45 protein-coding genes, 4 tRNA genes and 2 pseudogenes are annotated in these 57,335 nt (G+C 61.3%); 35 read left to right on the top strand and 16 right to left on the bottom strand.

All coding sequences use genetic code 11. The annotated features are described in order from the left end of the window. The first annotated feature begins 298 nt into the window (after window positions 1-298). From ASB58_RS05880 to ASB58_RS05890, 3 genes are all read left to right on the top strand, one after another. Window positions 299-1,252, top strand: a complete 954-nt coding sequence (locus ASB58_RS05880) for an endonuclease (protein ID WP_118129654.1) — start codon at window positions 299-301, stop codon at window positions 1,250-1,252. A gap of 225 nt (window positions 1,253-1,477) precedes the next feature. Next, window positions 1,478-1,882, top strand: a complete 405-nt coding sequence (locus ASB58_RS05885; RefSeq protein WP_328587540.1) for a DUF7079 family protein — start codon at window positions 1,478-1,480, stop codon at window positions 1,880-1,882. 46 nt (window positions 1,883-1,928) lie between these two features. Next, entirely contained in the window at window positions 1,929-2,288 is a 360-nt protein-coding gene (locus ASB58_RS05890) for a glyoxalase superfamily protein (RefSeq protein ID WP_096006419.1), read from the top strand. Window positions 2,289-2,316: 28 nt separating this feature from the next. On the opposite strand, the gene ASB58_RS05895 is transcribed toward ASB58_RS05890, so the two are convergent. Next, window positions 2,317-3,384: an NAD(P)H-dependent flavin oxidoreductase gene (locus tag ASB58_RS05895; protein ID WP_118129655.1), complete on the bottom strand. Its 1,068-nt coding sequence runs from the start codon at window positions 3,382-3,384 to the stop codon at window positions 2,317-2,319. A gap of 73 nt (window positions 3,385-3,457) precedes the next feature. Between ASB58_RS05895 and ASB58_RS05900 the strand changes: the two genes are divergently transcribed. Both ASB58_RS05900 and ASB58_RS05905 read left to right on the top strand, forming a co-directional pair. Next, window positions 3,458-4,345 carry a LysR substrate-binding domain-containing protein gene (locus tag ASB58_RS05900; protein WP_118129656.1) on the top strand — a complete coding sequence of 296 codons (888 nt, stop codon included), beginning with the start codon at window positions 3,458-3,460 and terminating at the stop codon, window positions 4,343-4,345. Then, window positions 4,329-5,459: a YbfB/YjiJ family MFS transporter gene (locus ASB58_RS05905; protein WP_118129657.1), complete on the top strand. Its 1,131-nt coding sequence runs from the start codon at window positions 4,329-4,331 to the stop codon at window positions 5,457-5,459. The genes ASB58_RS05900 and ASB58_RS05905 overlap by 17 nt, the downstream gene beginning before the upstream one ends. A gap of 64 nt (window positions 5,460-5,523) precedes the next feature. Here the strand turns inward: ASB58_RS05905 and ASB58_RS05910 are convergent, their stop codons facing one another. Beyond that, window positions 5,524-6,330: a transporter gene (locus ASB58_RS05910; protein ID WP_235827227.1), complete on the bottom strand. Its 807-nt coding sequence runs from the start codon at window positions 6,328-6,330 to the stop codon at window positions 5,524-5,526. Window positions 6,331-6,572: 242 nt separating this feature from the next. Between ASB58_RS05910 and ASB58_RS05915 the strand changes: the two genes are divergently transcribed. Beyond that, window positions 6,573-7,931, top strand: coding sequence for a spinster family MFS transporter (locus tag ASB58_RS05915; RefSeq protein WP_118129658.1), 1,359 nt, complete (start codon window positions 6,573-6,575; stop codon window positions 7,929-7,931). Between the two features lie 135 nt (window positions 7,932-8,066). On the opposite strand, the gene pabB is transcribed toward ASB58_RS05915, so the two are convergent. From pabB to rloB, 3 genes are read right to left on the bottom strand one after another with little or no spacing between them, the layout of a single operon-like run. Beyond that, window positions 8,067-9,407, bottom strand: a complete 1,341-nt coding sequence (gene pabB, locus ASB58_RS05920) for an aminodeoxychorismate synthase component I (protein WP_118129659.1) — start codon at window positions 9,405-9,407, stop codon at window positions 8,067-8,069. A 15-nt stretch (window positions 9,408-9,422) separates the two neighbouring features. Further along, window positions 9,423-10,433, bottom strand: a complete 1,011-nt coding sequence (locus ASB58_RS05925; protein WP_118129660.1) for an alpha-L-glutamate ligase-like protein — start codon at window positions 10,431-10,433, stop codon at window positions 9,423-9,425. Window positions 10,434-10,442: 9 nt separating this feature from the next. Next, a complete protein-coding gene (gene rloB, locus ASB58_RS05930; protein ID WP_096006426.1) occupies window positions 10,443-11,969 on the bottom strand; it encodes an osmotic stress tolerance membrane protein RloB in 1,527 nt (508 codons plus the stop codon). Between the two features lie 568 nt (window positions 11,970-12,537). Here rloB and ASB58_RS05935 point away from each other — a divergent pair. From ASB58_RS05935 to ASB58_RS05960, 6 genes are all read left to right on the top strand, one after another. Then, a complete protein-coding gene (locus tag ASB58_RS05935) occupies window positions 12,538-13,242 on the top strand; it encodes a GntR family transcriptional regulator (RefSeq protein WP_090475132.1) in 705 nt (234 codons plus the stop codon). After that, entirely contained in the window at window positions 13,242-14,126 is an 885-nt protein-coding gene (prpB, locus tag ASB58_RS05940) for a methylisocitrate lyase (protein ID WP_118129661.1), read from the top strand. Before ASB58_RS05935 ends, prpB begins: the two co-directional genes overlap by 1 nt. Window positions 14,127-14,197: 71 nt before the next feature. Further along, window positions 14,198-15,355: a bifunctional 2-methylcitrate synthase/citrate synthase gene (gene prpC / locus ASB58_RS05945; RefSeq protein ID WP_118129662.1), complete on the top strand. Its 1,158-nt coding sequence runs from the start codon at window positions 14,198-14,200 to the stop codon at window positions 15,353-15,355. A gap of 2 nt (window positions 15,356-15,357) precedes the next feature. Beyond that, window positions 15,358-17,982, top strand: coding sequence for a Fe/S-dependent 2-methylisocitrate dehydratase AcnD (gene acnD / locus ASB58_RS05950; protein WP_118129663.1), 2,625 nt, complete (start codon window positions 15,358-15,360; stop codon window positions 17,980-17,982). A 50-nt stretch (window positions 17,983-18,032) separates the two neighbouring features. Further along, window positions 18,033-19,220, top strand: coding sequence for a 2-methylaconitate cis-trans isomerase PrpF (prpF, locus tag ASB58_RS05955; protein WP_118129664.1), 1,188 nt, complete (start codon window positions 18,033-18,035; stop codon window positions 19,218-19,220). A 60-nt stretch (window positions 19,221-19,280) separates the two neighbouring features. Next, a complete protein-coding gene (locus ASB58_RS05960; RefSeq protein ID WP_118129665.1) occupies window positions 19,281-20,069 on the top strand; it encodes an SDR family oxidoreductase in 789 nt (262 codons plus the stop codon). Window positions 20,070-20,142: 73 nt separating this feature from the next. On the opposite strand, the gene folD is transcribed toward ASB58_RS05960, so the two are convergent. Then, window positions 20,143-20,997 (bottom strand): bifunctional methylenetetrahydrofolate dehydrogenase/methenyltetrahydrofolate cyclohydrolase FolD, encoded by an 855-nt coding sequence (folD, locus tag ASB58_RS05965; RefSeq protein WP_096006432.1) that lies wholly within the window; start codon window positions 20,995-20,997, stop codon window positions 20,143-20,145. A gap of 312 nt (window positions 20,998-21,309) precedes the next feature. Between folD and ASB58_RS05970 the strand changes: the two genes are divergently transcribed. The 9 genes from ASB58_RS05970 to ASB58_RS06010 all read left to right on the top strand — a co-directional run bounded on the left by ASB58_RS05970 (window position 21,310) and on the right by ASB58_RS06010 (window position 30,521). Beyond that, window positions 21,310-21,386: transfer RNA gene (locus ASB58_RS05970), tRNA-Arg, on the top strand. 34 nt (window positions 21,387-21,420) lie between these two features. Then, window positions 21,421-21,496 (top strand) — tRNA-His (locus ASB58_RS05975). Window positions 21,497-21,550: 54 nt separating this feature from the next. After that, window positions 21,551-21,635, top strand: a tRNA-Leu gene (locus ASB58_RS05980). A 198-nt stretch (window positions 21,636-21,833) separates the two neighbouring features. Beyond that, window positions 21,834-23,180 (top strand): trigger factor, encoded by a 1,347-nt coding sequence (gene tig, locus ASB58_RS05985; RefSeq protein ID WP_118129666.1) that lies wholly within the window; start codon window positions 21,834-21,836, stop codon window positions 23,178-23,180. 87 nt (window positions 23,181-23,267) lie between these two features. Next, on the top strand, window positions 23,268-23,909 hold the full coding sequence (gene clpP / locus ASB58_RS05990) for an ATP-dependent Clp endopeptidase proteolytic subunit ClpP (protein WP_083724167.1): 642 nt from the start codon (window positions 23,268-23,270) through the stop codon (window positions 23,907-23,909). A gap of 155 nt (window positions 23,910-24,064) precedes the next feature. Next, window positions 24,065-25,348: an ATP-dependent Clp protease ATP-binding subunit ClpX gene (gene clpX / locus ASB58_RS05995; RefSeq protein ID WP_083724169.1), complete on the top strand. Its 1,284-nt coding sequence runs from the start codon at window positions 24,065-24,067 to the stop codon at window positions 25,346-25,348. A gap of 176 nt (window positions 25,349-25,524) precedes the next feature. Next, window positions 25,525-27,924 (top strand): endopeptidase La, encoded by a 2,400-nt coding sequence (gene lon, locus ASB58_RS06000; RefSeq protein WP_118129667.1) that lies wholly within the window; start codon window positions 25,525-25,527, stop codon window positions 27,922-27,924. 212 nt (window positions 27,925-28,136) lie between these two features. Next, window positions 28,137-28,409 (top strand): nucleoid-associated protein HU-beta, encoded by a 273-nt coding sequence (hupB, locus tag ASB58_RS06005; protein ID WP_065336085.1) that lies wholly within the window; start codon window positions 28,137-28,139, stop codon window positions 28,407-28,409. 222 nt (window positions 28,410-28,631) lie between these two features. Continuing rightward, entirely contained in the window at window positions 28,632-30,521 is a 1,890-nt protein-coding gene (locus ASB58_RS06010) for a SurA N-terminal domain-containing protein (protein ID WP_235827228.1), read from the top strand. Between the two features lie 408 nt (window positions 30,522-30,929). Here ASB58_RS06010 and ASB58_RS06015 read toward each other — a convergent pair whose 3' ends face one another. The 3 genes and pseudogenes from ASB58_RS06015 to ASB58_RS20175 form a co-directional block, all read right to left on the bottom strand. Continuing rightward, window positions 30,930-32,147, bottom strand: a complete 1,218-nt coding sequence (locus ASB58_RS06015) for an OprD family porin (protein WP_096005064.1) — start codon at window positions 32,145-32,147, stop codon at window positions 30,930-30,932. A 508-nt stretch (window positions 32,148-32,655) separates the two neighbouring features. Next, a complete protein-coding gene (locus ASB58_RS20170; RefSeq protein ID WP_235827263.1) occupies window positions 32,656-33,015 on the bottom strand; it encodes a hypothetical protein in 360 nt (119 codons plus the stop codon). A gap of 26 nt (window positions 33,016-33,041) precedes the next feature. After that, window positions 33,042-33,251: pseudogene (locus tag ASB58_RS20175) on the bottom strand (NADPH-dependent FMN reductase); the annotation flags it as partial. 152 nt (window positions 33,252-33,403) lie between these two features. On the opposite strand from ASB58_RS20175, the gene ASB58_RS06025 reads away from it, so the two are divergent. Continuing rightward, window positions 33,404-34,723, top strand: coding sequence for a Na+/H+ antiporter family protein (locus ASB58_RS06025; protein ID WP_096005066.1), 1,320 nt, complete (start codon window positions 33,404-33,406; stop codon window positions 34,721-34,723). Window positions 34,724-34,808: 85 nt separating this feature from the next. On the opposite strand, the gene ASB58_RS06030 is transcribed toward ASB58_RS06025, so the two are convergent. Next, on the bottom strand, window positions 34,809-36,443 hold the full coding sequence (locus ASB58_RS06030; protein WP_118129668.1) for a methyl-accepting chemotaxis protein: 1,635 nt from the start codon (window positions 36,441-36,443) through the stop codon (window positions 34,809-34,811). A 299-nt stretch (window positions 36,444-36,742) separates the two neighbouring features. Here ASB58_RS06030 and rloA3 point away from each other — a divergent pair, with 299 nt between their 5' ends. Next, window positions 36,743-37,354 (top strand): retropepsin-like aspartic peptidase RloA3, encoded by a 612-nt coding sequence (gene rloA3 / locus ASB58_RS06035; protein WP_202974591.1) that lies wholly within the window; start codon window positions 36,743-36,745, stop codon window positions 37,352-37,354. 56 nt (window positions 37,355-37,410) lie between these two features. On the opposite strand, the gene ASB58_RS06040 is transcribed toward rloA3, so the two are convergent. The 3 genes and pseudogenes from ASB58_RS06040 to ASB58_RS06050 all read right to left on the bottom strand — a co-directional run bounded on the left by ASB58_RS06040 (window position 37,411) and on the right by ASB58_RS06050 (window position 38,945). Then, window positions 37,411-37,938, bottom strand: a complete 528-nt coding sequence (locus tag ASB58_RS06040) for a DUF2058 domain-containing protein (RefSeq protein WP_096005068.1) — start codon at window positions 37,936-37,938, stop codon at window positions 37,411-37,413. Window positions 37,939-38,143: 205 nt separating this feature from the next. Further along, window positions 38,144-38,225, bottom strand: a pseudogene (locus ASB58_RS20430) (DUF2897 family protein); the annotation flags it as partial. Between the two features lie 87 nt (window positions 38,226-38,312). Continuing rightward, window positions 38,313-38,945 carry a TetR/AcrR family transcriptional regulator gene (locus tag ASB58_RS06050; protein WP_096005070.1) on the bottom strand — a complete coding sequence of 211 codons (633 nt, stop codon included), beginning with the start codon at window positions 38,943-38,945 and terminating at the stop codon, window positions 38,313-38,315. Window positions 38,946-39,046: 101 nt separating this feature from the next. On the opposite strand from ASB58_RS06050, the gene ASB58_RS06055 reads away from it, so the two are divergent. The 3 genes from ASB58_RS06055 to ASB58_RS06065 all read left to right on the top strand — a co-directional run bounded on the left by ASB58_RS06055 (window position 39,047) and on the right by ASB58_RS06065 (window position 43,364). Beyond that, window positions 39,047-40,135 carry an efflux RND transporter periplasmic adaptor subunit gene (locus ASB58_RS06055; protein WP_235827229.1) on the top strand — a complete coding sequence of 363 codons (1,089 nt, stop codon included), beginning with the start codon at window positions 39,047-39,049 and terminating at the stop codon, window positions 40,133-40,135. Further along, on the top strand, window positions 40,132-43,179 hold the full coding sequence (locus tag ASB58_RS06060) for an efflux RND transporter permease subunit (protein ID WP_118129669.1): 3,048 nt from the start codon (window positions 40,132-40,134) through the stop codon (window positions 43,177-43,179). The genes ASB58_RS06055 and ASB58_RS06060 overlap by 4 nt, the downstream gene beginning before the upstream one ends. A 108-nt stretch (window positions 43,180-43,287) precedes the next feature. Next, window positions 43,288-43,364, top strand: a tRNA-Asp gene (locus ASB58_RS06065). A gap of 58 nt (window positions 43,365-43,422) precedes the next feature. Here the strand turns inward: ASB58_RS06065 and ASB58_RS06070 are convergent. After that, on the bottom strand, window positions 43,423-43,770 hold the full coding sequence (locus tag ASB58_RS06070) for a DUF5064 family protein (RefSeq protein WP_165771282.1): 348 nt from the start codon (window positions 43,768-43,770) through the stop codon (window positions 43,423-43,425). Between the two features lie 108 nt (window positions 43,771-43,878). Here ASB58_RS06070 and ASB58_RS06075 point away from each other — a divergent pair, with 108 nt between their 5' ends. Continuing rightward, window positions 43,879-45,147, top strand: coding sequence for a nitrate regulatory protein (locus ASB58_RS06075; protein ID WP_096005073.1), 1,269 nt, complete (start codon window positions 43,879-43,881; stop codon window positions 45,145-45,147). Window positions 45,148-45,453: 306 nt separating this feature from the next. On the opposite strand, the gene ASB58_RS06080 is transcribed toward ASB58_RS06075, so the two are convergent. After that, a complete protein-coding gene (locus ASB58_RS06080) occupies window positions 45,454-46,491 on the bottom strand; it encodes an AraC family transcriptional regulator (protein ID WP_118129670.1) in 1,038 nt (345 codons plus the stop codon). Between the two features lie 161 nt (window positions 46,492-46,652). Here ASB58_RS06080 and ASB58_RS06085 point away from each other — a divergent pair, with 161 nt between their 5' ends. Continuing rightward, window positions 46,653-48,689, top strand: a complete 2,037-nt coding sequence (locus ASB58_RS06085) for an NADPH-dependent 2,4-dienoyl-CoA reductase (protein ID WP_118129671.1) — start codon at window positions 46,653-46,655, stop codon at window positions 48,687-48,689. A gap of 215 nt (window positions 48,690-48,904) precedes the next feature. Next, entirely contained in the window at window positions 48,905-49,741 is an 837-nt protein-coding gene (locus ASB58_RS06090; RefSeq protein ID WP_118129672.1) for a hypothetical protein, read from the top strand. Window positions 49,742-49,750: 9 nt separating this feature from the next. Here ASB58_RS06090 and ASB58_RS06095 read toward each other — a convergent pair whose 3' ends face one another. Next, window positions 49,751-50,653 (bottom strand): DUF1853 family protein, encoded by a 903-nt coding sequence (locus ASB58_RS06095; protein ID WP_118129673.1) that lies wholly within the window; start codon window positions 50,651-50,653, stop codon window positions 49,751-49,753. A 95-nt stretch (window positions 50,654-50,748) separates the two neighbouring features. On the opposite strand from ASB58_RS06095, the gene ASB58_RS06100 reads away from it, so the two are divergent. The 6 genes from ASB58_RS06100 to pepN all read left to right on the top strand — a co-directional run bounded on the left by ASB58_RS06100 (window position 50,749) and on the right by pepN (window position 57,333). After that, entirely contained in the window at window positions 50,749-51,633 is an 885-nt protein-coding gene (locus tag ASB58_RS06100) for an NAD(+) kinase (RefSeq protein ID WP_083724201.1), read from the top strand. Window position 51,634: 1 nt separating this feature from the next. Then, a complete protein-coding gene (locus ASB58_RS06105; RefSeq protein ID WP_096005077.1) occupies window positions 51,635-52,603 on the top strand; it encodes a metallophosphoesterase in 969 nt (322 codons plus the stop codon). Between the two features lie 13 nt (window positions 52,604-52,616). Next, window positions 52,617-53,465 (top strand): rhomboid family intramembrane serine protease, encoded by an 849-nt coding sequence (locus tag ASB58_RS06110; RefSeq protein ID WP_118129674.1) that lies wholly within the window; start codon window positions 52,617-52,619, stop codon window positions 53,463-53,465. Window positions 53,466-53,494: 29 nt separating this feature from the next. Next, window positions 53,495-53,761: a YeaC family protein gene (locus ASB58_RS06115; protein ID WP_096005079.1), complete on the top strand. Its 267-nt coding sequence runs from the start codon at window positions 53,495-53,497 to the stop codon at window positions 53,759-53,761. Between the two features lie 32 nt (window positions 53,762-53,793). Then, window positions 53,794-54,600: a DUF2797 domain-containing protein gene (locus tag ASB58_RS06120; RefSeq protein WP_118130012.1), complete on the top strand. Its 807-nt coding sequence runs from the start codon at window positions 53,794-53,796 to the stop codon at window positions 54,598-54,600. Between the two features lie 81 nt (window positions 54,601-54,681). Next, window positions 54,682-57,333: an aminopeptidase N gene (pepN, locus tag ASB58_RS06125; RefSeq protein ID WP_118129675.1), complete on the top strand. Its 2,652-nt coding sequence runs from the start codon at window positions 54,682-54,684 to the stop codon at window positions 57,331-57,333. Window positions 57,334-57,335: the final 2 nt, after the last annotated feature.

Genomic DNA, 57,335 nt, shown 5'->3' on the forward strand with positions numbered 1-57,335 from the left:
TTTATGGCTGTTGGCGCTCAGCAGGGCGCGGATCGCCCGAGCGGAGCCGCATTTTATCAGGAAAGTGGCGCTCCCGAGTGGGGGCGCGACAAAGCGCTTGAGGTGCTCGGCTGTCGGGCGTGTCGGCGGCGGCTGATGTTGCTTGGCGAGTTGCCTATTGTTCGTATAAAAGCTCCTCAGGCCGCCGCCACGAGCGGCTCCGTGTGTCTCTGTAACCACTGTTCTTGAGCCTCTGACGCTATCGGTTGCGGGCGAACTTCCCTACAATGCGCGGCTTTTGCCGAGAAAGCTCCGCGTTATGAAGTCGCTGGCTGATCTGTTTGTTGTCGTACTGCTGTGCCTGTTTGTTTCTACCTCGTTTGCTGATGCGCCGACCAGTTTCTCTGCGGCCAAGGCGACCGCCAAGCGTGAGGTCTTTGTGGATGAGCGGGCGGTCAGGCAGGGCGATCTGTATTGCGGGTGTCGCTGGGATTGGGTCGGACGGTCCGGTGGCCGGGTTGATGCCAGCTCCTGTGGTTATGAGACGCGCGCCCAGCAGGCGCGGGCAGAGCGGATCGAGTGGGAGCATATCGTCCCTGCCTGGGTGTTTGGCCATCAGCGACAGTGCTGGCAAAACGGCGGGCGGCGCAATTGCGTGGTGAACGATCCGCTGTTCCGGGTGATGGAGGCAGATCTGTTCAACCTTTACCCGGCTGTGGGGGAGGTCAACGGTGATCGCAGCAACTTTCAGTATGCGATGATTGGTCGGGCGCCTGCGCAGTACGGCGCCTGCACCTCAAAAGTCGATTTTCAGCAACGGGTGGCCGAGCCTCGGGACGAAGTGAAGGGGCTGGTCGCGCGGGTTCACTTCTACATGTATGACCGCTACGGCTTGTCGATGTCTCGTCAGCAGCAACAGTTGCTGATGGCCTGGAGTCGTCAGTACCCGGTGACCGAGTGGGAACGGGAGTGGAGCAACCGCACGGCGCGGGTCATGGGTCACAATAACCCCTTTGTCACGGGCGAGCGGTCCTGGACGCCGGGGCACAGGACCGCCCGCGATGGTGTGGTGTCTCCAGTGCCTGTTGTCAGGCACGAGGCAGCCGCCGGCAGCCGCGGCGGTATCATCGGCAACCGCAACAGCAAGGTGTATCACTTGCCGTCAGGGTGCCCGAGCTATGACCAGGTCGCGGCGCGCAACCAGGTGCAGTTCGAAACCGAGGCGGCCGCAGTGGCTGCCGGGTTCAGGAAGGCCGGTAACTGCAGCGGTTGACGGCTTGATACCGGCCGCTGGGCGCAGCGCGGCTGGCTGGGTACACTTGCCTATCAAGACAGCCGTGGTGGGTGGCCGGCTGAATGCGCTCCAGGCTGACCTGTCGTGCTTTGCTCTCGCACCGGCATGGGATGTCGAGTCGCGCGATCTGGCGCATACCGCTTTGCATGCGCCATCGGCGCAAGCGCCTGAGTAGGGGCTGTGACTCATCAGGGAGAGCGTTCGATGTTCAGTTTTTTGCGACAACGGCTGATAGCTAATCGCCGCGAACCGGTGCCCATGCCGCCGGTGGATGAGCGTCGTCTGGCGCTTTGGCGAGCGCTGTCCGAGCTGTTTCTGGATACCGAGCCAGACGATGTCACCTTCGACTACATCGCCCGAGTAGTTCGGGAAAGCGGCTATCTGCCCATGCAGGTTAAACAGGTGCTTTGGGCCGAGCTGTTTCCAGTGCTTGCAGGCAATCTGCGCTCGGTTGCCGGGGAGTGGGCAGGCTGGTCGGATGACTGGTTGCTGGCCCACATCAAGCCGGTGACCGAGCTGGCGCCGCTTGGCGGCCGTGGTGGCGTGGCGCGGGAAATACGGCGCTGCTGGCAGGCCGTGGCAATGCGATTGCCGTCTGACTTCGAGTAGTATCACGGGCCATCGAGTGGTCATTGCAGGCCCAGAGGAGATTGGCGTGGACTTTCAGACTATCCCGATTGTGCGGATTTTCGATGAACAGAAAGCGAGGGATTTCTACCTCGGTTTTCTCGGCATGACGCTGGATTGGGAGCACCGTTTTGAACCGGGGTACCCGCTCTACATGCAGGTATCGAAAGGCTCGCTGGTACTGCACTTGAGCGAGCATTCGGGCGACTGCTCGCCGGGCAGCAAATTGTTCGTCAATGTCAGTGATGCGCGGGCGTTACTGGCGGAGCTGCAGACAAGACCTTACGCCTACTGCCGCCCCTCGCTGGAGTTGGCAGCCTGGGGCGACTATGGCTTTCAGGTGGTAGACCCTTTCTCCAACCGTATCTGGTTCAATCAGCCCGAATGATCGGCGCGCCAGGGCGCTGATCAACGGATCAGACGCTCTCGCGCCATTCGCGTGCCAGCACGGCAACCAGCTCCGCCGCCGGTAGCTGACGGGCCAGCGCGGCGCCCTGGCCGGCCCAATGCGCGGCAAAGGCGTGATTACCCTGTTGGCTGGCGGCGGCGTGCAGCTGTTTGGCGGCGTCGTAGGCGATGGGGTAGTCCGGCGGCACGGGCGTGTCGGCGCCATCACAGAACCGTATCAGCTCGTTGACGATACCGCGTGCCGGGCGGCCGGAGAACGCGCTGGTCAAGCGGGTGTTCCGGGCATGTTCGCTCGACAAGTTGGCGCGGTAGGCCGCTGGCGCGCAGGACTCCGGGCACAACACAAAGGCGGTGCCGAGCTGGGCTGCGACAGCGCCTTGGGCTAGGGCGCTAGCGACCTGCTGGCCATTCATGATGCCGCCGGCGGCGATAATGGGCAGCGTGATGTGTTGGCTTAGCAGCGCAAGCAGTGCCGAGGTGCCCAACTGCTCATCGTCTGCGCAGGAATCAAACATGCCTCGATGACCGCCGGCCTCGATCCCCTGAGCGACGATGGCGTCGATGCCTGCTTGCTCGATCAACTGCGCTTCGTGCAGGTTGGTTGCGGTCGCCAGCAGGCAGATACCGGCGTCTTGCAGTGCCTTGATGCGTTCTGCTGCAGGCAGGCCGAAGTGGAAGCTGACGACCGCCGGCCGCTGTTCGAGCAGCAACTCCAGCGTCTCGTCGTCCTCTACAAAACTGCGGTAGATCTCGCTTAGTGCTTCAGGGGGCTGCGCCCCGGCGCGGTGAAACAGGGGGGCAAGATGCTCCACCCAGGCAGCCTCCCGCGCGGCGTCGTGCACGGCAGGTGCGTGACAGAACAGGTTTACGTTGAATGGCCGAGAGGTCAGGGCGCGGGTTTGCGCCAGTGCGCTGCGGGCCTGCTGAGCGTTGCCGGCACCGATGGCGATGGAGCCCAGACCGCCGGCATTGGATACCGCTGCTGCCAGCTCCGGGGTGGATACGCCCGCCATCGGGGCTTGAATCAGAGGCAGCTCGATACCGAGGCGCTCCAGCAGGGGGGAGGTCGGGCGCATATTGTCTCCTGGCTGTTGATGTGTTCTGTTTTGGAGAATATTATTTAATAAATATTCTTTCAATGAGAATTAAATGGACAGCGAAACCCTGCGTATTTTTTCTGCCGTTGCCGCCGAACTGAGCATTACACGCGCAGCGGCGCGTTTGGGGCGTGCGCCCTCCAACGTCAGCACGCGGATTCAGCAGCTGGAGGGTGAGTTGGGCATCGAGCTGTTCAGCCGTGTTGGTAAGCGCATGTCGCTATCGGCCGCTGGCGAGCGCTTGGTCGAATATAGCGCCCGATTGCTGGCGCTGGAGGAGGAGGCGCGACATGTCGTCAGTGCTGGCGGGCACGCCGGCGGCTTGCGCATCGGCAGCATGGAAAGCACCGCGGCTGCGCGCTTGCCCGCGGTGTTGGCGAGCTATCATCGGCACTATCCGCAGACGCGCCTGCAGCTGCAGACGGGGCCGTCGCGGCCATTATTGGAAAAGGTGCGCAACGGTCAGCTGGACTGCGCCTTCGTTGCTCTGCCGGCGGACTTCGGTGGCCTGGACGGCCTGTCTGAGCTGGGGCTGCAAGGGTGTGCAGTATGGCGTGAACAGCTGTTGCTGGCGCTGCCGGCCGATGCGCTACCAGCGGAGGGCGTGGGTGCCATCGCGCTGCGTTCGCTGGCGGCGTTTCCTCAGGGGTGTACGTATCGCGGCATCGCCGAGCAATGGCTGGGCGTGCCGGGCTCGCTCGAGTGGCGGGTGCAGGAGATGAATTCCTATCACGCGATGATTGCCTGTGTGGCGGCAGGCACCTGTGTCTCGTTGTTGCCTGAGAGTGTGTTAATGCTCAGCCCGGCCCATCGCCAGCTGCAGACGCTGCCGGTGGTGCAGGCCGATACCCTGCTGGTCTGGCGACAGCACTACGCCACGCCCGCATTCGAGCGACTGCAGACGCTGTTGCCGGAGGCCCCTGATGCACCGGCAGTCTGACCTGCGCAGCGCGGCTGAGGCGGCGCTGATTCTGGTGATCGGTATGGGCTTTGGTCGCTTTGCCTTTACCGCGCTATACCCGCTGATGGTCGAGGAGGGCGTGCTGACGTTGCAGGGCGGCAGTCTGGCAGCCTCGGCCAATTACGCCGGCTATCTGCTCGGTGCGCTGCTGCTGATGTGGACGCGCAGTCATCGGGCGCACCTGCTGTGCGTCGTGGCCATGCTGGGGACATCGGCTTGCCTGGCGGCGCTGGCCGTGGTCACCGCGACCTGGGGCATCGTGGTTGTGCGGCTGCTGGCGGGTGTACTGAGCGCGGTGGCGATGGTGGCTGGCTCACTTTGGTTGTTTGAGCATCGCCGGCAGTTTGCCGGTGCGCCGTTACTGTATGCCGGGGTCGGTCTGGGGATTGCCGTGTCTGCCGAGCTGCTGGTGGTGGGTGGCGCGTTTGGCTTGCACAGTGCAGGCTTATGGCTGCTGCTGGGCGCTGTTTGCTTCGCTTTGAGTCTGCTGGCGTTGCCTGGTCTGCTGCTCGATCGGGCTGTGGTCGCTGCCGCCCCAGGTATGGCGTCAGGGCACAGCGCCGCGCCGGTCGCAGCCTGGCCCCTGGTGGTGCTCTACGGCTTGGCGGGGTTGGGCTACATCGTGACGGCAACCTATCTGCCGGTGCTGGTGCGCGACAGCTTTCCGGACCTGAACGCAGCCCATGTCTGGGCGGTTTTCGGGTTGGGTGCGGCACCATCCTGCTTTGTCTGGCACCGGGTCCATCAGCGGCTGGGGTCGCGCGCCGCACTGCGGGTAAATCTGCTGATTCAGGCCGTTGGCGTCGCGCTGCCAGCCATGTTGCCGACGACGACTGGCTTTTTGCTGAGCGCCTTGCTGGTCGGCGGCACCTTCATGGGCACGGTCACCATCGCCATGCCGGCCGCGCAGCAGGCGGCCCGTCACGCGAAGATCAACCTGATGGCCGTCATGACCCTGGCCTACGGGGTGGGCCAGATTGCTGGCCCCTTGATGGCCGACCGGCTGCACACTCTTTTTCTCAGCTTTAACGGCGCCTTGCTGGCTGCGGCTGCGGCGCTGATCCTGGCCGCACTGCTGACGTTACGCCTGTGACGGCGTGACGAGCCCGCCCGCGCGCTCCTGCACGGGATCGCGCGGCGATGCCGCGATAGACAGGCTACTTGGGGAACAGCGCGGTAACGATCAGTCGCGCGCCAAGGCCTTGCGGTCCGTTATCTGTGCTGTCCACCCAGTAGCGCAGGCCGCCACCGATACTGAACAGTTGCCCGCCGATGGGCACCACCTTGGATATCATGGCGTTGAGCGGCACCGCGCTGTCGTGATTTTCCCAGTCGTGGGTGGTTTCGCTGTTCAGGGTGTAGGTGACCGCCGAGGGTGTGGTGTAGCTGGCGAAGGGCTGGATAAAGGTGCTGCTGATGTCGGCGCGATGACCGGCGTCGGCCACATCGACCAGATGATTGAACAGCAGTCCTACCGTCCACGGGCCGCTTTGGCGCAGGGCAACGCCGGTTGGACCTGCAGCCCAGGTGTCGGCAGTCAGCTCGTCCTCCGAGCCGGTAGGCAGCAGCATGGCCGGTCCGGCGCCCCAGATCCAGCCGCCGGCTGTAGGTTCCTTGGGTGAAAAGAACAGGCTCTGCACGGTGTCGCCGGTGCCGGTCTGGCTGCCTGCCCCGGGGAATACATCGCTTTGATGTGTTACCGGCAGGATGGTGCGCGAAATCAGATTCCAGTCTTCGCTGATCGAAATAGGAATGACCGGCTGAATATTCAGTGTGTGCCGTTCACCGTCGTTGTCTGGCCCGATGTGGTGATCGTAGTTGTACTGAAACGGCACACTGATCAGCGCCGCGACCGGGTTGCTGAGCGACTTCGCCAGATCCGCCGCAGCGGCGTCTGCCTGCGCGTTGGACGCCATGGCGGCGGCTATCAAGGCGGTGGTGCTGCGCGTAATGGTGTTGAACACGCCGGCGTCTCCCTGGAAGCGTTGAGGTTTGTCACTTCAGCGTAGACGGTTTGTCGGCGATGTCCGCATCGGTATAGGCAATGGCGTGAGAGAATTGGCCATTCAGCACATTGATAGCGCTGCGATCATGTCACGCCTAGTGGTTTCGGACTGGGTCGTGATCGGTGAGACTGCCTGAAATGCCTGATCCAGAGGCGTTTCCCTTGCCCCAGGCAAGACCGAATAACAAGAGAGGTCAGCTCATGCAACAGCCACAACAGGCGAAGAACGCCTGGCGGGTACTCTTCCTGCTGTTCCTGGCGAACATGTTCAACTTTTTCGATCGGACGATCCCTGCCATCATTATCGAGCCGCTGCGCATGGAATGGGATCTCAGCGACTTTCAGCTGGGCCTGGGTGGCACGGCCTTCACGGTCGTGTACGCGCTGGCCGGTATTCAGCTGGGGCGTATGGCAGACGTTGGCTCGCGCCGCAAGATCATGGGCTGGGGGCTGGCGGTCTGGAGTGGCTTTACCGCGCTGACCGGTGCTGCCTGGAACTTCTGGAGCTTCCTGATCATTCGCATGGGCGTGGGGGTCGGTGAAGCCAGCTACGCTCCCGCTGCCAACTCCCTGATCGGCGATCTGTTCCCGGCGCACAAGCGCGCCCGGGCAATGGGTATTTTCATGCTCGGCTTGCCCCTCGGTCTGCTCTTGGCCTTCTTTACGGTTGGTGCCATGGTCGAGGCCTTTGACAGCTGGCGCGCGCCCTTCTATATCGCGGCGATACCAGGGCTGCTGCTCGCGGTGTTCGTCTTCATGATCAAGGAGCCCGCACGCGGCGCCGCTGAGGTGGTCAGGACCAGCGCTGCGCCGGTCGACAAGCCCATGCGCAAGATCTTTGCAGTGCGTACCTTCTGGTGGCTGACGCTGGCGGGGCTGGCGTACAATTTCGCGTCCTATGCCTGTAATTCATTCATGGTGCCGATGCTGCAGCGTTACTTCCATCTGTCTCTGCAGGAGGCTGCTGTCTCTACCGGCGTCATCGTTGGTGTTACCGGCCTGGTTGGTCTGACAACGGGCGGCTGGATTGCGGACAAGGTGCACCAGCGCTGGGCGACCGGGCGACTTATGTTTGGCGCAATCAGCATGCTGATCGCTGCGCTGGCGACGGGTTATGCACTGCTGCAGGAGGAGATCGAGATCAGTCTGTTCATCGCGGTGTTCTCGATTGGCTGGCTGTTCTCCTACAACTACTTCACCAGTGTGTATACCGCAATTCAGGATGTCATTGAGCCGCGTCTGCGTGGCACGGCTGTCGCACTGTTCTTCGCGTGCCTGTATCTGCTGGGCGGCGGCATGGGGCCGGTGGTGGTGGGCTTGCTGTCGGATCAGTTTGCCGAGGCGGCGCGGGTGGCTGCAGGTGCTGCTGAGATGAACGAAGTGTTCAAGGCGCAAGGTCTGCATGATGCAATGATCTCCATCCCGGTTGCGCTGCTGGCGGCTATGGCAGCTCTACTGATGGGCGCGCGCTACTTTGTTGCCGACTCCAAGAACATGGAAGCGGCGATGGCTGCCGATGAGCCTGAAGAGGCGTCGGGCCAAGCGCCTGCGACGGCGTGAGCTGATCACTGAGTGACAAAAAAACCGGCACCGGCCGGTTTCTTTGTACATGTTGCCGGCAGACCGCTGCCGGAGATTCTCAGGGCGCTGGGCGTCGGGGCAACGAAGGTGGACTGAGCAGGGGCTAGGTCGTGCTCAGGTAGGGCAGGCAGGTTGCAGGGTATTCAGCAGATTGCCGACCTTGGTCAAGGTTTCCTGATACTCCAGCTCCATGATCGAGTCAGCGACGATGCCGCCGCCGCCCCAGCAGTGAATCCGGTCGGCATGGCAGACCAGGCTGCGAATGGCAATATTGAAGTCCATCTGACCTTCACAGCCCAGATAGCCGACGCTACCGCAATACAGACTGCGGCGTACCGGCTCCAGCTCCTCGATGATCTGCATGGCGCGGATCTTTGGCGCGCCGGTGATGGAGCCGCCCGGGAAGGCGCGCATCAGCAGATCAATGGCATCGCAGTCGTCGCGCAGCTGGCCGGTGATGCTGCTGACCAGGTGGTGCACGTTGGGATAGCTTTCCAGGCTGAACAGCTCCGGCACGCGGATGCTGCCGGGTTTGCAGCTACGGCCAAGATCGTTGCGTAGCAGGTCAACGATCATCAGGTTTTCGGCCCGATCCTTGGCGCATCCCTGCAGCTCGTTGGCCAGCGCCCGGTCGCTTGCCTGGTCTGCGCCGCGCGGACGGGTGCCCTTGATCGGGCGGGTTTCTACCCGGCCATCCTGCACCTGAATAAAGCGCTCGGGCGACAGGCTGAGCAGGGCGCCCTGTGCGGTTTCTAGGTAGGCCGCGAAGGGGGTCGGGCTGCGTTGTCGCAAGGTGGCATAGGCGGCCAGCGGGTCGCCGCTGTAACGGCTGCTGAAGCGCTGCGCCAGGTTTATCTGGTAGCAGTCACCAGCGTGGATGTACTGCTGGATACGATCAAAGGCTGCCGCATAAGCGGCTTTGTCCTGATCCGCCTGGAAGGGCGCCAGCAGCTGGAACCTACCCAGCGTCGCTGCTGGTTGCTGCAGTCGGTTCAGCAGGGCTTGCCGGCGTGAGCTCGGCACACTCGGATGACATACCAGCCAGCTGCGCTGCTGCTGGTGGTCGCTGACCACCGCCCAGTCGTACAGCCCGAAAGCGAGAGCGGGCAGCGCGATGTCGTCGCAGGCCAGGCTGGGCAGGGCCTCAAGCTGGCGACCGTAGTCATAGGCCAGGTAGCCCAGCAGACCGGCGCCAAAGGGCAGGGCGGTGTCGCTGGGCCAGGCTGCCGGGCCAAGCCGTTGCAGCGCCTCGCGCAACAGACGGGCGGTCTGCTTGGCAGGTTGCTGGTCGCTGATCTGTAGCAGCGGGCCGGCGCTCAGCAGACTGTAGCGGCCAAGCTGGTAGCGCGGGTCAGCGGAATCGAGCAGGACGGTGGCGCCGAGGCTGCGCACGGCGTTCAGCCGTGGCAGTGGGTCTGCCTGGTAAACCAGCTCGTGGAGCTGGTATTCAGGCATGGTAGGACTCGTCGATCATGCGTTGCTGGCGTTGGCTTCGTCACTCGACAGCGGTGCATCCGGCAGCTTGGCGAAGTGTTTTTGGGAAAAGGCCACGCGCTCTTCGGCGCTTTCCTCGCGACCGTCCTTCTTCAGCTGGGCCAGGTGTCGCTCGACCATATGGCAGCGGGTGGTCAAGCCGGCATCGTTGGCGATCTGGATGTTCAGGCCCGGACGGGCGTTGAGCTCCAGAATCAGTGGGCCCTGATCCTGGTCAAGCACCAGATCCACACCGATATAGCCTAGGCCCGATAGCTCGTAGCAAGAGGCGGCCAGATGCATGAACCCGTTCCAGTCCGGCAGCTGCACGCCATCGACCGGGTTGGTGGTGTCCGGGTGCTTGCTGATGATCTTGTTCAGCCATGTGCCCTTGAGGGTGATGCCGGTGGCCAGGTCGACGCCGACGCCGATGGCGCCCTGGTGCAGGTTGGCCTTGCCGCCGGACTGGCGGGTGGGCAAACGCAGCATCGCCATCACCGGGTAGCCCATCAGGCAGATGATGCGGATGTCCGGCACGCCTTCGTAGCTGATGCTTTTGAAGATCTGGTCCGGGGTCACGCGGTACTCGATCAGCACGCGATCACGGTGGCCGCCCAATGAGTACAGACCGGACAGGATGCTGGAAATGTGATGGCCGATCTCGTCGCGGCTGATAATCTTGCCGCCGACGGTTTTGTACATCCCCTCAAAGCGGTCGGCGATGACGATAATGCCGTCACCGCCGGCGCCCTGGGCCGGTTTGATTACAAAGTCGCGGTGCTCGGCGACAATGCTGTCGAACTTGTCGAAGTCCTTTTCCGTATCGATGATGCCGTACAGCTGCGGCACATGGATACCGGCGGCGATGGCGCGCTCCTTGGTCAGGATCTTGTCGTCTACCACCGGATACAGGTGCCGCTTGTTGTACTTGAGCACGTAGTCCGCGTTGCGGCGGTTGATGCCCATGACGCCGGCCTCGGACAGCGCCTTCCAGGTTTTCCAGAACATGCGGCCTCCTCAGCTCTTGGTCAGCGCCTTGAAGCGCATCAGCTCGGTGAGACGGTAGCCGCGGTAACGCCCCATCGCCAGCATGAAGGCCACCAGAATCAGCAGCACGGCCGGGAAGGTGAACACGAAGTAGGTCAGTTCCGGAATGGTCATCAGCAGGTGTGCCAGGGTGGCGGCAACCAGCGTGCCCAGAGCGGTTTTCAGCGATTGCGCGCCGCCGCGTTCTTCCCAGGTAATCGACAGACGCTCGATGGTCATGGTCAGAATCACCATCGGGAACAGCGATACCGACAAGGCTTTCTCCAGGCCCAGTTTGTGGCTGAACAGGCTGATGGCGGCGATCACCAAGACAACAAAGGTCAGCACGATGGACAGGCGTGGCAGCATCTGCAGCTTGAGGTGTTCAAGGTAGGAGCGCAGCGACAAACCGAGGGCGGTGATCACGGTGAACAGGGCGATACCCCAGCCCAGTTCGGTCTCGCGGAAGGCCAGGGCGATCAGCACCGGCGTAAAGGTACCGAGTGTCTGCATGCCGATCAGGTTACGCAGAATCAGAATGACCAGCACCCCGACCGGGATCATGATCATCACCTGATACACGCGCTGCGCCTGCAGCGGCAGGCCATACAGGGAGTATTCCAGTAGCGCAGAGGCACTGTTCTGGGTGGTCAGCTTGGCCAGACGCAGGGCGTTCATTTCGCTGTTGCTGACGGTCAGCGTCACGCTGGCCTGACGGCCGCCTTCCAGCGCCAGCATCGGGTTGCTGCCGGTCCACCAGACCAGGCGGTTGTCCGGGATGCCCTGTTGGCCAGTCTCCGGGTGGAAATACAGCCAGCGTTCGCCGTTGTAGCTGCGTAGCCAGAGCTCGGGGGATTGCGCCTCGGTATTCTCCAGGCGAATGGTGTGTACCAGCTCCAGCGGAATACGTGCGTTGGACAGCAGCAGCTCGATCACTCGTGCCTTGTCCATGGCGCTGGTGCCGCCGGCCAGCAGTAGCTTGACGTTGTCGTCGGTGATGTCGTTCACCCGGCGAATGGTCTCGCTGATAAAGGTTTCGATATCGGCCGAGTGCTGGCGGATCGGGTTGATCAGCGCGTCAGCGGCAACCTGCTCCGGGCCTTCCAGCTGTACCGGTTGCGGTGCTGGTGGCGGCGGCGCCTTGGCCTGCTCTTCGCTGTAACGCTGGGTCAGTACCAGACGGTAGTAGAGCGTCTGGGTGCCGCTGGCGCGGCGTGAAGACCAGGTCACCCGACGGTTGCCGCCCTGGTTGTTGATATTCACGCCGTAGTTGTTGGAGATAAAGCTCTCATTCAGGCTGACGTAATCCTGATTGAGCGGCGGAATGAAAAACTGCGCCTTGATCGGGGTACCGGGCACTGCACGAAACTCGACCTTGGCATCCAGGCTCCAGATGTCATCGGTTTCGTCTTCGGTTACGGGTATATCGAGGAAGTAAATCTGGTAGCCGGTAATAAGAACGCCAAGGCTGACCAGTACGGCGATCAGGATCTTCAGGTGCAGATTTATTGATTGCATAGTTATCTCAACAACTGTTGTAGGTCCGCCTGACCTTTTACCGTCCTGGCAGGCGCAGCGAGCTGGCCGCATCTTAGCATGCGCACAGGGCGCCTCGTAGAGGTTGCGTACAGCATTTAGGAAGCACTGGTCAATTCCACACACCCTCTGCGAGTGTTCAAGCATGCAGATGCAAGGCGCGCTGTGCGGCCAATAGTAGTTCTATTGGCAAGCGGCGCAACGCCGCAGATGCATGCTTGAACGCTCGCCCTACGGGGCGATCAGGCTGGGCTGCACTCTGCGTTGTGATTTCTCGACAGGTCCCGACATGCCTTCGAAACCACTCCTTGATTGCAGCCCAGCCTGAACGCCAGAGGGCATGCGGAATTAACCAGTGCTTCCTTTAGCCCTCCGGCAGACAGTCTGTCGCGGGTCCGGTTCCCCACCGGGTGCGAGCTTGCGCGCTGTGCGGGGTTCTTTTTGAGCATAGTTCAACCTATGCGACTTATGGATTGTTGACAATGTTGTGGGGCGTGGCGCAGAATTTTGCTGTTTTCTGGGCTCTGCTGTTGAGGATTGTAGACAATTGATGGAAGCAACTCTGGATGGGCCAACGCAAACCCTGTCTGACGGCGCCTTCGAGCGTATTCAGGCCGCCATCGTCAAAGGCGAGATCGCGCCGGGCACACGTATCAGTGAGCAATACCTGTCGACCACCTTCGGCATTGGTCGCGGCCCGCTGCGCGAGGCGATTCGCCGACTTGAAGGCCGTCGCCTGGTGGTGCGCATTCCTCACGCCGGGGTGCGGGTGGTGTCGCTCGACTACGCTGAATTGATCGAGCTGTATCACGTTCGTGAAGCGTTGGAAGGCATGGCCTGTCGCTTGGCTGCGCAGAACATGACGGAAGACGAGATCGCTGCATTGCGCGATGTGCTTGCCATGCACGAGCAGCACAGTGGGCTGAAGGCCAACAAGTCCTACTATCAGCAGGAAGGCGATCTGGATATCCACTATCTGATCGTGCAGGGCAGTAAGAACCGTACCCTGAGTCACATGCTCTGCGATGAGCTCTATCAGCTGGTACGCATGTACCGCTACCGCTTCTCGACTACCCCCAAACGGCCGAAGCAGGCCTTTGCCGAACACCACAACATTATTCAGGCCATTGCCGATCGCGATGGCGAGCTGGCGGAAATGCTGATGCGCCGTCATATCAGCGCATCACGCCGCAATATCGAGCGTCGACTGCAGGAGCAGGGCGATGCCGTCACTTCCCAAGGAGGAACAGTCTGATGTCGAACACCCCGGGTAAACGTTTCCGCGAAGCACTGGCAGCCGAAAGTCCGCTGCAGGTTATTGGTGCCATCAACGCCAACCACGCGCTGCTGGCCAAGCGTGCCGGCTTCCAGGCTATCTACCTGTCTGGTGGTGGTGTGGCTGCCGGCTCGCTGGGTCTGCCGGATCTGGGTATCAATACCCTGGAAGACGTGCTGATCGACGTGCGTCGCATCACCGATGTCTGCGACTTGCCGCTGATGGTCGACATCGACACCGGCTTTGGCCCGAGCGCGTTCAATATCGAACGTACCGTCAAGAGTCTGATCAAGGCCGGCGCTGCGGCTGCCCACATCGAAGACCAGGTTGGCGCCAAGCGCTGCGGTCACCGCCCAGGCAAGGAAATTGTCTCCACCGAAGAGATGGCTGATCGGGTACGCGCGGCCGCCGATGCCAAGACCGATCCGGATTTCTTCCTGATTGCCCGCACCGACGCCATTCAGGCCGAAGGCGTGGATGCGGCGATCGAACGCTGCAAGGCCTACGTTGAGGCTGGGGCCGACGGCATCTTCGCCGAAGCTGCCTACGATCTGCCGACCTACGAGCGCTTCGTCAAAGAGCTGAACGTGCCGATCCTGGCCAATATCACCGAGTTCGGTGCCACGCCGCTGTTCACCCGTGAAGAGCTGGCCTCGGTTGGCGTTGCTATTCAGTTGTATCCGCTGTCTGCCTTCCGCGCTGCCAACAAGGCCGCCGAGAACGTGTACAACGCGATCCGCACCGAAGGTCATCAGCAGAGCGTCGTTGACACCATGCAGACCCGTGCCGAGCTCTACGATCGCATCGGCTATCACGCGTTCGAGCAGAAGCTCGACGCCCTGTTCGCCGCCGGCAAAAAGTAAGTATTGGCACTGGCCCCGCGGGACGGGGCCGGCATTCATCTATAAAAACGATCCGTGAGGAGATCAACGCCATGACGTCCAACACCGAGACCCCGACGTTCAAGCCGAAGAAGTCCGTTGCCCTGAGCGGCACGGCTGCCGGCAACACCGCACTGTGCACCGTCGGCCGCAGCGGTAACGATCTGCACTACCGTGGCTACGACATCCTGGATGTCGCTACCACCTGCGAATTCGAAGAAATCGCCCACCTGCTGGTGCACGGCAAGCTGCCGACCATCGCCGAGCTGACCGGCTACAAGGCCAAGCTGAAAGCCCTGCGCGGCCTGCCCGCTGCCGTGAAAGCTGCCCTTGAACAGTTGCCGCCGTCTGCCCACCCGATGGACGTGATGCGTACCGGTGTCTCCGTTCTGGGTTGCGTGTCCCCCGAGAAGGACGATCACAACCACCCGGGTGCCCGTGATATTGCCGACAAGCTGATGGCTTCTTTTGGCTCCATGCTGCTGTACTGGTACCACTTCAGCCACAACGGCAAGCGCATTGACGTCGAGACCGACGACGACTCCATCGGCGGCCACTTCCTGCACCTGCTGCACGGCGAGAAGCCGCGTGAGTCCTGGGTTCGTGCCATGCATACCAGCCTCAACCTGTACGCCGAGCACGAGTTCAACGCATCGACCTTCACCAGCCGCGTGATCGCCGGTACCGGCTCCGACATGCATTCGTGCATCGCTGGTGCGATTGGCGCCCTGCGTGGTCCCAAGCACGGTGGCGCCAACGAAGTCGCCTTCGAGATCCAGAAACGCTATGACAACCCGGAAGAAGCAGAAGCCGACATCCGCGCTCGCGTCGAGAAGAAAGAAGTGGTCATCGGCTTTGGTCACCCGGTTTACACCGTCTCCGACCCGCGCAACAAGGTGATCAAGGATGTGGCTCGCGAGTTGTCCGCCGAGCAGAGCAACACCAAGATGTATGACATCGCCGAGCGTCTGGAAAGCGTGATGTGGGAAATCAAGAAGATGTTCCCCAATCTCGACTGGTTCAGCGCCGTGAGCTACCACATGATGGGCGTGCCCACCGCGATGTTTACGCCGCTGTTCGTGATTGCCCGTACCGCCGGCTGGTCCAGCCACGTGATCGAGCAACGCATCGACGGCAAGATCATTCGTCCGAGCGCCAACTACGTTGGGCCGGAAGATGTGCCGTTTGTCGCGCTCAAGGATCGTAAATAACAATGACTACTACCGTGAATAGCCAATACCGTGAGCGCCTGGCCGGTACCGATCTGGATTACTTCAACGCCCCGGCGGCGGTGAATGCGATTCAGCCCGGTGCCTGGGCCAAGCTGCCCTATACCTCCCGGGTGCTCGCGGAGCAACTGGTGCGCTGCTGTGATCCGGCTGATCTGACTGCATCGCTGGAGCAGCTGATCTACCGCAAGCGCGATCTGGACTTCCCCTGGTATCCGGCCCGTGTGGTCTGTCACGACATTCTCGGTCAAACCGCACTGGTCGATCTGGCTGGCCTGCGTGACGCCATCGCCGAGAAGGGTGGTGATCCGGCCAAGGTCAACCCGGTGGTGCCGACGCAGCTGATTGTTGACCACTCGCTGGCGGTAGAAGCCGCGGGCTTCGATCCGGATGCGTTCGAAAAGAACCGCGCCATCGAAGACCGTCGCAACGAAGACCGCTTCCACTTTATCGAGTGGACCAAGACCGCATTCAAGAACGTCGACGTGATTCCGGCCGGCAACGGCATCATGCACCAGATCAACCTGGAGAAGATGAGCCCGGTGATTCAGGCGCGTGGCGGCCTGGCGTTCCCCGATACCTGCGTCGGTACCGACTCGCATACCCCGCACGTTGATGCCCTGGGCGTTATCGCTGTTGGCGTCGGCGGCCTGGAAGCCGAGACCGTGATGCTGGGTCATCCGTCGATGATGCGCCTGCCCGACATCGTCGGTGTCGAGCTGACCGGCAAGCGTCAGCCCGGCATCACCGCGACCGACATCGTTCTGGCGATCACCGAGTTCCTGCGTCAGGAGCGGGTGGTGGGTGCCTACGTCGAGTTCTTTGGCGAAGGTGCAGACAGCCTGACCATCGGTGATCGCGCCACGATCTCCAACATGTGCCCCGAGTACGGTGCCACGGCCTCGATGTTCTACATCGACGGCCAGACCATCGATTACCTCAAACTCACCGGTCGCGAGCCCGAGCAGGTGGCGCTGGTCGAGACCTACGCCAAGGAGCTGGGGCTGTGGAGCGATGCGCTGAAAACCGCCGAGTACGAGCGCGTGCTGCGTTTCGATCTGGGCAGCGTCGTGCGCAACATGGCTGGCCCGTCCAACCCGCACCGCCGTCTGCCGACCTCGGCGCTGGCCGAGCGCGGTATCTCCGACGAGGCCAAGTGGGAGGCGGGTAAAGAGGAAGAGGCTCATGGCCTGATGCCCGATGGCGCTGTGATCATCGCCGCCATTACCAGCTGCACCAACACCTCCAACCCGCGCAACGTGGTAGCGGCCGGTCTGCTGGCCAAGAAAGCCAATGACCTGGGGCTGGTACGCAAGCCATGGGTAAAATCCTCGTTTGCGCCCGGTTCCAAGGTGGCCAGGCTGTATCTGGAAGAGGCGGGTCTGTTGCCGGAGCTGGAAAAACTGGGCTTCGGTATCGTTGCCTACGCCTGCACCACCTGTAACGGCATGTCCGGCGCGCTGGATCCAAAGATTCAGCAGGAAATCATCGACCGCGATCTGTACGCCACGGCTGTGCTGTCCGGTAACCGCAACTTCGACGGTCGTATCCACCCGTACGCCAAACAGGCGTTCCTGGCGTCGCCGCCGCTGGTGGTGGCCTATGCGATTGCCGGTACTGTGCGCTTTGACATCGAGCAGGACGTGCTGGGCACCGACAAGGATGGCAATCCGGTCACCCTGAAAGACCTGTGGCCGAGCGACGAAGAGATCGACGCCATCGTCGCCTCCAGCGTCAAGCCGGAGCAGTTCCGTCAGGTCTACATTCCGATGTTCGATCTGGGCAACGTGCAGGAGGCTGAAAGCCCCTTGTATGACTGGCGTCCGATGTCCACCTACATCCGTCGTCCGCCGTACTGGGAAGGCGCACTGGCGCGCAAGCCGGCGCTCAAGGGCATGCGTCCGCTGGCGATCCTGCCGGACAACATCACCACCGACCACCTGTCGCCGTCCAATGCGATCCTGATGGATAGCGCGGCGGGTGAATATCTGCACAAGATGGGCCTGCCGGAGGAGGACTTCAACTCCTACGCCACCCACCGCGGCGATCACCTGACCGCACAGCGCGCCACCCTGGCGAACCCCAAGCTGTTCAACGAGATGGTGCTGAACGAAGACGGCAGCGTGCGTCAGGGCTCATTGGCCCGGGTCGAGCCGGAAGGCAAGGTCATGCGCATGTGGGAGGCTATTGAGGCCTACATGGAGCGCAAGCAACCGCTGATCATCGTTGCCGGTGCCGATTATGGTCAGGGTTCGTCCCGTGACTGGGCGGCCAAGGGCGTGCGTCTGGCGGGTGTTGAAGTGATCGTGGCAGAAGGCTTCGAGCGCATTCACCGTACCAACCTGGTGGGCATGGGCGTGCTGCCGGTCGAGTTCAAGCCGGGCACCACGCGCCTGACGCTGGCGCTGGACGGCACCGAGACCTATGACATCAAGGGTGAGGTGTCGCCGCGCTGCGATCTGACGCTGGTGATCAATCGCCGCAATGGTGAGGTGGTAGAGGTGCCGGTGACCTGCCGTCTGGATACCGCTGCCGATGTCAGTGTGTACAAGGCGGGCGGGGTGCTGCAGCGCTTCGCCAAGGACTTCCTTGAGTCAGAACAAGGTTGATCCAGAACCGGGGCGCTTGCGCCCCGGTGTTCTTTTCAGGAGACGTTTTCATGGCTCATGCAGCCCAAGTCAAAATTCCCGCTACCTACATTCGTGGCGGTACCAGTAAAGGCGTGTTCTTTCGCCTTCAGGATCTGCCCGAGCGCTGTCAGGTGCCGGGCGAGGCGCGTGACAAGCTGTTCATGCGCGTGATCGGCAGCCCCGATCCGTACAGTGCGCACATCGACGGCATGGGCGGCGCCACCTCGTCGACCTCCAAGTGCGTGATTCTTTCAAAAAGCAGCCAGCCTGAGCACGACGTCGATTACCTGTACGGTCAGGTCTCGATCGACAGTGCCTTCGTTGACTGGAGCGGCAACTGCGGCAACCTGTCGACTGCGGCGGGTGCCTTTGCCATTCACGCGGGTCTGGTTGATCCGGCGCGGATTCCGGACAACGGCGTGTGTGTCGTCCGCATCTGGCAGGGCAATATCCAGAAAACCATCATCGCCCATGTGCCGGTTACCAACGGTGAAGTGCAGGAAACCGGTGATTTCGAGCTGGATGGTGTGACCTTCCCGGCGGCTGAAATCGTGCTGGAGTTCCTTGATCCGTCCGACGACGGTGAAGAGGGCGGTTCGATGTTCCCTACCGGCAATCTGGTCGACGACCTCGAAGTACCCGGTGTCGGCACCTTTAAGGCGACCATGATCACCGCGGGTATCCCGACCGTGTTCGTCAATGCTGAAGACATCGGCTACCAGGGCACCGAGCTGCGCGAAGACATCAACAGTGATCCAGCCCAGCTGGCCCGCTTTGAGCAAATTCGTATCGCCGGCGCGCTGCGTATGGGGTTGATCAAAACGCCGGAAGAAGCCGCCCAGCGTCAGCACACGCCGAAGATTGCCTTCGTGTCGCCGCCGAAGACCTATCAGGCGTCCAGTGGCAAGCAGGTCGAGGCGTCTGACGTTGATCTGCTGGTGCGGGCGTTGTCCATGGGCAAACTGCACCACGCCATGATGGGCACCTGCGCGGTTGCCATCGGCACGGCGGCGGCGATCCCCGGTACGCTGGTCAATCTGGCTGCCGGTGGCGGCGAGCGCGAAGCCGTGCGCTTTGGTCACCCTTCCGGCTCGCTGCGTGTCGGCGCTGAAGCCAAGCAGGTCGACGGTCAGTGGGTCGTCACCAAAGCCATCATGAGCCGCAGTGCGCGCATCCTGATGGAGGGCAACGTCCGGGTGCCCGGTGACGCGTTCTGATGTGCTGAACTGTGCCGCGTGCTAGGCTCGTTCGACTCTGGTTACGCGGTGGAGAAATGGATGAATATGGATTTGTCGGGCCGGCGCGCGCTGGTCTGTGGTGCAAGTCAGGGGCTGGGCGAGGCTTGTGCCCGTCAATTGGCCGAGCAGGGCGCAGAGGTAGTATTGCTGGCCCGTTCGCTCGACAAGTTGCAGTCGGTGCGCGACAGCCTGGCAACCGGGCATGGTCAGCGCCACAGCGTGCTGGCGGTTGATGCCCACGATCGCGCGGCGCTGACACGCGCGCTGGTCAACGAGCTGGAGCAGGGCGGAGCCATCCATATCTGGCTCAATAACACCGGTGGCCCGGCGCCTGGGCGTGCCAGTGACGCCGAGCCTGATGCCTATGCCGCTGCACTTACGCAGCACATGGTGCATGCCCAGGCCATCCTCAGGCACCTGTTGCCGGGTATGCGCGAAGCTGGTTACGGGCGCATCCTCAATGTGCTGTCTACCTCGGTCAAGCAACCGCTGGCCAATCTCGGGGTGTCCAACACGGTGCGGGCTGCTGTCGCCAATTGGGCCAAAACCCTGGCGTCGGAGCTGGGCGCTGATGGCATTACTGTCAACAACGTGCTGCCCGGGCTGACACAAACGCCCAGACTGGACAGCCTGATTGCCAACACTGCTGCGCGCAGCGAGCGGTCGGAAGAGCAGGTTGCCAAGGCTATGGCGGCCAGCGTCCCGGTAGGGCGCTTTGCCGAGCCGGCCGAGTTTGCCAATGCCGTCGGCTTTCTCGCCTCGCCAGCGGCTGCCTATATCAATGGCATCAATTTGCCGGTGGATGGCGGCATGACCGGTTCGCTCTGACCGTCTGCGCGCAAACAAAAACGCCCGGCACTGGCCGGGCGTTCTTATGTCTGCGCCTGCGTCTGTACTGTGCTTAGCTGTGCAGATGCTCGCAGGCGTGCAGGGTGTTTTCCAGCAGGCAGGCGCGGGTCATCGGGCCGACACCGCCCGGTACTGGCGTGATCCAGCTGGCGCGCTCGGCGGCCGGGCCAAACTCCACATCGCCAACCAGACGGCCGTCCTCCATGCGGTTGATGCCTACGTCGATGACGATAGCGCCCGGTTTGATCCACTCACCCTTGACCAGTCCCGGTTTGCCGGCGGCAACCACAACCAGGTCGGAGCGGCGCACGTGCTCCTCCAGACTCTTGGTAAAGCGGTGGGTAACGGTCGTGGTGCAGCCGGCCAGCAGCAGCTCCAACGCCATCGGGCGGCCAACAATGTTGGAGGCCCCGACCACCGTCGCGTCCAGGCCGTACAGGTCGACGCCAGTGCTGTTGAGCAGGCGCACGATACCCATCGGGGTGCAGGGGCGCAGCAACGGCATGCGCTGGGCCAGGCGGCCGATGTTGTAAGGGTGGAAGCCGTCCACGTCCTTGTCAGGACGGATGCGCTCCAGCAGCTGGGAGGCGTCAAGATGAGCCGGCAGCGGCAATTGCACCAGAATGCCGTCGATGGCGGGATCGTCGTTCAGGCTGTCGATCAGGTCGAGCAGCTCTTGCTGGCTGGTTGTGGCCGGCAGGTCGTGCGAGCGTGACAGGAAGCCGACTTCCTCGCAGTCCTTGCGTTTGTGGGACACATATACCTGGGAGGCCGGGTCGCTACCGACCAGGATCACTGCCAGCCCCGGCAGGCGCAGGTTGTTGAGCTTGCGTTCGGCAACTTTGGCGGCGATGTCCTTGCGGAGGTTGGCGGCAATCTGCTTGCCATCGATGAGTTTGGCGTTCATGGGGTTCCTGACGCAGAAAAAAGTGGCGCTATTGTGGCATGCCGGACCCTGCGGAAAAAGGCCGGGCGGGGCAGGTTGTCGGAAAACTGTGCCGCGCCGAGCGGCTGCCGGTGTTTTATCGGTAGAGCAGCTTAACTTGCTCTTGTGATTAAATTTTTTTGAATGCGGCGTTGACGTGGGCGAGCGTGCTCAGTATTATTCGCCCCGCTTCACAAACACAGCGATACCGGTTTGGAAGGCGACCAGGCAGCGCCGATTGAACGTCACAAGTCAGTCGGATACGCCGTCCGCAAGGGCAGTCGTATGCACAGGGCGCCCGTAGCTCAGCTGGATAGAGCATCCGCCTTCTAAGCGGATGGTCGCAGGTTCGAGTCCTGCCGGGCGTGCCATTTGGCAAGGCTGTGTGGTCAGAAGCATATAGTGGTGGGCGTAGCTCAGTTGGTAGAGCACAGGATTGTGACTCCTGTTGTCGTGGGTTCGATCCCCATCGTCCACCCCACTATTTTGTAAAAATGCCAGGCCCAGCCTGGCGTTTTTGTTTCAAGCTCCGAATGCGGACGTGGTGAAATTGGTAGACACACCAGATTTAGGTTCTGGCGCCGCGAGGTGTGGGAGTTCGAGTCTCCCCGTCCGCACCATCTTTCAAGCCTTCGGGCTATCTGCAAGTCCTTCCTTATAAAGCGTATGGCGTCCGTGTCGATTGCTTGCGCCTGTCGTCAGTGGCTTTTTTCTGTTTATCGCGGCGGTGATGACTTCTGCCATTCAAGCGACTAGAATGTCGACCCTTTGGAATTCGCCAAATATCATTTTCTTTGTCTGTTGAACGAGGACTATCCATGCAAGTTTCGGTTGAAACCACTTCCGGCCTCGAGCGCCGCATGACCGTAGGCATTCCTGCCGATCGTATTGAAAACGAGGTCAACAAGCGTCTGCAGCAGACCGCCAAGCGCGCCCGTGTTGATGGTTTCCGTCCTGGCAAGGTGCCGATGAGCGTTATCCGCAAGCGCTTTGGTGCTTCCGCTCATCAGGAAGTTATCGGCGAAGTGATCCAGTCCTCCTTTTACGAAGCTGTCATGCAGGAAAAGCTGAACCCGGCCGGTGCGCCGAGCGTTGAGCCCAAGTCCATGGAAGAGGGCAAGGATTTCGAATACATCGCGACCTTCGAAGTCTATCCGGAAGTGACTCTGGCCGGTTTTGAAGGCATTAGCGTTGAGCGTCCCGAGTCCGAAGTGACCGACGCTGACGTCGACACCATGCTGGAAACCCTGCGTAAGCAAAACACCCGCTTTGAAGCGGTTGAGCGCGCTGCCGAGAACGGCGACCAGGTCACCATCGACTTCGTTGGCAAGATCGACGGTGAAGCCTTCCAGGGCGGCACTGCCAACGGCACCAACCTGGTACTGGGTTCTGGTCGCATGATTCCGGGCTTTGAAGAGGGTCTGGTCGGCGCTAAGGCGGGCGAAAGCCTGACGTTGAACGTGACCTTCCCTGAGGATTATCAGAACCTGGATCTGGCTGGTAAGGCTGCCGAGTTCGAAACCACCGTTCAGGAAATTGCAGCCCCCGCGCTGCCGGAACTGGACGACGAGTTCTTTGCTCAGTTTGGTGTGACCGAAGGTGGTCTGGACGGTTTCCGCGCCGAAGTTCGCAAGAACATGGAGCGTGAGCTGCGTCAGGCAATCAAGACCAAGGTCAAGGCTCAAGTCATGGACGGTCTGCTGGAAAGCAACACCGTTGAAGTGCCCAAAGCACTGATCAGCAGCGAAATCGATCGTCTGCGCGAGCAGGCTGTACAGCAGTTTGGCGGTGGCAACTTCAATGCCAGCCAACTGCCGGCCGAGCTGTTCGAGGAGCAGGCCAAACGCCGCGTCAGCCTGGGTCTGATTGTTGCCGAAGTGGTCAAGCAGAACGACATCAAGCCGGACAACGATCGCGTGCGCGCCATGGTTGAAGAGCTGGCCTCTGCCTACCAGGAGCCGGAGCAGGTCGTTAACTGGTACTACCAGAACGAGCAGCAACTGGGCGAGATCCAGTCGGTTGTGCTGGAAGAACAAGTCGTGGATACTGTGCTGCAGAAGGCGCAAGTGACTGATAAGAAAGTTGCTTATGAAGAGGCTGTGAAGCCGGCACAACCTGCACAGGTTGCTGCTGACGAGGCCGAGGAAGCCACTGCAGCCGAGTAATCAGCTGCAGCTTTCCGTCAACGCAAGCCAGCCTTCGGGCTGGCTTGCGCGTTTTTGCGATACGCATACTTGGAGTAACAGGAATCCATGACCCAAAACAGCTTTATGCAGTTGCCCCCAGAAGTGCAGGCCGCCGGTGGCCTGGTCCCGATGGTGATCGAGCAGTCTGCCCGTGGGGAGCGCTCCTACGATATCTACTCCCGACTGCTGAAAGAGCGCGTGATCTTCCTCGTGGGTCAGGTGGAAGACTACATGGCCAATCTGGTCGTGGCGCAGCTTTTGTTCCTTGAGTCGGAAAACCCCGACAAGGACATCCACCTGTATATCAACTCGCCGGGTGGCTCGGTGACCGCCGGTATGGCGATTTACGACACCATGCAGTTCATCAAGCCGAACGTCAGCACCCTGTGCATCGGGCAGGCTTGCAGCATGGGTGCCTTGCTGCTGGCTGGTGGTGCCGAGGGTAAGCGTTTCTGTCTGCCGCACGCACGGATGATGATCCACCAGCCGCTGGGTGGCTTCCAGGGTCAGGCTTCGGACATCGAGATTCACGCCCGTGAAATCCTCTTTATCCGTGAGCGCCTGAACAAGGTGCTGGCTGACCATACCGGCCAGCCGCTGGATGTGATTGCGCGTGATACCGATCGTGATCGCTTCATGAGCGGCACTGAGGCAGTGGAATATGGTCTGATCGACAAGGTGCTGGAGTCGCGCACCAGCGCCGAGTAAGGCCGCAGAGACCGGAGCAGGCGTCTTTCTGGCCACCGACGTGCTACTCGTCGTGGCCAGATGCCGCCGGTACAAGTTTGATCGGGTCGCACTTGCAATGTGGGCATGTTGCCCCCATCTTTGTTACAAGAGCGATTCAAGAGTAGGGGTTTTCGATGACCGATATGACTGGGAAGGGCGACGACAACGGCAAGCTGCTGTATTGCTCCTTCTGCGGCAAGAGCCAGCATGAAGTGCGCAAGCTGATTGCCGGCCCCTCCGTGTTTATCTGCGATGAGTGCGTTGACCTGTGCAACGACATCATTCGCGAAGAAGTACAGGAAAGCCAGGCTGAAAGCAGCCAGCAAAAGCTGCCGACGCCGGTTGAAATCTGCTCGATCCTTGATCAGTACGTGATTGGTCAGCAACGCGCCAAGAAGGTGCTGTCGGTAGCGGTTTACAACCACTACAAGCGTCTCAATCAGCGCCAGGGCAAAGACGAAGTCGAGCTGGGCAAGAGCAACATCCTGCTGATCGGCCCCACCGGTTCGGGTAAGACGCTGCTCGCCGAAACCCTGGCTCGTCTGCTGAACGTGCCCTTTACCATTGCTGACGCCACCACGCTGACCGAAGCCGGTTACGTGGGTGAAGATGTTGAGAACATCATTCAGAAGCTGCTGCAGAAGTGCGACTACGACGTCGAAAAGGCGCAGATGGGTATCGTCTACATCGACGAGATCGACAAGATTTCGCGCAAGTCAGACAACCCGTCTATTACTCGCGATGTATCCGGTGAAGGCGTTCAGCAGGCGCTGCTCAAGCTGATCGAGGGTACGGTTGCTTCGGTACCGCCGCAGGGCGGACGCAAGCACCCGCAGCAGGAGTTCTTGCAGGTTGATACCCGCAACATCCTGTTCATCTGTGGCGGCGCCTTTGCCGGTTTGGAGAAGGTTATCCGTGATCGTTCCGAGAAGAGCGGTATCGGCTTCAACGCCAGCGTGCGCAGCAAGGACGCCGGCAAGAAGGTCGGCGACACCCTGAAGGATGTCGAGCCGGATGACCTGGTGCGCTTTGGCCTGATTCCCGAGTTTGTCGGTCGTCTGCCGGTCATCGCCACGCTCAACGAGCTGGATGAGGACGCGTTGATCCAGATCCTGACCGAACCGAAGAACGCACTGACCAAGCAGTACGCTCGTCTGTTCGATATGGAAGAGGTGGAGCTGGAGTTTCGCACCGACGCGCTCAAGGCCATCGCTGGCCGTGCACTGGAGCGCAAGACCGGTGCCCGTGGCCTGCGTTCCATCCTGGAAAGCGTGCTGCTGGAAACCATGTACGAGATCCCGTCTGCCGAGAATGTCAGCAAGGTGGTCATTGATGAGAACGTCATCAATGGCGATGCGCAGCCGCTACTGATTTATCAGACACCGGAACAACCGCCCAAGGCGGTTCCGGAAGACTGATCTGCGTTAACGGAACGCCGCCGCCAGGCGGCGTTTTGCTTTTTGTGGCAATTGTATTGCGCTAATCGATTGCCCCGCGCTTGTAATTTCCTGGGGCTGCCCCCATCTTGATTGCATGAACCCGTCCTGTTCCGGTGCTGCCGTTACGGCCACCCCTCTTCAAGCGAGCCTCTGCCATGACGACTCCCGCTGAATTTCCGCTTCTTCCGCTGCGCGACGTAGTGGTCTATCCGCACATGGTCATCCCGTTGTTTGTCGGGCGTGACAAGTCCATTCAAGCGCTTGAAGCCGCCATGGCCGGCAACAAGCAAGTCCTGCTGGTGGCTCAGCGCGATGCCAGTGATGATGATCCGGGTCGTGATGCGCTTTACGACGTCGGTACCCTGGCGACCATCCTGCAGTTGCTGAAGCTGCCCGACGGTACCGTCAAGGTGCTGGTGGAGGGCGAGCGACGCGCTCGCTTGGTCGAGCTGGAAGAGGTTGAAGGCTACCAGAGCGCGGAGATCGAACTGCTGGAAGAAGGCGCCCTGGACGAGCGTGAGTCCGAAGTCTTGGTGCGCAGCCTGATGAGCCAGTTTGAGCAGTTTGTGCAACTGGGCAAGAAGGTGCCCGCAGAGGTAGTGTCCTCGCTGTCCAGCATCGATGAGCCGGGCCGCCTGGTCGATACTATGGTGGCGCACCTGTCGCTCAAGCTGGACGAGAAACAGAAAATTCTGGAAATCCTGCCCCTGCGTGATCGTGTTGAACATGTGCTCGGCGTGCTGGATGGCGAGATTGATCTGCTGCAGGTCGAGAAGCGCATCCGCGGCCGCGTCAAGAAGCAGATGGAACGCAGTCAGCGCGAGTACTACCTGAACGAGCAGATGAAGGCCATCCAGAAGGAGATGGGCAATCTGGACGAAGGCGAGGGTGAGTTTGACGAGCTGCGCCGCAAGATCGACAACGCCGGCATGCCGGAAGAGGCGCTGAACAAGGCCAATGCCGAGCTGAACAAGCTGAAGATGATGTCGCCGATGTCGGCAGAGGCCACCGTCGTGCGGTCCTATATCGATTGGCTGACAGCGGTGCCGTGGAAAAAGGCCAGCAAGGTACGGCATGACATCGCCCGTGCCGAGAAGGTGCTCGAGAACGATCATTACGGCCTGGAAGAGGTCAAGGAGCGCATCCTCGAGTATCTGGCAGTGCAGAAGCGTGTACGCAAGCTCAAAGGCCCTGTGCTCTGTCTGGTGGGGCCTCCGGGCGTGGGGAAGACCTCGCTGGGCGAGTCGCTGGCACGTGCTACCAATCGTGAATTTGTCCGCATGGCGTTGGGCGGCGTGCGCGACGAGGCCGAGATCCGTGGTCACCGCCGGACCTACATTGGCTCTTTGCCGGGCAAACTGATTCAAAAGATGACCAAGGCCGGGGTGAAGAATCCGCTGTTCTTGCTCGATGAAATCGACAAGATGGGTCAGGACATGCGCGGCGATCCGGCCTCGGCACTGCTGGAGGTGCTGGACCCGGAGCAGAACCATGCGTTCAACGATCACTATCTGGAGGTCGATTATGACCTGTCGGATGTGATGTTCATCTGCACCTCGAACTCGATGAACATCCCGGCGCCGCTGATGGACCGGATGGAGATCATTCGCATCCCGGGCTACACCGAGGATGAAAAGATCAACATCGCCCAGCGCTACCTGGTACCCAAGCAGATCAAGAACAACGGCCTGAAAAAGGACGAGCTGACCTTCACGCAGGAGTCGCTGCGCGACCTGATCCGTTACTACACTCGCGAAGCCGGTGTGCGTGGCCTGGAACGTCAGATTGCCAAGGTCTGCCGCAAGGTGGTGAAAGAGCAGGCGGCGGAGCGCAAGCCCAAGCCTGTGGTGCTCGACGAGGCGCTGCTGGAGCATTATCTGGGCGTGCGCAAGTTCAAGTACGGCCTGGCCGAGGAAGCCGATCAGGTGGGCCAGGTAACCGGTCTGGCCTGGACTCAGGTGGGTGGCGAGCTGCTCAGCCTGGAGGCCGTGGTGGTGCCTGGCAAGGGGCGGCAGATCAAGACCGGCTCGCTGGGCGATGTCATGCAGGAGTCGATCAGCGCAGCGCTTACCGTGGTGCGCAGCCGCGCTGCCAGTCTGGGTATCGCCGCTGATTTTCACGAGAAGCAGGATATCCATATTCACGTGCCCGAGGGTGCTACTCCCAAGGATGGACCCAGTGCCGGTATTGGCATGTGCACCGCACTGGTGTCGGCCCTAACCGGGATTCCGGTGCGCGCCGATGTGGCCATGACCGGTGAAATTACCCTGCGTGGGCAGGTGTTGCCCATCGGTGGTTTGAAGGAAAAACTGCTGGCTGCGCACCGTGGTGGCATCCGTACGGTGGTGATTCCTCACGACAATGTGCGTGATCTGAAAGAGATTCCTGAGAAGATTCGCCAAAACATTGATATCAAGCCGGTAAAATGGATTGACGAGGTGTTGCAGATTGCGCTGCAATACCAGCCGGAGCCCTTGAAAGAAGGGGTTGAAGAGATGGTTGCAAAGGATGACAATCGCGAGACTGATGAACAGGGACGCATCAGTACTCATTGATCTGATCCGGGTCGAGTGGTTGTTCGCTTCCCACGGGACGCTTCGCCAATCGGCCCTGAGTCGCCGCAGGCACACTCCTTGACATGGTTTTTGACCGCTTGCTATAAAGCGGCTTCGACCTAAAGCAGGTATGCTGACTGGCCACAGCTTTGCTAAGACCAAAAGCTTACATAATGACTAACTACTCGTTGAACTAGATAAGGGGACTTAGAGTGAACAAGTCTGAACTGATTGATGCCATCGCTGCATCCGCTGATATTCCTAAAGCTGCTGCCGGTCGTGCTCTGGACGCCGTCATCGATTCCGTTACCGGTGCACTGAAGGATGGTGATTCCGTGGTATTGGTAGGTTTCGGTACTTTCGCCGTGAAAGAGCGCGCTGCTCGCACTGGTCGTAACCCGCAGACTGGTCAGCCGATCGAAATCAGCGCAGCCAAGATTCCCAGCTTCAAGGCTGGCAAGGCTCTCAAGGACGCCGTTAACTAATAGCGTCCCTGATCTGATGGCATGTCCGCGCTTGCGTTGACATGCATGCGGGACCGGTGACCTGGCGGCCTGAGACGGCATCACAATCCGGTTCCGACAGTTAGCAGAAAGGCGCATCACCTCGATGCGCCTTTTTTGTTGGGCAAAACAAAAAAGACGACGCCGATGTCGGTGGCAATCCTGGGCCTTAAAGTCGCAGCTAGCAGACAAGATTTCGGGGGAATGATGCTGCAAACAATGAGGGACAATGCGCAAAGCTGGGTCGCCAAGGTGATCGTAGGCGTCATTGTGCTGATTTTCGCGTTGACCGGATGGGAGTCCATCAGCCGTTTTACCAGCGATGCCGAGACGGCGGCCGAGGTCAACGGGCAGGCCATCTCCAAGCTTGAGCTGGAACAGGCCGTGGCGCTGCAGAAGCGTCAGCTGATCCAGCAGCTGCAACAGATGGGCAACCAGTTTGATCCCAGCATGATCGATGACGCATTCCTGCGCACCTCCGTGCTGGATGGCCTGATCGAGCGCGCGGTTCTGCTGCAGGGCGCCGAAGAGGCCGGTTTCCAGATTTCCGATCAAATGATCGATCAGCTGATTCTGTCCACGCCGGACTTTCAGGTCGACGGCAAGTTCGATGCCAACCGCTTTGATGTGGTTATCCGCAACATGGGCATGCCTTCGCGCATGGCGTTCCGCGACCTGGTGCGTCAGCAGCTGATGATTACCCAGTATCGCAACGGCTATGAAGCGACCGCGTTCGCCACTCCGCAGGAGCGTCAGCAACTGGTCGCGCTGGAAAATCAGACCCGTGATTTTGCGGTGATCGATATCCCGGTCGGTGATGTGAATGCCGAGGTGTCCGATGAAGAAATCGAAGCGTTCTACAACGAGAACGCCAGCCAGTTCATGACCCCGGAGCAGGTGGTTCTGGAGACGCTGACGCTCAAGCGGGCCAGCTTCTTTGATCAGGCCCAGGTTGACGAGCAGGCCGTTGAAGAGATGTATCAGCGTGAAATCGGCAACCTGGCCGAACAGCGCCGTGCCTCGCACATTCTGGTAGAAGTGGCTGATGACGATGCTGCAGCCAAGGAAAAAATCGAATCTGCTGCTGCCCGCATTGCGGCTGGTGAGGACTTTGCCACTGTTGCGGCTGACGTCTCCGACGATACTGGCAGCTCGCGCGATGGCGGTGATTTGGGTTACATCGTCAAGGGCAGCTTTGATGATGCCTTCGATGAAGCGCTGTTCGCGCTGCAGCCGGGTGAAGTGTCCGCTCCGGTACGCAGCAGCTACGGTTACCACCTGATCAAGCTGACCGATCTGAAGGCGCCTGAGGTGCCGACGCTGGAGTCCATGCGTGAAGAGCTGGTGCAGGAGCTGAAGGTTGAGCAGGTTGAACGCAGTTTTGTTGAGGCGTCCCAGGAGCTGGCCAATCTGGCCCATGAGGCGCCTGATCTGGCCGAGCCTGCTGCGGCGCTGGGCTTGACTGTGGAAACCCTGGGGCCGGTCGAGCGTCTTGGTGGTGACGGCCTGGCCGCCAACCCCAAGGTAATGAACGCTGCCTTCAGTGACGATGTCCTGAAAAATGGCTTCAACAGCGAGCTGATTGAGCTGGATGCCGATACCGTTGCCGTTGTGCGCGTCAAGGAGCATCTGGAACCCGCCCAGCGTCCGCTGGCGGATGTCAGCGCCGAGATTCGCGAGCAATTGGCCTACAACAAGGCGGAGCAGGCTGCCGCAGAGCGTGCCGAGGCCTTGGCTGAGGAGCTGCGTGAGCAGGCGTCTGACGCCGATGCGGTAGCAGAGCGTCTGGCCGCGCAGTGGCAGGTACACGAGGCGGCAAGCCGCGCTGAAAGTGATATCGAGCCGGCGTTGCTGCGACAGGTGTTCGCACTGCCCAAGCCCAGCGCCGAACAACCGGTTTATGCCAGTCTCAAGAAGCCGGCCGGCGGCTACTGGCTGGTGTCGCTGCGTGGTGTCGCCACGGCTGAGGACGTGCAATCAGCCGCTGGCTCGCCGGATCAGTACGCACTGTTCGTTGCCGGTCAGTCTGGCGAGCAGGACTTCGCTGCTGCCCAGCAGCAACTGCGCACTGAGGCAGACATTGAACGTCACTGACGTTGAGTGCGTTCACGGAAAAAGGCGCTTCGGCGCCTTTTTTTTGTGTCTGACGCATGGTGGTTTGCATGCGTGAGCAAGCCGCAGTGTACCTGACACTTCGTCGGTGAGCTGGCCTGGCCAAACAGCTGGGAGACGACATGAATGCGTCAGCGCGCGTTCTGTTGGTTCGAGCAAAGCTTGCTGTGAGGGTGCTGAAGAGGCGCAGCGCGGACACGCCTCTGACTCAGTCCGCTCTACAGGTTGGCGTGCTCGCTGGGGCCATGCGGTGTTGTTTGGCGCGACATGGAGGTCGGGGCGTGTTTGCAGGCTGGGTGACGCGCCATAAAAAAAGCCGACACCGCATCGGGGAGCGGTGTCGACTCAAATCCAGGCTGTCTCTGGGGGGCTTGCCTGGATGGAGCGGAGCTATTTCAGGGCAAAGCTGTAGCTGAGGATCAGCCGGTTTTCGTCGATGTCGCGGGTTGCGTCCGAGCGCACCATGGCGTTACGCCAACGCACGGCGAGGTTCTTGAAGGTGCCGCTTTGCACCGTGTAGCTGACGTCGATATCGCGTTCCCATTCGCTTCCTTCGCTGCCGCCAACATCAAAGTTGTCACCACTGACATAACGGGTGAAGGCGCTCAGGCCGGGGATGCCCAGCGAGGCGAAGTTGATGTCGTAGCGTGCTTGCCAGGACTTCTCGTTGGCCCGGGTAAAGTCGAGGATCTGCACATAGTTGACGACGTAGGGGTCGGTCTCGGCCAGGTAGGGGAAGGCGGTATCGCCGTCGCTGTACTGATAACCAAGGCGGAAAGTGTGTGCGCCTGTGGCCGCAGACAGGGTGACCGAGGTCAGCTCGTTGTCGATATCCAGTGGCTGGTTGCCATCGTCGCTGGTGTCGAACCACGCCAGGTTGGCGCCCAGCTTCCAATCGCCTACCGGTTGGTTGTGAATCAAGTTGATCAGATTCTGGCCGTAGACGTCCTGCAGTTCAGCTCGCCATAGACCGACGGTCGTATTCTTGCTGTTGAAGGCGTAGGTGCCGCCCAGGAAGTTGAAGCGATCGGAGGCACCGCCGACGGTGGAGCGGATATCTTCGCGGTTGCTGCTGTTGCGGTAGTTGACCTCGCGCAGTTGCCCGGCCTGAATGTCCAGATTCTCGATCTCGCTGACCGAGAGGCTGGCACCGGTAAAGCTCTGGGGCAGTAGTCGCGAGTCACCGGAAGACACTACGGGCAGCTTGGGCATCAAGCCGCCCACCTTGAGCACGGTGTTGGACATCCGCGCCTTGACCGCAGCGGTTGCCTCGCTGTAGCTGTCTTTGCCTTCGTCGCCGAAACTGTTGGGCAGCAGGCCCGAACCAGCGCGCTGATCGTCCGAATCAAGCTTCAGGCCTAGGCCTGCGTAGACGTCGACACCAAAGCCGATAAAGCCCTCGGTGTAACCGGATTCGGCCTTGAAGATGAAGCCCTGGGCCCATTCTTCGGCTTTGGATTGGGCGCCGGGGTCGCGGAAATCGCGGTTGAAGTAGAAGTTGCGCAGCTGCAGTGAGGCGCTGGCATCATCGGCAAAACCGGCGGCCTGGGTGTGTCCGCAGGCAAGCGCTGCCGCGACGGCGAGCGCGAGAGGCGTCACATGCTTCATTGTTATTCTCCTGATGTGATTTGGGTGGCGCGGATAAAATAAAACATGCGGCTCGTTCCTTGGCCTTACGACCATGGTCGAACTGTCATCAAACTGTCTTGTCGCGGTTGCCGGGGAGGGGGCTGCAAAGCCTTGATCTTGAGCTGTGGCGCCGCCTCGTGGCGGCGGCGCCTGACTTTAGTCTAATAGGCTGGGGAGGCGCTCAAGAATGCGTCTGCGGCGTTGCGTCTCTGCCAATAGAAAGACTATTGGCTGCGCGCCGCGCTTTGCAGCTGCACGCTTGAGCTCTGGCAGAGGGCGCGTGGAGTTGATCAGCGCTGCTCTAGGGTCTGTTGCCGTTTCGTTCACCCGCCTGCCGAAAAATGGCCCCGGCCCTGCGGGTTGCGCCTGTAAAGCCGCCACTCCGCGTCGCTCGTCGTTTATTTGGAATGACCAAACTACGTTCCTCTCTCCTTGATTGCCGGCTTTACAGGCAGCAACAGACGGGAGAACGAAACGGCAACAGACCCTAGGACATGCCGTTGGTAAATGCCGGAATGCTCATGTCGATCTGCCCGCGGATACCGCCCAGTGCGCGGCTGTAGTGCAGCAGAATATCCAGGTTGTAGGCCAGCCGGTCACGCAGGCGCTGATCACTCTCGGATTCGGCTTCTGCACCGTTGAGTACGTGGTTTACGTCACGCACGATCAGATGTTCAGGGATGTAGCATAAGCGGCAGTTCTTGTAGCTCGACGCCCGCAGCTCGCTGATCGGAAAGGCGCCGCCAACACCGGCGGAGACGCTGCCCAGCATTGCCGGCTTGTGGGCCAGTTGCGCTTTGCTGGCATAGAGGAATTCTTGATGGCCGGGCAGGCCATGCCGTGCCACTCCGGTGCAAGGATGATGACCGCGTCGGCTGCGCTGAGCAGCTGTTCATGCGCGGGCCAGGCATCTGCGTTCTCACCGGGCCACAAGGGGAGTGGTTGCTTGCCAAGGTCAATGACTGACACGGCGTTTGCATCCAGGCCATGCTGGCTGGTCAGTGTCTGCTTGATGAAATGGGCGACCTTGCTGGTTTGGCTATCACTGCGGCTACTGCCGGCGACAATGGCGACATTCTGCATGGGGAGTCCTGTTGGTTGGCTGGAGTCATACTGTACAACGTGTTGGCGGCCTTTGGTCAGCGGCTTTTGACAGGGGCGGGCGAGTGGGGCAGAGTACGCGGCCTTCGGGGCGCCGAATCGGTGCCAACGCCTGTTTGCTGGGAGAGTCCGCGATGAATGCTGTGGTGGCGGCGGTAGCCGTGATGCTGGTTCTGAGTCTGTGCCGGGTGCACGTTGTCGTCGCCCTGATCATCGGCGCGCTGACCGGCGGTTTGCTGGGCGGACTGGGGCTGGAAACCACCCTGAGTACCTTTCAGGCGGGTTTGGGCAAGGGTGCTAATATCGCCTTGAGCTATGCGCTGCTGGGTGCCTTTGCAGTGGCGATTGCCAAGTCCGGGCTGGCCCATGCGCTGGCTGACAAGGGCTTGTCCCTGGTCGACAGCCGACGCGACAGCGGTGGAGGCTTGCTCAAGCTGATGATGCTGCTGGTGTTGCTGGCGGTGGCTATTTCTTCGCAGAACATCCTGCCGATTCACATTGCGTTTATTCCGTTGCTGGTACCGCCGCTGCTGTTTGTCATGGCGCGTCTGCGACTGGATCGCCGAGCGGTTGCCTGTGTGCTGACGTTCGGTCTGATTACGCCCTACATGTTTCTGCCGGTCGGCTTTGGCGGCATCTTCCTGAATGACATCCTGCTGGCTAATGTGGCTGAAAGTGGTGCTCCGATTGAAGGGGTGAACGTCATGCACGCCATGGCGCTGCCCGCGCTGGGCATGCTGGCGGGCCTGCTGGTGGCCGTGTTGGTCAGCTATCGCAAGCCGCGCGATTACGATCAAAGCCTGATCAGCGAGGTGGAGCGCACCGGAACCCGCTACAACAGTCTGTCACTACTGGTGGCGCTGGTTGCAGTGGCAGCCGCCTTCATCATTCAGCTGTGGCTGGACTCGATGATCATGGGCGCACTGGCGGGGTTCGTTATCTTCTCGCTGTCCGGCGTCGTACGCTGGCGAGAAGCAGATGATGTCTTCACCGAAGGCATGAAGATGATGGCCATGATCGGCTTTATCATGATTGCCGCCGCCGGCTTTGCCGAGGTCATGCGTGAGACCGGGGCCATCAAAACGCTGGTCGACAGCTCGGCCGCGATGATTGGTGACAATCGCGCGCTGGCGGCGCTGTTGATGTTGCTGGTCGGCCTGCTGATCACCATGGGCATTGGCTCATCGTTCTCGACCATTCCGATTATTGCCGCGATTTACGTGCCGCTGGCCATGCAGCTGGGCTTTAGTCCGGCTGCCATCGTTGCCCTGGTAGGCACTGCCGCAGCACTGGGTGATGCTGGCTCACCCGCCTCTGACTCGACTCTGGGTCCGACGGCTGGTCTGAATGTGGATGGGCAGCATAATCACATTTGGGATACCGTGGTGCCGACGTTCCTGCATTACAACCTGCCGCTGATTGCCTTTGGCTGGTTGGCGGTGCTGGTGCTTTAGACCCGACGCAGCCAACACGGCTATCAGCTAGCCACAAAAAGCCCCTGAACAGAGCAATCTGTTCAGGGGCTTTTCTCTGTGCTGCTTACACCCGGAAGCGCTTGACCAGTTCATCGATCTGCCGGCCCAGGCTGGCCAGGTGTTGACCTGCCTGGGCGGTTTCACGGGCGCCGTCGGTGGTTTCGCGGGCCAGTTCAGCCGCCTCGGTAACGTTGCGGTTGACGTCTTCGACCACGGTGGACTGCTGCGTGGTGGCGCTGGCGATTGATGCGTTGAGAGCCACCAGTTGCTGCATGGACTGGGCGATCTGCTCCAACGCTGCGCCTGCTTCGTTCACCTGCTCGACGCTGGCCTGCGAGTGACGGCTGCTCTCATTGATGACGCTGACCACCGTCTGGGTGTTGGTCTGCAGCTTGCTGATCATGTTGTGGATTTCTTCGGTCGACTGCTGGGTACGTTGCGCCAGGTTGCGTACCTCATCGGCCACGACGGCAAAGCCGCGACCCATCTCGCCAGCACGGGCGGCCTCAATGGCGGCGTTGAGGGCGAGCAGGTTGGTCTGTTCGGCAATGTTGCGGATCACATCCAGTACCGAGGTGATCTCCTGCGCATCGCTGGACAGGGTTTCCATGTGTTCGACAGCGGTGCTGACGCTGCTCGAGAGCTGATTGATTTCGACGATAGTGCGATCAACCTGAGCGCGACCGTTGTCTGCACCCTGATTGGCCTTTTCAACCTCTTCGGCGGCAGCGTTGGCGTTCTGCGCAACGTCCTGCACGCCGTAGGTGATTTCATTGATGGCGGTGGCCATCAGTTCCATCCGCTCGGACTGGCGACTCATGTCACGCAGGCTGTTATTGCTGATCTCATCGAGCTGATGGCTGGAGCTGATCAGTTGACGTGCGCTGTCGCCGAGCTGCTGAATGATGTCGCTCAGGTTGCGGTTGAAGCGATTGAAGTAATACGCAATCTGCGACAGCTCGTCCTTGGCATCGTCATCCAGGCGGCGGGTCAGGTCCGCCTCGCCACTGGCGACATCACGCATGGCGTTGACGATCTTGTCCAGCGGTTGCGAAATGCTGCGACCGATAATGAACAGCAGCAGGAACATGGCCAGAATGACCACCGCGCTAAGTATGACCGAGCTGATCAGGGCGGCGCGGAACTTGGCCTGCATGGCGTCAACATAGATGCCCGTGCCGATCATGTAATCCCAGGGTTTGAAGTGCTTGAAGGCGGCGATTTTGGCAGAGCCGTCTTCTTCGCCCGGCTTGGGCCAGGAGTATTCGAAGCTGGCGGTGCCTTTGCTGCGTGCGAGCTGGACCATTTCCGAGATGACGTTGACGCCTTCGGTGTTGCGCATGGTGGTCAGGTCAGTGCCAACGGTTTGCGGGGCCAGTGGGTGCATGATCATGATGTTGTTCATGTCATTGACCCAGTAGTACTCGTTGCCGCTGTAGCGAACTGCGGCCAGGGCGGCCAGCGCCTGCTGTCGAGCCTGCTCGCCGGTCAGCTCACCGTTCAGTTCTTTCTGGTGATAGAAGGCCATGAGGTCGTGGGCCACCTCGACCAGATGGGTCGCCTTGGTGATTTCCGCTTGGCGGATTTCCTTGTGCAGGTGGGAGAGAGAGAGCCCTTCGGCAGTGAGGGTACTGACCAGTGCAATAATCAGGATCAGCCAGATCCGCTGGCTGATACGAATGTTGCGCAACAGCTTCATTTACAACCTCCACCCGCTGAGTGAAATATTTCTTGTTATGCCTGCAGCCGCGCTGGCAAGGTCCTTCGAGCGCGTTACAGTGTTATCAGGGTGTCGGCTGAATACGTCAAAACCTGAGCGGTAATTTTCCGTCACCTGTGATGGCGATTTGACTCCAAGCGGGCAGGGGTTGCAACCCACAATGCATTTCTGTGATCTTTTCTTATAAAACACAGCGCGTATTGCCAGCAGCGCTGGTATAAACGCGCCGGGCCATCAGGCGATGGCCTATTCGCTGATTTTGTTGATAAGGGTTTCTCATGCGGTCAATGTTCAAGGTGGTTGGTCTGTGCGCAGGTCTGCTGTGCACGCTTACGGCAGGCTCAATGGCGCAGGCCGATGAACCGCGGGTGGTTGGCTGGATTGAAAAGGGTTTGATTCTGCCGGAGTACACGGCGGTGAAGATCAAGGTCGACTCCGGCGCGCTGACGTCCTCCATGCATGCAGTCAACATGGAAGAGTACAGCCACCGCGGCAATGACTGGGTGCGTTACGACGTGCCTGTTGAGGACGTGGATACCGGGGAACAGGTGACCCTGCACTTTGAGCGCCCGGTATTTCGTCGCATTCTGGTGCGTGGGGCAGGTGGCTCCGAGCGTCGTCCGGTGGTGAAAATGTCCATCTGCCTCGGCGACCAGGTGTACGAGGAGCAATTTTCTCTGCGTGACCGCGGTGAGATGAATTACCCGGTACTGATTGGCCGACGCACCATCGCGCATATCGGGCTGATCGATGTCTCCGAGACCTTCATGCACAAGCCCAACTGCTCGCAGGAGCAGATGGATGAAGAGCGTCGCCGTCAGCAGCAGCGCGAGCAAGAGGGTGCTGACAACGAGACAGACCCGAGCGGCGAGACGGACTCCCAAGCCTGATAGCAAAGAGGGGCTACCCAGTCAGGCAGCCCCTCTTTTCATCTGACTTCGCTCGCTTACCACATCAGGTCATCGGGAATCTGATAGGCGGCGTAGGGATCATCCTCATCCACTGCCTGCTTGCTGACCTCGGCCACATGTACCGGCCAGTGCGGCGCGCGTTCGCGGACCTTCTCCGCCACCTCTACCGGAATCAGCACAAAGCCGCCCGACAGACGGGTGATGGCCAGACGGCCACGGCTGAGCAGGCCGAACTGCTCTTCGGTCACGTGGATCTTCTTGATCTTGTTCTTGGCGACGAACTGGTACGGCGTTTCACCACCGGTCCGTTCGACCACCGCCTGTTCGATCATCTGTTTGGCCTGAGCTTCGGCGGCCTTGCGTGCCGATTCGGCCTCGCGCTGCTGATTCAGCTCACGGTCGCGGGCGGCTTTCTGCTCGCGGGCCTGTTGTGCGGTATTGGGCGCGTTCTCGCCGGCCGGCTGAGCCTTGGCCTGCTTTTTCTTGGCGCGCTGCGCCTGCTTGAGTTTCTTCTCGTCGACCAGTCCGGCCTTGAGCAGTTGGGCTTGCAGTGAGTTGACCATGAGTTGCCACAATCATCTTGATGAGGCGCGCGGTAACGCGCCAGGTTGACAGCATGCCAGCGGGCTGGCGTTCAAAGGCGCCTAGTCTAGCAGGCCGAGGCTCTCAGCGCTGTCTAACGTGCGTCGTTCTCGGACTCTTCGCGTTTCAGCTGTGCCTCGCGGGCTTTGACCTTGGCAATGGTCTCCGGGCTGACCCGGTTGCTGCCGGCGTTGTCGCGCAGCAGTAACAGGCTGCCAACGATGCTGCCGAGCGCCAGGGCCATGAACAGCCAGCCGTACCAGGGCATGGTGTCACTCCTTGTTGAGCATGAGACCTCATCATGCGTGCCCCCCGCAGCGATGGCAAGCGCGCACAGATGGCTGGTGGCTCGTGCTCAGGCACGCAGTGATTGGTTGAACATCATGATGGTGTACTCGAATAATGCCGCTGGATCGGGCTGACCGGCGACGCAGACGCCTTGCTCACGTGTTTGCAGAATGATGCCGTGCAGCGCGCCGCGCAGGTAGTAGGCCGTGACCATGGGGTCGGTGATGCGCTCGCGGCTGAGGCTGCCGTCGGCCACACCGGCTGCCAATGAGTCGACCATGCAACCCATGGTCAGGGCGCTGCAGATATCCATGTCCTCTGTCAGCTCATCCGATTCCATCAAGTGCGCAAAGGTGCTGGCGTTGGTCAGTACGTCGAAGTAATCGGGCTGCTCCAGACTGAAGCGGTAGTAGCTCTGCCCCATCCGTTCCAGTTGCTGCAGGCCGCTGCCGCCGGCCTCTCTGGCGGCGCGAAATTCATTCAGCAGCGCGTACCCGGCGCGCAGCATGACACCGCGCATGATGGCTGCCTTGTCTTTGAAATAGACGTACAGCAAGGCGCGGCTCAGCTGAGCACCCTTGGCAATGTCGTCCATGGACGTGCGGTCATAGCCCTTGCCGAAGAAGCTTTGCTCGGCACTGTTCAGGATGCTCTCGCGGCGCTCCTGCTTTTCTTTCTCTCGGCGTTCTGCGGAACTCATCGGGTCTCCCGTTAATGGCGCATGAAAAACATTCTGCCATTTATTGACAAAGTGTCAATGTCTGACAAAGTGTTAATAAGGCGATTCACTTCAGGAGCAGGATGATGGTCAGCGCAGCGATTTGGCAAGGTTTACCGGCGTGGTGCAGGGCAGGGGCGCTGGCGGTTGCGGTGTTGGGGCTGGTGGGGTGTCGTTCCAGCGCGTCTGAGAGCGGCGCCGCGATGCAGGCGGTGCCGGTGCGGGTTGCCGCGGTGACCAGCGATGTGCGAGCACAGGCGCTGCATTTTGCCGGGGTCGCCCGTGCGCGTCAGCGTGCCAGCCTGACCTTTCAGGTCGGCGGTACGCTGGCCACGCGGCCGCTGGAAATTGGTCAGCAGGTCGTCGCTGGCCAAGTGCTTGCGACGCTCTATAACCCGCAGCTGGAGCCCGCCCGGGATGCCGCCCGCGCGCGCCTGGCAGAGTTGCAGGCACAGAGCGCGCAGGCGCGGCGGGATGTGCAGCGCACCGAGCAACTGTTTGAGCGCGGGGTGCTGTCGCAGGCGGATCAGGAGCAGCAGCGCGCGCGGCTGCAGGCGCTGGAGGCCGGCGTACGCAATGCCCGGGCAGCGCTGCAGCAACGTGAGCAGATGAACAGTGAAACACGCTTGCGCGCCCCCTTTGACGGCAGCATCGATGCGCTGCTGGTCGAGCCGGGGGAGTTTGTCGCCGCAGGTCAGCCGGTACTGCAGTTAGCCGCCGGTAGCGGCCTCGAAGTGGAAGTGCTGGTGCCGGCGAGTCTGTTGCAGGGCTTGGAAGTGGGCGCGACGCTGCCGGTCTGGTCCAGCCTGGATGGTCAGCAGTGGCAAGGTCGCGTCGCTGAGGTGGGGCGTGGCTCAGGCTTTGGATCGAGCCTCTATCCGTTGGTCGTCAGCTTGCCCGGGGGGCGCGCTGGGGATGCGGTCGAAGTCGGGTTGCAGCCAGCGGGCGCGCAACGCTTGAGTGTGCCGCTTGCGGCCGTGATGCGCTCGGCTCAGGGGTTGTCGGTCTTTCGGGTGGTGGATACACGGGCCGAGCGGGTCGCGGTGACTGTTGCCGGCTTTGCCGGCGAGCAGGCGCTGCTCTCAGGTGACGCGTTGGCGGTGGGAGACCAAGTGGTATACGCGGGCCTCAGCCGATTGGCGGATGGCGATGCTGTGGAGCTGCTGCCATGAACGTCGCGCAGTTGCTGCGCCCACGTCTGCTCGGGCTGGTCGTGGTCATGTTGTCCTTACTGGGCGTTGCCGCCTACCTGACCATGGCGCGTCAGGAGGACCCGAGCTTTCCCTATCGCGCGGGCATGATCACCGTCATCTATCCGGGCGCGGTGGCAGAGTCGGTCGAACGCCTGATTTTGGAGCCCCTGTCTGATGAGCTGTCGCAGGTCGAGGAGGTCGACTTCATCAGTGCCACCGCCCGCACCGGCGTGGCGCTGGTGCCGGTTCGCTTGCACGACTCCATCTACGATACCGATGCCGCCTGGGACCGAGTCAGGCAGGCGATGACGCGCGCCGAGCTGTCGTTTCCTGACGGCGTGCAGAGTATGGAGCTGGATGATCGTCTGATCGATATTCCAGCGGTGGTGCTGGCGGTGCGGGGCGACCCCTCCCTGGTTCGCCTGAGCGACGAGGCCGAGCGCCTGAAGCGTCAGCTGATGGACTTGCCGGGACTCTCGCGCGTCGAGCTTTATGGCGATACGGACGAGCAGATTACCATCGCGCTACGCGATGCCCAGATGAGCCGCCTGGGCTTGGCTCCCCAGCAGCTGGCCGGGCTGCTGGCGCAGCGCAACCAGGTCATTCCCGGTGGGTTTGTGGTGGTGGGCAGTCAGCGCCTTGGCGTGCTGCCCAACAGCGAATTCACTAGTCTGGATGCCCTGCGTACCACCCAGATTCCGCTGCCTCAAGGCGGTAGCGTGCCGCTGGCGTCGATCGCGGATATCTGGCGCGGACCGGTTGAGCCGATGGGCGAGCGCGCCTGGTACGACGGCGACCCGAGCGTGCTGGTCGGGCTGGTACTGGAGCGAGGTCAGGTGGATGCCATTCGCTTTGGCGAGCAACTGCGGGCGCGGCTCGCTACATTGGCGCCGGACTTTGCTCCGTTGCAGATTGACGAAATTTTCTTTCAGCCCGACCAGGTCAAAGAGCGTCTGGATGGGCTGGAGGCAAACCTGATCAGCAGTGTGTTGATCATCATTGCCGTTGTATTGGTGGGTATGGGCTGGCGCATGGGTGTGCTGGTTGCGCTCATGTTGCCGCTGGTGGCGCTGATCAGTCTGGGGCTCTACGACCTGGGCGGCGGCATCCTGCACCAGATTGCGGTGATCGGTATGGTCATTTCCCTGGGCATTCTGATCGATAACGCGATTGTCATGGTGGAGAACATCCAGGATCGGCTCAACAGTGGTGCGGGGCGCCAGCAGGCCGTGTTGGGAGCAATACGCGAGCTGGCGGCGCCGTTGGGCGCTTCGACCGCGACGACGCTGGCGGCCTTCACGCCAATGCTGCTGTCCAAGGGCGGCACCGCCGACTTCACTCGCGGCATTCCCATCATGATCATGCTTACTCTGAGTGTCAGTTACCTGCTGGCGATCAGTGTTGCGCCGCTGCTGGCCGGGCGTTTTTTGCGCCCGGCACCTGAGCGCACAGCGCCCCGTCTGGAGGGCTTTGCCGCCTCGCTGGCGCGCCTCAGCGAGGCGGCGCCCAAGCGCATGTTGCTGCTGGGCATGGGAGTGGTGGCGCTGAGCCTGGCATTGGCGCCCCTGGTCAAGCTGCAGTTCTTCCCCAACGCGGACCGGGCGCAGGTGGTGATCGACCTGTTCATGCCCGAAGGCACTGATCAGCTGCGCACCACTGAGGTGGCGGCGGCGTTGGAGGGTGAGCTGAGCGCATACTCGGGTGTGCAGCAGGTACACCGCTTTGTTGGTGCTACCGGCCCGAGTTTCTACTACAACCTGAATCGCTCCCCGCAGGCCCCCAATCGTGCCCGGCTGGTCGTCAACACCGATACGCTGGCCAGCACCGGCCCGCTGATTCACTGGGTACGCGAGCATGTGGCAGCGCAGTGGCCGGAACTGGACGTGGTGGCCAGTACGCTGGGGCAGGGGCCGCCGCGCGAGGCGCCGATCGAGTTGCGTCTGTATCACCTGGACGATCGCCAGCGCATTGCCAGTGCCGAGCAGCTGTTTGCTTTGCTCAAACAGGTCCCTGGAGCGGTAGACGTGCGGCATGACATTGACCTGGGCGTACCCACGGTCCGGGTAGAGGTAAACGATGCGCAGGCGCAGCGCTTTGGCCTGACCCGGGCGGATGTCGCCCAGGCACTCTACCGTCAGAGCCTGGGTAGTACCGTTGAACAGTATCGCCAGGAGCTGGACCCGATCCCGATGCTGCTGCGCACCCACGAGGGCAGCCGCCAGTCGCTGAATCGGCTGCTCTCGGCCAGCGTGTTCAATGCGTCTGGACAGGCGATTCCGCTGAGCGCTGTCGCGCGTATTGTGCCGGACTGGCAGCCCGCCAGTATCACCCAGCGAGATGGGGTGCGCGTGCTTACCGTCAGCGCAGGACTGGAGGAGGGTTACAGCTTCAGCCAGGTGCTGCGTGAACTGCAGGCCCGGCTGGCGCAGACGCCGCTGCCGCCGGGTACGCGTCTGGAGGTTGGCGGTGACAGTGAAGGCTCCGGCGACGCCAACCGAGCGCTGTTTACTACGGCGCCCATCGGCATCCTGTTATTGCTGTTCTTTCTGCTGCTGCAGTTCAACTCCTTCAGTCGGCTGGGGATTGTCCTGCTGACGGTGCCACTGGCCAGCGCAGGCGTACTGCCGGGGATGGTACTGTCGGGGGCCCCATTCGGCTTTCAATCCTTGCTTGGGGTGATTGCCCTGGTGGGTATTGTGGTCAACAACGCCATTGTGCTGATTGACGTGGTGGATCAGCGTCTGGCCAGCGGACTGGATATTGATGCAGCGGTCTCTGAGGCGGTGTTGCGGCGTACCCGGCCGATTCTCCTGACCACGGCGACCACTATTGCCGGATTGCTGCCCCTGGCGCTGTCCAGTTCAACTCTCTGGCCGCCGATGGCCTGGGCAATCATCTCCGGTTTGCTGGCTTCAACTGTGCTGACGTTGCTGGTGGTGCCGGCGGTCTGTCGTCTGGCGCTACGACCGAGGCAGCAGGCCACAGGGGAGGTGACACAGGCGCCTGCAGATATTTTTAAATAATCGAACGCAAGTGCTTGACTCCGTTGGCGGAATCGATAAAATGCGCGCCAGTTCAGACGGACAGGGCGCCAGCCCAACCCCTTCGACAGGGTGTTCTCTGATCTATGCGCAGCGGTAGTTCAGTTGGTTAGAATACCGGCCTGTCACGCCGGGGGTCGCGGGTTCGAGTCCCGTCCGCTGCGCCATTTTGCAAAAGCCCTGATTCGCAAGAATCAGGGCTTTTTTGCTTTTGTCAGCTGTGTTTCAACCAAGATGCGCCGGGTCGATCGCCTCGCCGTTCCAGGCATTGAGCCGTTCACGAATATCCTCAAACATCGCGTCGTACTCGTGGTGCGCTGACAACGACATGAACTCCCTGGTCAGCACGCCGTGACGCCGCAGTATGTGATCAATGTTGCTGGCAAAGTTGAACGCGGTATCGCGCGGCAGGCTGAAGGTCTCGCGCACCACCTGCTGATTGATCTCACCCTCAACGACGAATTCGACCGCACTGCGCTGGCTGTCGATGCTGTAGTGAATGTCCAGACTGTAGCCTGTGTCCTCTGGCAGTAACTGAAGACGACTGATATGCAGATGGCCGGGTTCAAACATGAGAGTTCCTCCTTGTCTACAGAGATTAGTTCGGATGCCGCGCGGGTGAAAGTCGCGCTCTGGCATGCCTCTTGCTGAATGTCTGTCAGCATTGGCAGGAGGCGAGATATGACATCAGCGTTGGATTTTATGTTAGCGGCACGGCGCAGCGAAATGCAGGGGCTGCAGGCGTTGTCACTGACGTGTGCGCTGGTGGTGCAGGTAAGTCGGTTGGTGCATGCATTGCAGCGAGAGCGCGGGTATTCCAACTTTTGTCTCGGAGGGCAGGCGGCGAGCCATGCGCAGATGCTGGATGCGCTGAGCCAGCAGGCGCAGGAGCAGGAGCGGGTGGTGCGTACGGCGCTGGGCGAGATGGACCTGGAGCGCGGCAGCAGTGCTGACAAGGCGCAGCTTTACACGCGCATTGCCTATGCGCTGCATGTCCTTGATGGGTTGCCTGCGTTGCGCCAGCGGGTACGGGAGGCCTCGGTGTCGGCTGCCGAGGCGACGCGGCACTTTTCGCGGCTGGTTGCAGCACTGCTGGCGGTGGTATTTGAGGCTGCGGATACGGCGGTCGACCCACGCGTTACCCGGGCGCTGGTGGCGCTGTTCAACTTTATGCAGGGTAAGGAGCTGGCGGGGCAGGAACGGGCGACCGGGGTGGCGGGTTTCATGGCGGGCTACTTTGATGCCGCGCTGCAGGACCGCTTGCGCTTTCTCCAGGATGGCCAGCAGCGCTGCTTTGAGAGCTTTATCGAGGCTGCCGATGACGCGTCGCGCGCTGACTGGGACCAGTTGTGCACGGCTGAGCTGGTTGAGCAGATCGAGCGGCTGCGCCAGATGGCGATGCGCACCACCTCAGACCAGCGGGTGCAAGGCGAGCTGGGTGATGTGTGGTTCGACCTGACCAGCGCCCGCATGGATACCATGAAGCAGATCGAAGACCAGTTGGCTGACAGTCTGCAGCAGCTGTGTGCACAGCAGACCCGTAAGGCCAAGGCGGACCTGGATAACCAGCGTCGGTTGCTGCGCCAGCTTGATCAGCTTGATCGGGACGCAGGGCAGGGCGCGCCACGGCTGTACAACGTTCAGGCCACCGATTTGCAGGCGCTGCCTGGTGAGGCGCCGGGCGGCCAGGTCAATCGCTCGCTGCTGGACGCCTTGCACGAGCAGACCCAGCGCTTGCAGCAGCTGCAGGATGAGCTGGAGCAGGCCCGTGAGACGCTGAACGAGCGCAAGCTGGTTGAGCGTGCCAAGGGGCTGCTGATGAGCCAGCATGGTTTGAACGAAGAACAAGCCTATCGCACGTTGCAGAATGCAGCGATGGAACGCGGGCAGCGACTGGCGGACGTGGCGCGGACGCTGCTCAACCACAGCGATCAGCGTAAGCCGTTGTAAGGCCGGCTTGCTTTGTAATGGTGCGAGTGGCGCTCCGTGTTGGTGCGCAATGCGCCCTGGCGGAGCGCTCAGGCTGACTCAGGTCAAGACGGCGGGGAACTAGTGCGGTCATTATTCATCTGAATGTCATGCTGGCGCGTTAGCGTCGGCTTGAACCCAAAAAAATGACAGGAGTGTCGTATGAACGATTACGTAGAAGAGCTGATTGAACTGCAATCCCAGCAATGGGACGATGATGTTGAAGACGCCGAAGAGATGTAAAACCTCTTCGCGCGTTTTATCCACTATCTGCTTTATCCCTCTGTTTTAAATCTGTATTTCCTTCTCTATTCTGTTCGCCTCCAGCAGCTCTTTGCGGTAGCTGCCAGGCGGTGATCCAGTCCAGCGCTTGAAAGCCCTCTGTAACGCCTCGGGTGACGAAAATCCCAGCAGGTAAGCCACCTCGCCCAATGCCAATTCGGTGTCACGTATATAGCTGATTGCCAGATCGCGGCGCATCTCGTCGAGGATCTGCTGGTAGGTAGTATGCGCTTCGTGCTGCAGGCGTCGGCGCAGCGTCCAGGCGGTCATCCCCAAGTGATCGGCTACCGCTGGTAGTGTGGGCGGCTGGCCGTCGAGCTGCGGCGCAACCAGACTTTCCACGCGCTCGCGCAGACCTCGGTGTCGTGTCAGCTCGCGCAGCTGCTGGCTGCACAGCTCGCGCAGGTGCGCGTAGGTGCCGGCAGCACTTTGCGTCAGTGGCAGCGCCAGGCTGCGAGGCTCCCACAGCAGCTGGTTGTGCTGTTGCTCAAAGTGGACCGGGCAACCAAACACCTCCTCGTAGCGCGCGGCGTAGGGCGGAGCGGGAAACTCGATATGCACCTCGCGCAGGCGCGCCTGGCCGTTTGTCAGGATGCGTCCGGCATGGGCGCGTGCCGATAGCGCCGAGTCCACCACAAAGAGGTTGAACATGTTGTACGGGCTGATCGAGTAAAAGCGCAGCGCCGGTGGCTCAAAGCTGGAGTGACCACGGTAGTTCTGGCTGCCAAGCAGTTCGAATTCCACCAGTGTGGCGAAGGCTTCTTCCAGCGTCGGAGCGCATTGGGCGGTCATGCCCGTCAGCCCGAGGTGGCTGAGTTGGCTGCAGCCGCCCATGGTCAGGCCGATGGCCGGGTTGCGGGTGTAGCGGATAGCGGCGTTCCCCAGGCGCATGAAGCGCGCGATGCTGATGCGTGCGTGGGGCTGGGCCAGCAGGGCGTCGTCAATACGAAAGCGCGCCAGCAAGGGCCTCGGGTCCAGCCCGGAGCGCTGTATCGCTTCGCGCAGGGCCAGCAGGTAGCCAACAGAGATATCACCCAGTTTCATGCTGTGGTCCGCTACTGTGTCGGCTGCAGTGTAATTTATCGTTATTAAAGTGTCACTTCAGGTTATTGAGTGGCGTCGCGAGCGGGCCTATTGTTTTGCTCACAAACAGGCGCCGGGCATGTATCCGAGCGCCGAACCTGATGATGACGCCGGAGTAACCGATGAGCGAACAAACCCTGTACCCGCACCTGCTGGCCCCGCTGGATCTGGGCTTTACTACCTTGCGCAACCGGACCCTGATGGGGTCAATGCACACCGGGCTGGAAGAGCGCCCTAATGGCTTTAACCGCCAGGCTGCCTACTTTGCCGAACGGGCGCGCGGCGGCGCGGGGTTGATCGTGACGGGCGGTATCGGTCCGAACGAAGAAGGGTGTGTGGCACAGGGCGCGGCCAAGATGACCACGCCGGAAGAAGCGGCCCAGCACAAGGTGATCACTGACGCTGTGCACGCCGAAGGCGGCAAGATCTGCATGCAGATTCTGCACGCTGGCCGTTATGCCTACAGCCCCAAGCAGGTCTCCGCCAGCGCAGTGCAGGCGCCGATCAACCCGTTCACGCCCAAGGAGCTGGACGAGGAAGGTATCGAGAAGCAGATTGCCGACTTTGCCCGTTGTGCCACGCTGGCCAAGGAGGCGGGGTACGACGGCGTTGAAGTCATGGGCTCGGAAGGTTATTTCATCAACCAGTTTCTGGTTGCCCATGTGAACAAGCGTACTGACCGTTGGGGCGGCAGCTACGAAAACCGCATGCGCCTGCCAGTCGAGATTGTGCGCCGGGTCCGTGAAGCGGTTGGCCCGGAGTTCATCATCATTTATCGCTTGTCGATGCTGGACCTGGTCGAGGGCGGCAGCACCTGGGATGAAATCGTCATGCTCGCCAAGGCGATTGAGAAGGCCGGTGCGACCATCATCAACACCGGTATCGGCTGGCATGAGGCGCGGATTCCGACCATCGCCACCAAGGTGCCGCGTGGTGCCTTTGCCAAGGTCACCGCCAAGCTCAAGGGCGAGGTGTCCATCCCGCTGGTCACCACCAACCGCATCAACACGCCGGAGCTGGCTGACCAGCTGCTGGCCGACGGCGCCGCGGACATGATCTCCATGGCGCGTCCGTTCCTCGCTGATCCCGAGTTCGTCAACAAGGCGGCCGCCGGCCGCGCCGATGAGATCAACACCTGCATCGGTTGTAACCAGGCCTGCCTGGATCACACCTTTGGTGGCAAGTTGACCAGCTGCCTGGTGAACCCGCGTGCCTGTTACGAGACCGAACTGAACTTCATTCCGACCACCCAGGTGAAGAACATTGCCGTGGTGGGGGCTGGTCCGGCGGGTCTGGCGGCCGCGACCGTTGCTGCCGAGCGCGGCCACAACGTTACCCTGTTTGATGCTGCCGACAAGATTGGTGGTCAGTTCAATATCGCCAAGCTGGTGCCCGGCAAGGAAGAGTTTTACGAGACCCTGCGCTACTTCGCCAAGCGGATCGAGAAGACCGGGGTCAAGCTGGAGCTCAACCGCCGTGTCGATGTGAGTGATCTGACCGAGTTCGACGAGGTGATTCTGGCGACCGGGATCGTGCCGCGCACACCGGATATCCCGGGTATCGACAACCCCAAGGTGATTGGCTATCTGGACGCTATTGAGCAGCGCAAGCCGGTAGGTCAGAAGGTGGCGGTCATCGGTGCTGGCGGTATCGGCTTTGATGTGTCCGAAATGATCACCCATCAGGGCACCAGTCCGAGCCAGGACATTGACCTGTTCTGGAAGGAGTGGGGGATCGACCCGAATCTCGAAGCCCGTGGCGGTATCGCCGGCGTCCAGCCGCAGCCGCATCCGCCGGCGCGTGAGGTTTATCTACTGCAGCGCAAGACCAGCAAGGTCGGTAACGGCCTGGGCAAGACCACTGGCTGGATTCACCGTGCAGGCCTGAAGAGCAAGCAGGTACAGATGCTCAACTCGGTCAACTACCTGAAGGTGGATGACGAAGGGCTGCACATCAGCATTGGCGAGAATGGCGAGCCGAAGGTGCTGGCGGTTGATACCATCATTTTGTGCGCCGGTCAGGAACCGTTGCGTGAACTGCAGGCCGGTCTGGTGGCCGCCGGCAAGAACGTGCACCTGATTGGCGGTGCCGATGTGGCGGCTGAACTGGATGCCAAGCGCGCCATCGATCAGGGCTCGCGCCTGGCGGCAGCCATCTGAGGCGCTGGCCGCCGGTGCCTTGCAATGGGGTGCCGGCGGCCCAAAAAGTGCGACGGATTCGGCTTTTTCAGCTTCAACTCCACGGCGCCTGCGGGCCCCTTGCCAAGTCGGTCACACACGACATGGAACCTTTTGCCTACACTGTGAGACTGATGAGGGATCAGGGACAGCCAAGTCCCGCGTAGGGACAAGCCGCTGCAGGGCGAGGAGATTGAATGATGAGCACGGCAGCCAAGCCGTTACTGACCGAAGCGGTCATGTTCTTTTCCGAACGTGGGATCAGCAAGGAAATGCTGTTCCCCGAGTTCGAGGCATTGCTGGATGGTCTGGTTGCCTCCCCCGAATTTGCTGACGAAACCGTGGAAGCGGTGTTTTTGCAGATCAACGCCCGTCTGCAGGTGCGTGCCGCGGTGTTTTTTACCCTGGATTTTGACCTCGACGGCTACGTCAACCGCCTGTGGAACATGCCGCTGCGGCAGATCGCCGAGCGCGCCGAGCGCGGGCCGGACATGGGCGGCGGCCCCATTCGACTGGTGTGCCTGGGTTACAACAAGCAACCGCAGTACCGGCCCATGCTGTGGAAGCCGGGACAGCGAGCCGGCACTAACGATCTGGCGCTGGTCAAGGATGCCGTAGCACGTAACTCTCTGGGCATTCTTGGTGAAGACGAGGAAACCCTGGGTGTGATTTCGCCCGAGCGTCTGAATATCGCTGCCGAGGATGCCTGGTATGGCGGTGGCAATATCGTCGGCGGCGTCGCGGCGGAAGCTGCGGTTGCTGAAGAAGCTCAGGCCCAGCAGGAAAAGCACGACCGCGAGGTGCGCGAGTATCGCCAACAGATCGAGCTGCTGAATAACCGCTTGCGCGCGCTGACGCTGGAGAAAGAGCAGGCGCTGGTGGAGCTGCGCGGTACCCATGCCGAACACCTGGAAATCGTGCAAGGGGAACTGCTGGATATCAAGCAGGAGCTGGCCCAGCAGCAGAAGGTCAACGCCCACCTCAAGCGCGAACTGAGCAAGGCGCAAAGTCGGTCATCGACCGACATCGACTGACCCTGCTGCTCAGGCTGGCCAGGCGTCATCCACACAGAGCAGCCGTTCGGCGCTCAAGCTGTCATCCCCCGCCGCACAGAACATGCGCGCTCGATGTCGCCCCAGGCGCTGGCAAAGCGCACGCATGTCAGCGGGGCTGAGCGCTTCGGCAGCGTCGGCTGCCGGTGGCATTAACCATTCCTTATGCGGGAGCTGCAGCCAGCGCGAGCGTGCGGGCAGCGTCTTCAGGGCGCGTACCGGGCACCAGTGCAGGGGCCTGGGTGGTGCAAGACCGCCGGCTGGCAGCGGCATTGGCTGATCCAGCGGCGTGAACAACCCACCCTGCAACCAGGCGGCCGAGACCTCGGGCAGCGGCAGCGCCCGATGGGCGGTGGCAAGCTCGGGCAGGCGCTGGCTGAGTGGCAACTGGTGCTGAATCAGGCGAGACAGCTTGTGGGCCAGGGTGTCGCGGGTATCAATGCCCCACCAGTGCTGGGGGGCACTGCAATGCTGCAACGGGTCGTGCAGGTCGGCGCGGCCCAGGTAGAACTTGACCGCCAGCTCCAAATGCACGATGGCACCGTCGGCCGCCTGTATCACCAGATCCATTTCACCCAGCGTGTGCGCGCCGCGGCGCAAGGCGATATTGTGGGCCAGAATGCGCGTGTCCGGCGCCAGGGTCAGCAGGGCGTGCCAGAGGCGCTCGTAGTGGCTGCCGAGACGTCGGTCCGGCGAGTCGCTGAACAGCTCGGCCAGGCGGTGCGGGGCTGCATCCAGCAGACTCAGCTGATGCCAGAGCTGATCCGGATCCTGACGCCAGACAGAGTCCTGCAGCGGATCGCGCATGGGCAGTAATTGACCGTCAAGCAGCGCCGGGCTGGCGGCTACCCAGGCCAGGTCGCGGACAAGCGGGTTGTGAAAACGCGGTGGCATCGCGGCTCCCGTATTTGCCAGTCACAGCTGGCTGCGGAATAATCGGCGCGTGCCCCAAGTCTCGGGCATCTCACAGACGAACGCAAAGGGGTGGTATGGATCAGTTCCGCAACATCGGTCTCATTGGACGTCTGGGCAGCGGGCGTGTGGTCGATACCCTCAAGCGGCTCAAGCGATTTTTGCTCGACACCGGACATACCGTGATTCTGGAAGACGCGGTGGCGGAGTTGCTGCCGGGCCACCAGCAGCAGGTGTGCTCGCGCAAGATGATGGGCGAGATCTGCGACCTGGTGATTGTAGTCGGCGGCGATGGCAGCCTGCTTGGCGCCGCGCGTGCGCTGTGCCGTTACAACATCCCGGTACTGGGCGTGAACCGCGGCGGGCTGGGTTTTCTGACCGATATTCCGCCAGATGAACTCGAGGCGCGCGTAGGCGAGGTGCTGGCCGGCAAGTACATGGTCGAAACGCGCTTTCTGCTGGACGCCTTTGTGCGCCGCGGCGAAGAGCAACTGGGCACCAGTGAAGCCTTGAACGATGTGCTGCTGCACCCGGGCAAGTCGGCGCGGATGATCGAGTTTGAACTCTATGTTGACGGCCAGTTTGTCTACAGTCAGAAGTCGGATGGCCTGATTGTGGCCACCCCAACCGGCTCGACCGCCTACTCACTGTCGGCCGGCGGGCCGATCATGCATCCCAAGCTGGATGCCGTGGTGCTGGTGCCGATGTTTCCGCATACGCTGTCCAGCCGCCCGATCGTGGTGGACGGCAACAGCGAACTGAAGATCATCATTTCCAAGCAGAGCGGTATCTATCCGCAGGTCAGCTGCGATGGTCAGGTGCACATGTCCTGCGCACCCGGCGACAGCATTACCATCCGCAAAAAACCGCAGAAGCTGCGGCTTTTGCATCCGCTTGATCATAACTTCTACGCCATTTGCCGCAGCAAGCTCGGTTGGTCCAGCCGCCTGACGGAGCAGTAAGGTGAGCGACGCCGAGCTCGACCGGGGCTATGACATCATCGGCGATGTGCACGGCTGTGCGCATACTCTCGAACGCCTGTTGGAGCAGATGGGCTACCGCCGCCTGAACGGCGTCTGGCAGCATCCGCGCAGGCAGGCGCTGTTTCTCGGCGATATCATTGATCGCGGCCCGCGTATTCGCGAGGCGCTGCACCTGGTGCGGGACATGGTTGAAGCGGGGCAGGCGCGCTGCATCATGGGCAACCACGAATTCAACGCCATCTGCTGGGAGACGCCAGCGCCGCCGGGCAGCGGTCGCAGCTACCTGCGCGAGCATACCGAGCGGCATCATCGTCTGATTGGCGACACCTTGGCGCAATTCGACGCCTGGCCGCAGGAGTGGCGGGAGTTTGTCCAGTGGTTCGGCGATCTGCCGCTGTTTCTGGATATGGGCCCGTTTCGGTTGGTGCACGCCTGCTGGGACAGCAGCCTGATCGAGCCGCTGCGTCAGGATTACCCGGACGGCCGCATAGACGACGCGTTTCTGATGGGCTCGGCGCACTGGGGCAGCTTCCCGGCGCAGACCTTTGACCGGCTGCTGCGTGGCACCGACATGCGCTTGCCGCACGGCATCACCATGACAGGGAAAGACGGTTTTACCCGCGCGTTCTTCCGCACCAAATTCTGGGAGGAGGCGCCAGAAACCTACGGCGATGTGGTCTTTCAGCCCGATGCCTTGCCGGAGCCGGTGGCGGAAAAGCCGCTGACCGAGCAGCAGAAAAGCGACTTGATGCTGTACCGACCGCACGACCCCTTGCTGTTTGTCGGCCATTACTGGCAGCAGGGTACGCCCCGGCCGATTCGACCGAATCTGGCCTGCTTGGACTACAGCGCCGTGAAATACGGCAAGCTGGTGGCCTATCGCTGGAGCGGCGAAACCCGTCTGGAACGCGATCACTTTGTCTGGGTCGAAGTACCGCAAATGAACTGAAGCGAGGCTCGCCATGCTCAAGGCGCTAACCCGTCCGTTGAACGAAGACCTGTCCGCGTTGGCACGCTTTCTGCGCCAGCGCGGGGTCGTGCACCGTATTGCCGAGGAACGTGGCGAGCAAGTGGTCTGGGTGGTGGATGAAGCCAGTGCGCAGATTGTCCGTAGTCTGTATGAGCAGGGCATGGATGCGTTGCCGCAATCGGGTGGTGATCCACGTCCACCTAGCCCGGCTGCACAGTTCTGGCGTCAGGCCCACCGGTTGATTCCGGTTACGCTCGGTGTGCTGGTAATCACTGCGGTGGTCGCGCTGCTGACCAGTATGGGCAGCGATGTTCGCCAGGTGGTGATGTTCACCTTTACGCCGCTTGAGCCCAGCGGGTATCTGGCTGAACAGCCGGATATGAGCCAGTGGTGGCGCTTGATCACGCCGATCTTTCTGCATTTTGGGATCATGCACCTGGCGTTCAACGCGCTCTGGTACTGGGAGTTGGGCCGGCGCATCGAAATGCGCTCCGGCGGGCTGTGGCTGCTGGGTCTGACGCTGCTGATCGGTCTGGTCTCCAATACCGCGCAGTGGCTGTGGAGTGGTAACAGCAGCCTGTTTGGCGGGCTCTCGGGCGTGCTGTACGGTCTGCTTGGCTATTGCTGGCTATACCAGAAGCTGGCGCCCAACGTGTTCTTTGACCTGCCACGTGGTGTCATCATCATGATGCTGGCCTGGCTGGTGCTGTGCATGACCGGGCTGATTACGCTGCTGGGATTTGGCGCCATCGCCAATGCCGCGCATGTCAGCGGCCTTGTTACGGGCTGTCTGATCGGCGCCGCGGCAGGTGTGTTGCAGCGCCAGCGGCAGGTACAATAGCGACTTTCACTCATCCAGCGGGAGACCCGATGACAACCTTCGTCGAGATGCTGCGCAACATCAGCCCGGAAATCTATCAAAGCCTCAAGCTGGCCGTGGAGATCGGCAAATGGCCGGACGGGCGCAAGCTGACGCAGGAGCAGAAGGAACTCTGCCTGCAGGCGATGATTGCCTGGGAGCAGGACAATCTGCCGGAAGAGGAGCGCACCGGGTACATGGGGCCGCAAGGCTGCAAGTCGCAGGAGCAGGAAATTCCCAATATTCTGTTTTCGACCCGCTCGGAGACCTTGCATTGAGCCAGCTGCAGTTTCAGGGCGGCGTCAGCAAGATGCGCGGCCAGCTAGAGTCGCCCGAGACGCCGGTGACCTACAGCTTGCCCATCGGTGATGAGCAGGTGCCGCTCAACGCGTTGCTCGGCAAGACACTGCGTCTGGAAGCGCTGGGCGTGATCAACTGCGTGCATTGCGGCCGCAAGACCAAGAAAAGCTTCAGCCAGGGCTACTGCTACCCGTGCTTTACCAAGCTGGCGCAGTGCGATGTCTGCATCATGAGCCCGGAGAAGTGCCACTATGATCAGGGCACCTGCCGCGAGCCGGCCTGGGGTGAGCAGTTTTGCATGACCGATCACATTGTCTATCTGGCCAATTCGTCAGGATTGAAGGTGGGCATTACCCGCGCCACCCAGATTCCGACCCGCTGGATTGATCAGGGCGCAAGCCAGGCCCTGCCGATCATGCGAGTAGCCACCCGCCAGCAGTCCGGCCTGGTCGAAGACCTGCTGCGTCAGCAGGTGGCAGACAAGACCAACTGGCGCGCACTGCTCAAGGGTGACCCTGAACCGCTGGATCTGTGCGCCGAGCGTGATCGCCTGCTGGATAACGCGGAGGCGGGCCTCAGTGAGCTGCAGTCGCGCTTCGGCTTGCAGGCAATTCAGTTGCTGCCCCAGGCCGAGGCGCTGGCGATTCGCTATCCGGTCGAGCAGTACGTGGCCAAGCCGCAATCGGCCAACCTGGACAAGGAGCCGGTGCTGGAAGGCACGCTGCTTGGCATCAAGGGGCAGTACCTGCTGCTCGACACTGCAGTGATCAACATTCGCAAATACACAGCCTACCAACTGGCCTTCAGCGCCGGTTGAGCCATAACGGCAGGGCCGCCCTGCAGCGGGGCGGCCGAACACGATTTCACCGGCCGACGCCGGCCGCAGCGGAGCTCTGATATGCGTACCGAACAACCCAAGACGATATACCTCAAGGACTACCAGGCCCCGGATTACTGGATCGATGAGACCCAGTTGACCTTCGAGCTGTTCGAGGATCATGCGCTGGTGCACAGCCGTCTCGCTTTGCGCCTGAACAGCGACCGTCACGGCGCCGGCGCGCTGCCTGCGCTGGTACTGGACGGCCAGGAGCTGGCGCTGCTCAAGGTGGTGCTGGACGACCAGGAACTGGGCGAGGGCGAGTATCAGGTCGATGAAGACAGCCTTAGCCTGCAGCCAGCAGCGGCAACCTTCGAGCTGGCCCTGACCACCCGCATCGAGCCGCAGAACAATACTGCGCTGGAAGGACTCTACAAGTCTGGCAGCATGTTCTGCACCCAGTGCGAGGCCGAAGGCTTCCGCAAGATTACCTACTACCTCGACCGCCCGGATGTGATGAGCCGCTTCACCACCACGGTGATCGCCGAGCGTGAGCGCTATCCGGTGCTGCTGTCCAACGGCAACCCGATTGCCTCCGGCGAGCACGAAGGCGGTCGCCACTGGGTCAGCTGGGAAGACCCGTTCCCCAAGCCAGCCTACCTGTTTGCCCTGGTGGCTGGTGATCTGTGCCTGCTTCAGGACAGCTTTACCACCATGAGCGGGCGCACCATTGACCTGCGCATCTACGTCGAGCCGGAAAACCGCACCCAGTGCGACCACGCCATGGACAGCCTCAAGCGCTCCATGCGCTGGGACGAGGAGGTCTATGGCCGCGAGTACGACCTGGATATCTTCATGATCGTTGCCGTCAATGACTTCAACATGGGCGCGATGGAGAACAAGGGCCTCAATATCTTCAACTCCAGCTGCGTGCTGGCGCACCAGGATACGGCGACCGACATGGCCTTTCAGCGGGTCGAGGCGGTAGTAGCGCACGAATACTTCCATAACTGGTCCGGCAACCGGGTGACCTGTCGCGACTGGTTCCAGCTGTCGCTTAAGGAAGGCTTTACCGTCTTCCGCGACTCGGAATTCTCTGCCGACATGAACTCGCGTACGGTCAAGCGTATCGAGGATGTCACCTTCCTGCGTGCCAACCAGTTTGCCGAAGACGCCGGCCCGATGGCGCATCCGGTGCGCCCGGACTCCTTTATCGAGATCTCCAACTTCTACACCCTGACCGTCTACGAGAAGGGCGCCGAAGTCGTGCGCATGCTGCATACCCTGCTGGGTGAAGAGGGCTTCCGCAAGGGCACCGACTTGTACTTCGAGCGTCACGACGGTCAGGCGGTCACCTGCGATGACTTTATCAAGGCGCTGGAAGACGCCAACGGTGCCGACTTTACCCAATTTAAACGCTGGTACAGCCAGGCCGGTACGCCGCGTTTGAGCGTCACAGCTGACTACGATGCGACCAAGCGCGAGTTCCGCCTACATTTCACTCAGGTTTGTCCGCCCACACCGGGCCAACCCGACAAGCTCCCGCAGGTCATCCCGGTGCGCATGGCGCTGCTGGACCGTGACGGCAAGGAGATGGCGCTGCAGCTCAATGGCGAGGCGCTTGGCAATGAGGCTGTTGTATCCATCACCGAAGCCGAGCAGACGCTGGTATTCGAGAATGTGCCGACCAGCCCGCTGCCGTCTCTGCTGCGCGGCTTCTCGGCTCCGGTCAAGCTGAGCTATCCCTACAGCCGCGATGATCGGGTGTTCCTCGCCAAGCACGATCCGGACGGCTTCAATCGCTGGGAGGCGGCGCAGGGGCTGGCGGTAGACGTGCTGCAGGGGCTGGTTGATATTCACCGTGCCGGACGCCCGTTGAACCTGGACCAGCGGCTGGTCGATGTGATGCGCAGTGTGATTACCGATGCCGAGCTGGACGCCGCCATGGTGGCAGAGATTATTCGCCTGCCGTCCGAAGCCTATCTGGTCGAATTGGCCGAGGTGGCCGACATTGATGCCATCCACTTTGCCCGCGAGTGGCTGCGCCGTGCGCTGGCCGTGGCGCTGCGTGACGACATGGCTGCCCGCTATCAGGCCCTGGCAGCGGCCGGGGCAGGGGAGTTCAGTGCCAGCGCTCCGGCTATGGCTGACCGTAGTCTGAAAAACAGCTTGCTGGGGTACCTGATGCTGACGGGCGAGCAGCAGGTGCTGGGCTGGTGCGTGCGCCAGTTTGTCGAGGCCAGCAACATGACTGACCGCCAGGCTGCGTTGGTCGCGCTGGTCAACTCGCCCTTCGAGCAGCAGCGCGAAGCCGCACTGGCTGACTTTGCCGAACGCTGGTCCGCCTATCCGCTGGTGATGGACCAGTGGTTCAGTATTCAGGCCATGGCCAGTCAGCCCGGTGCGTTGGAGCGGGTCGAGAAGCTGATGGGGCACCCGCTGTTTACCCTGCGTAACCCGAACAAGGTGCGTGCGCTGATCGGGGCGTTCGTCAATCAGAATCTCTCCAACTTCCACGCCATCGATGGCAGCGGCTATGCCTTCCTGGCAGATCGCATCATCGACCTGGATCGCAGCAATCCGCAGATCGCCTCGCGTCTGGTCACGCCGCTGAGCCGCTGGCGCAAGTTTGATGACGAGCGTCAGGCGCTGATGCGCGGGCAGCTGTCGCGCATTTTGGCGGAGAAGCTGTCGCCCGATGTCTATGAGGTGGTGAGCAAGTCGCTGGCCTGACC

The organism is Pseudomonas abyssi (assembly GCF_003444685.1).
In the GTDB taxonomy this organism is placed as follows: Bacteria; Pseudomonadota; Gammaproteobacteria; order Pseudomonadales; family Pseudomonadaceae; genus Halopseudomonas; species Halopseudomonas abyssi.

Bases quoted from the DNA above. Each gene is read 5' to 3' on its own strand.
- acnD (WP_118129663.1), top strand. From the start codon at position 15,358: ATGACTACTACCGTGAATAGCCAATACCGTGAGCGCCTGGCCGGTACC.
- ASB58_RS06085 (WP_118129671.1), top strand. From the start codon at position 46,653: ATGAGCGAACAAACCCTGTACCCGCACCTGCTGGCCCCGCTGGATCTG.
- ASB58_RS06030 (WP_118129668.1), bottom strand. From the start codon at position 36,443: ATGAAGCTGTTGCGCAACATTCGTATCAGCCAGCGGATCTGGCTGATC.
- lon (WP_118129667.1), top strand. From the start codon at position 25,525: ATGACGACTCCCGCTGAATTTCCGCTTCTTCCGCTGCGCGACGTAGTG.
- ASB58_RS05885 (WP_328587540.1), top strand. From the start codon at position 1,478: ATGTTCAGTTTTTTGCGACAACGGCTGATAGCTAATCGCCGCGAACCG.
- ASB58_RS06055 (WP_235827229.1), top strand. From the start codon at position 39,047: ATGATGGTCAGCGCAGCGATTTGGCAAGGTTTACCGGCGTGGTGCAGG.
- rloB (WP_096006426.1), bottom strand. From the start codon at position 11,969: ATGCAATCAATAAATCTGCACCTGAAGATCCTGATCGCCGTACTGGTC.
- ASB58_RS05895 (WP_118129655.1), bottom strand. From the start codon at position 3,384: ATGCGCCCGACCTCCCCCCTGCTGGAGCGCCTCGGTATCGAGCTGCCT.
- ASB58_RS06115 (WP_096005079.1), top strand. From the start codon at position 53,495: ATGACAACCTTCGTCGAGATGCTGCGCAACATCAGCCCGGAAATCTAT.
- ASB58_RS05900 (WP_118129656.1), top strand. From the start codon at position 3,458: ATGGACAGCGAAACCCTGCGTATTTTTTCTGCCGTTGCCGCCGAACTG.
- ASB58_RS06040 (WP_096005068.1), bottom strand. From the start codon at position 37,938: ATGGTCAACTCACTGCAAGCCCAACTGCTCAAGGCCGGACTGGTCGAC.
- ASB58_RS06110 (WP_118129674.1), top strand. From the start codon at position 52,617: ATGCTCAAGGCGCTAACCCGTCCGTTGAACGAAGACCTGTCCGCGTTG.
- folD (WP_096006432.1), bottom strand. From the start codon at position 20,997: ATGAACGCCAAACTCATCGATGGCAAGCAGATTGCCGCCAACCTCCGC.
- ASB58_RS05915 (WP_118129658.1), top strand. From the start codon at position 6,573: ATGCAACAGCCACAACAGGCGAAGAACGCCTGGCGGGTACTCTTCCTG.
- ASB58_RS06015 (WP_096005064.1), bottom strand. From the start codon at position 32,147: ATGAAGCATGTGACGCCTCTCGCGCTCGCCGTCGCGGCAGCGCTTGCC.
- ASB58_RS06075 (WP_096005073.1), top strand. From the start codon at position 43,879: ATGACATCAGCGTTGGATTTTATGTTAGCGGCACGGCGCAGCGAAATG.
- ASB58_RS06100 (WP_083724201.1), top strand. From the start codon at position 50,749: ATGGATCAGTTCCGCAACATCGGTCTCATTGGACGTCTGGGCAGCGGG.
- ASB58_RS06070 (WP_165771282.1), bottom strand. From the start codon at position 43,770: ATGTTTGAACCCGGCCATCTGCATATCAGTCGTCTTCAGTTACTGCCA.
- prpC (WP_118129662.1), top strand. From the start codon at position 14,198: ATGACGTCCAACACCGAGACCCCGACGTTCAAGCCGAAGAAGTCCGTT.
- ASB58_RS05960 (WP_118129665.1), top strand. From the start codon at position 19,281: ATGAATATGGATTTGTCGGGCCGGCGCGCGCTGGTCTGTGGTGCAAGT.
- rloA3 (WP_202974591.1), top strand. From the start codon at position 36,743: ATGCGGTCAATGTTCAAGGTGGTTGGTCTGTGCGCAGGTCTGCTGTGC.
- ASB58_RS06025 (WP_096005066.1), top strand. From the start codon at position 33,404: ATGAATGCTGTGGTGGCGGCGGTAGCCGTGATGCTGGTTCTGAGTCTG.
- prpB (WP_118129661.1), top strand. From the start codon at position 13,242: ATGTCGAACACCCCGGGTAAACGTTTCCGCGAAGCACTGGCAGCCGAA.
- ASB58_RS06060 (WP_118129669.1), top strand. From the start codon at position 40,132: ATGAACGTCGCGCAGTTGCTGCGCCCACGTCTGCTCGGGCTGGTCGTG.
- ASB58_RS05935 (WP_090475132.1), top strand. From the start codon at position 12,538: ATGGAAGCAACTCTGGATGGGCCAACGCAAACCCTGTCTGACGGCGCC.
- pabB (WP_118129659.1), bottom strand. From the start codon at position 9,407: ATGCCTGAATACCAGCTCCACGAGCTGGTTTACCAGGCAGACCCACTG.
- tig (WP_118129666.1), top strand. From the start codon at position 21,834: ATGCAAGTTTCGGTTGAAACCACTTCCGGCCTCGAGCGCCGCATGACC.
- clpP (WP_083724167.1), top strand. From the start codon at position 23,268: ATGACCCAAAACAGCTTTATGCAGTTGCCCCCAGAAGTGCAGGCCGCC.
- ASB58_RS06090 (WP_118129672.1), top strand. From the start codon at position 48,905: ATGATGAGCACGGCAGCCAAGCCGTTACTGACCGAAGCGGTCATGTTC.
- ASB58_RS05925 (WP_118129660.1), bottom strand. From the start codon at position 10,433: ATGTTCTGGAAAACCTGGAAGGCGCTGTCCGAGGCCGGCGTCATGGGC.
- ASB58_RS05880 (WP_118129654.1), top strand. From the start codon at position 299: ATGAAGTCGCTGGCTGATCTGTTTGTTGTCGTACTGCTGTGCCTGTTT.
- ASB58_RS06080 (WP_118129670.1), bottom strand. From the start codon at position 46,491: ATGAAACTGGGTGATATCTCTGTTGGCTACCTGCTGGCCCTGCGCGAA.
- ASB58_RS05905 (WP_118129657.1), top strand. From the start codon at position 4,329: ATGCACCGGCAGTCTGACCTGCGCAGCGCGGCTGAGGCGGCGCTGATT.
- ASB58_RS06095 (WP_118129673.1), bottom strand. From the start codon at position 50,653: ATGCCACCGCGTTTTCACAACCCGCTTGTCCGCGACCTGGCCTGGGTA.
- ASB58_RS06050 (WP_096005070.1), bottom strand. From the start codon at position 38,945: ATGAGTTCCGCAGAACGCCGAGAGAAAGAAAAGCAGGAGCGCCGCGAG.
- ASB58_RS06010 (WP_235827228.1), top strand. From the start codon at position 28,632: ATGATGCTGCAAACAATGAGGGACAATGCGCAAAGCTGGGTCGCCAAG.
- prpF (WP_118129664.1), top strand. From the start codon at position 18,033: ATGGCTCATGCAGCCCAAGTCAAAATTCCCGCTACCTACATTCGTGGC.
- pepN (WP_118129675.1), top strand. From the start codon at position 54,682: ATGCGTACCGAACAACCCAAGACGATATACCTCAAGGACTACCAGGCC.
- clpX (WP_083724169.1), top strand. From the start codon at position 24,065: ATGACCGATATGACTGGGAAGGGCGACGACAACGGCAAGCTGCTGTAT.
- ASB58_RS06120 (WP_118130012.1), top strand. From the start codon at position 53,794: ATGCGCGGCCAGCTAGAGTCGCCCGAGACGCCGGTGACCTACAGCTTG.